Annotated in this window: 64 protein-coding genes and 1 pseudogene (2 of these 65 only partly in view); 26 read left to right on the top strand and 39 right to left on the bottom strand. The window is 55.9% G+C overall.

Annotated elements, in window-relative coordinates:
- Both feoB and AC6EI9_RS04340 read right to left on the bottom strand, forming a co-directional pair.
- Nucleotides 1-1,431, bottom strand: the 5' portion of a protein-coding gene (gene feoB, locus AC6EI9_RS04345) for a ferrous iron transport protein B (RefSeq protein WP_498469308.1). 414 nt of this gene lie to the left of the window's left edge; the window shows 1,431 of its 1,845 coding nt (coding positions 1-1,431); it begins with the start codon at nucleotides 1,429-1,431; its stop codon lies off the left edge, out of view.
- Nucleotides 1,432-1,473: 42 nt separating this feature from the next.
- On the bottom strand, nucleotides 1,474-1,734 hold the full coding sequence (locus AC6EI9_RS04340) for a FeoA family protein (protein ID WP_498469307.1): 261 nt from the start codon (nucleotides 1,732-1,734) through the stop codon (nucleotides 1,474-1,476).
- A gap of 250 nt (nucleotides 1,735-1,984) precedes the next feature.
- On the opposite strand from AC6EI9_RS04340, the gene AC6EI9_RS04335 reads away from it, so the two are divergent.
- The 4 genes from AC6EI9_RS04335 to AC6EI9_RS04320 all read left to right on the top strand — a co-directional run bounded on the left by AC6EI9_RS04335 (nucleotide 1,985) and on the right by AC6EI9_RS04320 (nucleotide 5,688).
- Entirely contained in the window at nucleotides 1,985-2,473 is a 489-nt protein-coding gene (locus AC6EI9_RS04335) for a hypothetical protein (RefSeq protein WP_498469306.1), read from the top strand.
- A 505-nt stretch (nucleotides 2,474-2,978) separates the two neighbouring features.
- Nucleotides 2,979-3,296, top strand: a complete 318-nt coding sequence (locus AC6EI9_RS04330; RefSeq protein WP_498469305.1) for a TM2 domain-containing protein — start codon at nucleotides 2,979-2,981, stop codon at nucleotides 3,294-3,296.
- A 167-nt stretch (nucleotides 3,297-3,463) separates the two neighbouring features.
- On the top strand, nucleotides 3,464-5,227 hold the full coding sequence (locus AC6EI9_RS04325) for an iron uptake porin (RefSeq protein ID WP_498469304.1): 1,764 nt from the start codon (nucleotides 3,464-3,466) through the stop codon (nucleotides 5,225-5,227).
- 146 nt (nucleotides 5,228-5,373) lie between these two features.
- The gene (locus tag AC6EI9_RS04320; protein WP_498469303.1) at nucleotides 5,374-5,688 is read left to right on the top strand and encodes a DUF3288 family protein; all 315 of its coding nucleotides are present in this window, start codon (nucleotides 5,374-5,376) and stop codon (nucleotides 5,686-5,688) included.
- A 65-nt stretch (nucleotides 5,689-5,753) separates the two neighbouring features.
- On the opposite strand, the gene rpe is transcribed toward AC6EI9_RS04320, so the two are convergent.
- Nucleotides 5,754-6,488 carry a ribulose-phosphate 3-epimerase gene (rpe, locus tag AC6EI9_RS04315; RefSeq protein WP_498469302.1) on the bottom strand — a complete coding sequence of 245 codons (735 nt, stop codon included), beginning with the start codon at nucleotides 6,486-6,488 and terminating at the stop codon, nucleotides 5,754-5,756.
- Between the two features lie 157 nt (nucleotides 6,489-6,645).
- Here rpe and glpX point away from each other — a divergent pair, with 157 nt between their 5' ends.
- The 7 genes from glpX to AC6EI9_RS04280 all read left to right on the top strand — a co-directional run bounded on the left by glpX (nucleotide 6,646) and on the right by AC6EI9_RS04280 (nucleotide 13,588).
- Nucleotides 6,646-7,650 carry a class II fructose-bisphosphatase gene (gene glpX, locus AC6EI9_RS04310; RefSeq protein WP_114992670.1) on the top strand — a complete coding sequence of 335 codons (1,005 nt, stop codon included), beginning with the start codon at nucleotides 6,646-6,648 and terminating at the stop codon, nucleotides 7,648-7,650.
- A 31-nt stretch (nucleotides 7,651-7,681) separates the two neighbouring features.
- Nucleotides 7,682-8,995, top strand: a complete 1,314-nt coding sequence (locus AC6EI9_RS04305) for a glutamyl-tRNA reductase (protein WP_498469301.1) — start codon at nucleotides 7,682-7,684, stop codon at nucleotides 8,993-8,995.
- A gap of 131 nt (nucleotides 8,996-9,126) precedes the next feature.
- Complete coding sequence (locus AC6EI9_RS04300) at nucleotides 9,127-10,422, top strand: glucose-1-phosphate adenylyltransferase (protein ID WP_498469300.1); 1,296 nt, start codon at nucleotides 9,127-9,129, stop codon at nucleotides 10,420-10,422.
- An 87-nt stretch (nucleotides 10,423-10,509) separates the two neighbouring features.
- Nucleotides 10,510-11,928: an NADP-dependent phosphogluconate dehydrogenase gene (gene gnd / locus AC6EI9_RS04295; protein ID WP_498469299.1), complete on the top strand. Its 1,419-nt coding sequence runs from the start codon at nucleotides 10,510-10,512 to the stop codon at nucleotides 11,926-11,928.
- A 10-nt stretch (nucleotides 11,929-11,938) separates the two neighbouring features.
- Nucleotides 11,939-12,655 (top strand): 6-phosphogluconolactonase, encoded by a 717-nt coding sequence (gene pgl / locus AC6EI9_RS04290; RefSeq protein WP_498469298.1) that lies wholly within the window; start codon nucleotides 11,939-11,941, stop codon nucleotides 12,653-12,655.
- On the top strand, nucleotides 12,652-13,224 hold the full coding sequence (locus AC6EI9_RS04285; protein ID WP_498469297.1) for a CIA30 family protein: 573 nt from the start codon (nucleotides 12,652-12,654) through the stop codon (nucleotides 13,222-13,224). Before pgl ends, AC6EI9_RS04285 begins: the two co-directional genes overlap by 4 nt.
- Before the next feature lies 1 nt (nucleotide 13,225).
- Nucleotides 13,226-13,588, top strand: a complete 363-nt coding sequence (locus AC6EI9_RS04280; RefSeq protein WP_498469296.1) for a DUF8659 family protein — start codon at nucleotides 13,226-13,228, stop codon at nucleotides 13,586-13,588.
- A 1-nt stretch (nucleotide 13,589) separates the two neighbouring features.
- Here the strand turns inward: AC6EI9_RS04280 and ilvD are convergent, their stop codons facing one another.
- From ilvD to AC6EI9_RS04265, 3 genes are read right to left on the bottom strand one after another with little or no spacing between them, the layout of a single operon-like run.
- Nucleotides 13,590-15,260 carry a dihydroxy-acid dehydratase gene (gene ilvD / locus AC6EI9_RS04275; protein ID WP_498469295.1) on the bottom strand — a complete coding sequence of 557 codons (1,671 nt, stop codon included), beginning with the start codon at nucleotides 15,258-15,260 and terminating at the stop codon, nucleotides 13,590-13,592.
- A gap of 52 nt (nucleotides 15,261-15,312) precedes the next feature.
- Complete coding sequence (locus AC6EI9_RS04270; protein ID WP_498469294.1) at nucleotides 15,313-15,609, bottom strand: hypothetical protein; 297 nt, start codon at nucleotides 15,607-15,609, stop codon at nucleotides 15,313-15,315.
- 24 nt (nucleotides 15,610-15,633) lie between these two features.
- The gene (locus tag AC6EI9_RS04265) at nucleotides 15,634-16,251 is read right to left on the bottom strand and encodes a uracil phosphoribosyltransferase (RefSeq protein ID WP_498469293.1); all 618 of its coding nucleotides are present in this window, start codon (nucleotides 16,249-16,251) and stop codon (nucleotides 15,634-15,636) included.
- An 87-nt stretch (nucleotides 16,252-16,338) separates the two neighbouring features.
- Between AC6EI9_RS04265 and AC6EI9_RS04260 the strand changes: the two genes are divergently transcribed.
- The 3 genes from AC6EI9_RS04260 to AC6EI9_RS04250 are packed head-to-tail and all read left to right on the top strand — an operon-like array spanning nucleotide 16,339 to nucleotide 18,373.
- A complete protein-coding gene (locus AC6EI9_RS04260) occupies nucleotides 16,339-16,869 on the top strand; it encodes a pentapeptide repeat-containing protein (RefSeq protein WP_498469292.1) in 531 nt (176 codons plus the stop codon).
- Nucleotides 16,869-17,954 carry a cobalamin biosynthesis protein CobW gene (cobW, locus tag AC6EI9_RS04255; RefSeq protein ID WP_498469291.1) on the top strand — a complete coding sequence of 362 codons (1,086 nt, stop codon included), beginning with the start codon at nucleotides 16,869-16,871 and terminating at the stop codon, nucleotides 17,952-17,954. The genes AC6EI9_RS04260 and cobW overlap by 1 nt, the downstream gene beginning before the upstream one ends.
- Entirely contained in the window at nucleotides 17,933-18,373 is a 441-nt protein-coding gene (locus AC6EI9_RS04250) for an MliC family protein (protein WP_498469290.1), read from the top strand. Before cobW ends, AC6EI9_RS04250 begins: the two co-directional genes overlap by 22 nt.
- Here AC6EI9_RS04250 and AC6EI9_RS04245 read toward each other — a convergent pair.
- Nucleotides 18,325-18,933: a hypothetical protein gene (locus tag AC6EI9_RS04245; protein ID WP_498469289.1), complete on the bottom strand. Its 609-nt coding sequence runs from the start codon at nucleotides 18,931-18,933 to the stop codon at nucleotides 18,325-18,327. The two genes, AC6EI9_RS04250 and AC6EI9_RS04245, sit on opposite strands and share 49 nt — an antisense overlap.
- Nucleotides 18,934-19,002: 69 nt before the next feature.
- Complete coding sequence (locus AC6EI9_RS04240) at nucleotides 19,003-19,593, bottom strand: methyltransferase family protein (protein WP_498469288.1); 591 nt, start codon at nucleotides 19,591-19,593, stop codon at nucleotides 19,003-19,005.
- 26 nt (nucleotides 19,594-19,619) lie between these two features.
- Here AC6EI9_RS04240 and AC6EI9_RS04235 point away from each other — a divergent pair, with 26 nt between their 5' ends.
- Nucleotides 19,620-20,324, top strand: a complete 705-nt coding sequence (locus AC6EI9_RS04235) for an SDR family NAD(P)-dependent oxidoreductase (protein ID WP_498469287.1) — start codon at nucleotides 19,620-19,622, stop codon at nucleotides 20,322-20,324.
- On the opposite strand, the gene AC6EI9_RS04230 is transcribed toward AC6EI9_RS04235, so the two are convergent.
- Nucleotides 20,325-20,708, bottom strand: a complete 384-nt coding sequence (locus AC6EI9_RS04230; protein ID WP_498469286.1) for a hypothetical protein — start codon at nucleotides 20,706-20,708, stop codon at nucleotides 20,325-20,327.
- Between the two features lie 67 nt (nucleotides 20,709-20,775).
- Between AC6EI9_RS04230 and purS the strand changes: the two genes are divergently transcribed.
- From purS to AC6EI9_RS04215, 3 genes are read left to right on the top strand one after another with little or no spacing between them, the layout of a single operon-like run.
- Nucleotides 20,776-21,030 carry a phosphoribosylformylglycinamidine synthase subunit PurS gene (gene purS, locus AC6EI9_RS04225; RefSeq protein ID WP_498469285.1) on the top strand — a complete coding sequence of 85 codons (255 nt, stop codon included), beginning with the start codon at nucleotides 20,776-20,778 and terminating at the stop codon, nucleotides 21,028-21,030.
- The gene (purQ, locus tag AC6EI9_RS04220) at nucleotides 21,027-21,680 is read left to right on the top strand and encodes a phosphoribosylformylglycinamidine synthase subunit PurQ (protein WP_498469284.1); all 654 of its coding nucleotides are present in this window, start codon (nucleotides 21,027-21,029) and stop codon (nucleotides 21,678-21,680) included. The genes purS and purQ overlap by 4 nt, the downstream gene beginning before the upstream one ends.
- Nucleotides 21,681-21,683: 3 nt before the next feature.
- Nucleotides 21,684-22,658: a S66 peptidase family protein gene (locus AC6EI9_RS04215; RefSeq protein WP_498469283.1), complete on the top strand. Its 975-nt coding sequence runs from the start codon at nucleotides 21,684-21,686 to the stop codon at nucleotides 22,656-22,658.
- Nucleotides 22,659-22,668: 10 nt separating this feature from the next.
- On the opposite strand, the gene AC6EI9_RS04210 is transcribed toward AC6EI9_RS04215, so the two are convergent.
- From AC6EI9_RS04210 to accD, 8 genes and pseudogenes are all read right to left on the bottom strand, one after another.
- The gene (locus AC6EI9_RS04210; RefSeq protein WP_498470159.1) at nucleotides 22,669-23,007 is read right to left on the bottom strand and encodes a hypothetical protein; all 339 of its coding nucleotides are present in this window, start codon (nucleotides 23,005-23,007) and stop codon (nucleotides 22,669-22,671) included.
- Between the two features lie 84 nt (nucleotides 23,008-23,091).
- Nucleotides 23,092-23,349 (bottom strand): annotated as a pseudogene (locus tag AC6EI9_RS04205) (TMEM175 family protein); the annotation flags it as partial.
- Between the two features lie 286 nt (nucleotides 23,350-23,635).
- A complete protein-coding gene (fba, locus tag AC6EI9_RS04200) occupies nucleotides 23,636-24,709 on the bottom strand; it encodes a class II fructose-bisphosphate aldolase (RefSeq protein ID WP_066905468.1) in 1,074 nt (357 codons plus the stop codon).
- A 127-nt stretch (nucleotides 24,710-24,836) separates the two neighbouring features.
- Nucleotides 24,837-25,904 (bottom strand): class I fructose-bisphosphate aldolase, encoded by a 1,068-nt coding sequence (locus AC6EI9_RS04195; RefSeq protein ID WP_498469282.1) that lies wholly within the window; start codon nucleotides 25,902-25,904, stop codon nucleotides 24,837-24,839.
- Nucleotides 25,905-26,217: 313 nt separating this feature from the next.
- Nucleotides 26,218-26,928 (bottom strand): histidine phosphatase family protein, encoded by a 711-nt coding sequence (locus tag AC6EI9_RS04190; RefSeq protein ID WP_498469281.1) that lies wholly within the window; start codon nucleotides 26,926-26,928, stop codon nucleotides 26,218-26,220.
- Between the two features lie 155 nt (nucleotides 26,929-27,083).
- Entirely contained in the window at nucleotides 27,084-28,163 is a 1,080-nt protein-coding gene (locus tag AC6EI9_RS04185; protein ID WP_498469280.1) for a Gfo/Idh/MocA family protein, read from the bottom strand.
- A gap of 37 nt (nucleotides 28,164-28,200) precedes the next feature.
- On the bottom strand, nucleotides 28,201-28,611 hold the full coding sequence (locus tag AC6EI9_RS04180; RefSeq protein WP_498469279.1) for a hypothetical protein: 411 nt from the start codon (nucleotides 28,609-28,611) through the stop codon (nucleotides 28,201-28,203).
- Nucleotides 28,608-29,489, bottom strand: coding sequence for an acetyl-CoA carboxylase, carboxyltransferase subunit beta (gene accD, locus AC6EI9_RS04175; RefSeq protein ID WP_498469278.1), 882 nt, complete (start codon nucleotides 29,487-29,489; stop codon nucleotides 28,608-28,610). The genes AC6EI9_RS04180 and accD overlap by 4 nt, the downstream gene beginning before the upstream one ends.
- Nucleotides 29,490-29,762: 273 nt before the next feature.
- Here accD and AC6EI9_RS04170 point away from each other — a divergent pair, with 273 nt between their 5' ends.
- On the top strand, nucleotides 29,763-30,311 hold the full coding sequence (locus tag AC6EI9_RS04170; RefSeq protein ID WP_498469276.1) for a ferritin: 549 nt from the start codon (nucleotides 29,763-29,765) through the stop codon (nucleotides 30,309-30,311).
- A gap of 6 nt (nucleotides 30,312-30,317) precedes the next feature.
- Here AC6EI9_RS04170 and AC6EI9_RS04165 read toward each other — a convergent pair whose 3' ends face one another.
- The 17 genes from AC6EI9_RS04165 to hisA all read right to left on the bottom strand — a co-directional run bounded on the left by AC6EI9_RS04165 (nucleotide 30,318) and on the right by hisA (nucleotide 44,359).
- The gene (locus tag AC6EI9_RS04165; protein ID WP_498469274.1) at nucleotides 30,318-31,154 is read right to left on the bottom strand and encodes a prepilin peptidase; all 837 of its coding nucleotides are present in this window, start codon (nucleotides 31,152-31,154) and stop codon (nucleotides 30,318-30,320) included.
- A complete protein-coding gene (locus AC6EI9_RS04160) occupies nucleotides 31,151-31,441 on the bottom strand; it encodes a hypothetical protein (RefSeq protein ID WP_498469272.1) in 291 nt (96 codons plus the stop codon). Before AC6EI9_RS04160 ends, AC6EI9_RS04165 begins: the two co-directional genes overlap by 4 nt.
- Nucleotides 31,442-31,529: 88 nt before the next feature.
- Complete coding sequence (locus AC6EI9_RS04155) at nucleotides 31,530-32,432, bottom strand: phosphoribulokinase (protein ID WP_498469270.1); 903 nt, start codon at nucleotides 32,430-32,432, stop codon at nucleotides 31,530-31,532.
- A gap of 75 nt (nucleotides 32,433-32,507) precedes the next feature.
- Nucleotides 32,508-33,581 (bottom strand): 3-isopropylmalate dehydrogenase, encoded by a 1,074-nt coding sequence (gene leuB, locus AC6EI9_RS04150; protein ID WP_498469268.1) that lies wholly within the window; start codon nucleotides 33,579-33,581, stop codon nucleotides 32,508-32,510.
- Between the two features lie 73 nt (nucleotides 33,582-33,654).
- Nucleotides 33,655-34,692 carry a UDP-3-O-(3-hydroxymyristoyl)glucosamine N-acyltransferase gene (gene lpxD, locus AC6EI9_RS04145; protein WP_498469266.1) on the bottom strand — a complete coding sequence of 346 codons (1,038 nt, stop codon included), beginning with the start codon at nucleotides 34,690-34,692 and terminating at the stop codon, nucleotides 33,655-33,657.
- A gap of 107 nt (nucleotides 34,693-34,799) precedes the next feature.
- Nucleotides 34,800-35,066 (bottom strand): hypothetical protein, encoded by a 267-nt coding sequence (locus AC6EI9_RS04140; protein WP_498469264.1) that lies wholly within the window; start codon nucleotides 35,064-35,066, stop codon nucleotides 34,800-34,802.
- Between the two features lie 265 nt (nucleotides 35,067-35,331).
- On the bottom strand, nucleotides 35,332-35,760 hold the full coding sequence (locus AC6EI9_RS04135) for a hypothetical protein (RefSeq protein ID WP_498469262.1): 429 nt from the start codon (nucleotides 35,758-35,760) through the stop codon (nucleotides 35,332-35,334).
- A 6-nt stretch (nucleotides 35,761-35,766) separates the two neighbouring features.
- Nucleotides 35,767-36,885 carry a glutamate 5-kinase gene (gene proB / locus AC6EI9_RS04130; RefSeq protein ID WP_498469260.1) on the bottom strand — a complete coding sequence of 373 codons (1,119 nt, stop codon included), beginning with the start codon at nucleotides 36,883-36,885 and terminating at the stop codon, nucleotides 35,767-35,769.
- Nucleotides 36,882-37,391 carry a YqeG family HAD IIIA-type phosphatase gene (locus AC6EI9_RS04125; protein ID WP_498469258.1) on the bottom strand — a complete coding sequence of 170 codons (510 nt, stop codon included), beginning with the start codon at nucleotides 37,389-37,391 and terminating at the stop codon, nucleotides 36,882-36,884. The genes proB and AC6EI9_RS04125 overlap by 4 nt, the downstream gene beginning before the upstream one ends.
- Nucleotides 37,391-37,933 (bottom strand): DUF3727 domain-containing protein, encoded by a 543-nt coding sequence (locus AC6EI9_RS04120; RefSeq protein WP_498469256.1) that lies wholly within the window; start codon nucleotides 37,931-37,933, stop codon nucleotides 37,391-37,393. The genes AC6EI9_RS04125 and AC6EI9_RS04120 overlap by 1 nt, the downstream gene beginning before the upstream one ends.
- A complete protein-coding gene (gene ruvX / locus AC6EI9_RS04115) occupies nucleotides 37,930-38,436 on the bottom strand; it encodes a Holliday junction resolvase RuvX (RefSeq protein WP_498469254.1) in 507 nt (168 codons plus the stop codon). The genes AC6EI9_RS04120 and ruvX overlap by 4 nt, the downstream gene beginning before the upstream one ends.
- A gap of 1 nt (nucleotide 38,437) precedes the next feature.
- Nucleotides 38,438-39,529, bottom strand: coding sequence for a hypothetical protein (locus AC6EI9_RS04110; RefSeq protein ID WP_498469252.1), 1,092 nt, complete (start codon nucleotides 39,527-39,529; stop codon nucleotides 38,438-38,440).
- Nucleotides 39,530-39,580: 51 nt separating this feature from the next.
- Nucleotides 39,581-40,747: a F420-0:Gamma-glutamyl ligase gene (locus AC6EI9_RS04105; protein WP_498469251.1), complete on the bottom strand. Its 1,167-nt coding sequence runs from the start codon at nucleotides 40,745-40,747 to the stop codon at nucleotides 39,581-39,583.
- Nucleotides 40,748-40,807: 60 nt separating this feature from the next.
- The gene (locus AC6EI9_RS04100) at nucleotides 40,808-41,344 is read right to left on the bottom strand and encodes a thylakoid membrane photosystem I accumulation factor (protein ID WP_498469249.1); all 537 of its coding nucleotides are present in this window, start codon (nucleotides 41,342-41,344) and stop codon (nucleotides 40,808-40,810) included.
- A 54-nt stretch (nucleotides 41,345-41,398) separates the two neighbouring features.
- Entirely contained in the window at nucleotides 41,399-43,015 is a 1,617-nt protein-coding gene (locus AC6EI9_RS04095) for a DUF3685 domain-containing protein (RefSeq protein ID WP_498469248.1), read from the bottom strand.
- A gap of 27 nt (nucleotides 43,016-43,042) precedes the next feature.
- Nucleotides 43,043-43,438 carry a Fur family transcriptional regulator gene (locus AC6EI9_RS04090; protein WP_498469911.1) on the bottom strand — a complete coding sequence of 132 codons (396 nt, stop codon included), beginning with the start codon at nucleotides 43,436-43,438 and terminating at the stop codon, nucleotides 43,043-43,045.
- A 150-nt stretch (nucleotides 43,439-43,588) separates the two neighbouring features.
- Nucleotides 43,589-44,359: a 1-(5-phosphoribosyl)-5-[(5-phosphoribosylamino)methylideneamino]imidazole-4-carboxamide isomerase gene (gene hisA, locus AC6EI9_RS04085; protein WP_498469910.1), complete on the bottom strand. Its 771-nt coding sequence runs from the start codon at nucleotides 44,357-44,359 to the stop codon at nucleotides 43,589-43,591.
- A gap of 80 nt (nucleotides 44,360-44,439) precedes the next feature.
- Here hisA and AC6EI9_RS04080 point away from each other — a divergent pair, with 80 nt between their 5' ends.
- Entirely contained in the window at nucleotides 44,440-45,360 is a 921-nt protein-coding gene (locus AC6EI9_RS04080) for an NAD-dependent epimerase/dehydratase family protein (RefSeq protein ID WP_498469909.1), read from the top strand.
- On the opposite strand, the gene pgsA is transcribed toward AC6EI9_RS04080, so the two are convergent.
- Nucleotides 45,329-45,874 (bottom strand): CDP-diacylglycerol--glycerol-3-phosphate 3-phosphatidyltransferase, encoded by a 546-nt coding sequence (gene pgsA / locus AC6EI9_RS04075; protein WP_498469246.1) that lies wholly within the window; start codon nucleotides 45,872-45,874, stop codon nucleotides 45,329-45,331. The two genes, AC6EI9_RS04080 and pgsA, sit on opposite strands and share 32 nt — an antisense overlap.
- A 31-nt stretch (nucleotides 45,875-45,905) precedes the next feature.
- On the opposite strand from pgsA, the gene AC6EI9_RS04070 reads away from it, so the two are divergent.
- Entirely contained in the window at nucleotides 45,906-46,376 is a 471-nt protein-coding gene (locus AC6EI9_RS04070; protein ID WP_498469245.1) for a CBS domain-containing protein, read from the top strand.
- On the opposite strand, the gene AC6EI9_RS04065 is transcribed toward AC6EI9_RS04070, so the two are convergent.
- The gene (locus tag AC6EI9_RS04065) at nucleotides 46,367-47,587 is read right to left on the bottom strand and encodes a hypothetical protein (RefSeq protein WP_498469244.1); all 1,221 of its coding nucleotides are present in this window, start codon (nucleotides 47,585-47,587) and stop codon (nucleotides 46,367-46,369) included. The genes AC6EI9_RS04070 and AC6EI9_RS04065 overlap by 10 nt on opposite strands.
- Nucleotides 47,588-47,652: 65 nt before the next feature.
- On the opposite strand from AC6EI9_RS04065, the gene AC6EI9_RS04060 reads away from it, so the two are divergent.
- From AC6EI9_RS04060 to AC6EI9_RS04050, 3 genes are all read left to right on the top strand, one after another.
- Nucleotides 47,653-48,126, top strand: coding sequence for a L,D-transpeptidase (locus AC6EI9_RS04060; RefSeq protein WP_498469242.1), 474 nt, complete (start codon nucleotides 47,653-47,655; stop codon nucleotides 48,124-48,126).
- A gap of 62 nt (nucleotides 48,127-48,188) precedes the next feature.
- The gene (locus AC6EI9_RS04055; RefSeq protein ID WP_498469240.1) at nucleotides 48,189-48,446 is read left to right on the top strand and encodes a hypothetical protein; all 258 of its coding nucleotides are present in this window, start codon (nucleotides 48,189-48,191) and stop codon (nucleotides 48,444-48,446) included.
- Nucleotides 48,447-48,760: 314 nt separating this feature from the next.
- Entirely contained in the window at nucleotides 48,761-49,357 is a 597-nt protein-coding gene (locus AC6EI9_RS04050) for a hypothetical protein (protein ID WP_498469239.1), read from the top strand.
- 84 nt (nucleotides 49,358-49,441) lie between these two features.
- Here the strand turns inward: AC6EI9_RS04050 and AC6EI9_RS04045 are convergent, their stop codons facing one another.
- Nucleotides 49,442-50,944 carry a hypothetical protein gene (locus AC6EI9_RS04045; protein WP_498469908.1) on the bottom strand — a complete coding sequence of 501 codons (1,503 nt, stop codon included), beginning with the start codon at nucleotides 50,942-50,944 and terminating at the stop codon, nucleotides 49,442-49,444.
- Entirely contained in the window at nucleotides 50,938-51,582 is a 645-nt protein-coding gene (pdeM, locus tag AC6EI9_RS04040) for a ligase-associated DNA damage response endonuclease PdeM (protein ID WP_498469907.1), read from the bottom strand. The genes AC6EI9_RS04045 and pdeM overlap by 7 nt, the downstream gene beginning before the upstream one ends.
- A gap of 374 nt (nucleotides 51,583-51,956) precedes the next feature.
- On the opposite strand from pdeM, the gene AC6EI9_RS04035 reads away from it, so the two are divergent.
- Nucleotides 51,957-53,006 (top strand): transporter substrate-binding domain-containing protein, encoded by a 1,050-nt coding sequence (locus AC6EI9_RS04035; RefSeq protein WP_498469237.1) that lies wholly within the window; start codon nucleotides 51,957-51,959, stop codon nucleotides 53,004-53,006.
- A 74-nt stretch (nucleotides 53,007-53,080) separates the two neighbouring features.
- Here AC6EI9_RS04035 and AC6EI9_RS04030 read toward each other — a convergent pair whose 3' ends face one another.
- Entirely contained in the window at nucleotides 53,081-53,317 is a 237-nt protein-coding gene (locus AC6EI9_RS04030; RefSeq protein WP_498469235.1) for a ribbon-helix-helix domain-containing protein, read from the bottom strand.
- An 87-nt stretch (nucleotides 53,318-53,404) separates the two neighbouring features.
- Here AC6EI9_RS04030 and AC6EI9_RS04025 point away from each other — a divergent pair, with 87 nt between their 5' ends.
- On the top strand, nucleotides 53,405-53,461 hold the beginning of the coding sequence (locus AC6EI9_RS04025; RefSeq protein WP_498469233.1) for a PCC domain-containing protein. Its footprint extends 579 nt past the window's final position; the window shows 57 of its 636 coding nt (coding positions 1-57); its start codon is at nucleotides 53,405-53,407; its stop codon lies off the right edge, out of view.

Here is a 53,461-nt window from a genome sequence, read left to right as displayed (position 1 = left end):
GAACCAGGTAATTGTTGTACCGATGATCATGAAGACAGAGAGTTTTTGTACGAATGTCTTCATTTCACTCCATACATTCAGTGCAACTTGCTTGAATGTAGGAGTTCTGTAAGGGGGTAATTCAATGACAAATGGGTCTTTTGATTTGAATTGTCCACTTGCATTGAATATCATTGCCATAACAAAAGCGACGATAAAGCTAATGATATATAGAAGCCATAGAGCCACTGCGCCCATGTTGCTTGGAAGAATAATTCCCAGGAAGAAAACAAAAACTTGCAGTCTTGCAGAACATAATGCAAATGGGATGACAAGAATTGAAAGTAAACGTTGACTGCGTGAACGAATCGTTCTTGTACCCATAATCGCGGGAACATTGCATCCGAATCCAAACAGCTGCATGACGAAGCCACGACCATCAAGACCTGCTTTGCGCATGATGTTATCCATCAGATACGCAGCTCTTGAGAGATAACCACTGTCTTCTAGAGCAGTCATCACCACAAAGAAGAAGGCAACAAGTGGTACAAAACCCAGCAGCGAAGCGAAACCTGTATAGGGACCACTGATAACGAAATCTTTGACGATGTCCGGGAGGAAGCTCAGTCCTGGCTCTAAAACTGTGGCTTGTAACCAATCAGTGAAATCCCCGACGGGATCCTGCGCTGGCATTCCGATATTCCATATAAATAGGAATAGGACCAACATGGTCAGGAAGAAGATCGGCAAACCGAAAATTGGATGCAAGAGCACTGCATCCATTCGATTTGTGAATGTCACCAGGTTTTCTGGTGGCATTTCTATTCCCTGATCTAGAGAGTCTTGAATCTCTTCGTCGCTAATTTTATTTTGCCTGCAAAACTCAACAAGTTCTTTTACCTTATAAGAATCTGTGATGTCGTTAACAGTGTTCCAAATTCCGTCAATTGCCAGACTGCAACCAGCACCGTATTTGGCACTAATCGTAAAAACAGGCATCTCAAGGAATTGAGATAACTTCTGCGTATTGATCTTCACACCAAAGCGTTTTACTTCATCGGCCATATTCAAAGCAACTAAGCTTGGTATACCCAATTTCTTTAATTGAAGAGGTAGAAGTATCTGACGATCAATCTGAGAAGCATTGATGACGCAAACGATCAGATCAAAGCTGTATTGTTCAAGGAAGTCCTGAACGACTTTTTCATCTTCTGTGAATCCATCTAAATCGTAGATTCCTGGTAGATCAACAAACTCGACTGTCTTGCCATCACGTTCAACCTTCGCTTGCATGAAATCAACTGTTAGGCCAGGCCAGTTGGCGACACCAGCAGTTGCATTCGTAACTCGATTGAAAAAGGTTGATTTACCTGTGTTGGGTTGACCAACAAAAACAATCCTGGGTAACTCGTTTTTTGATTGCGTTGTCTTGCCGGTTTCTGCAGTGATCATGATGGGGAGTAAAGCTGATTGAAATGGACTAAATGGTCGTCTTCATGACTTTTTAAGATCAATCACATCAGTGATTTCCACCAAAGCTGCTTCTGACTTGCGTATGGCAATTTCAGTGGTGCTGCCAACCCTCACCTCATAGGGATCTCCGCCAGGAGCCTTGCGCATCACCTGAACGGTGCGCCCTTTCCTGATTCCCATTGCTTCTAAACGGTCTTTGAAGGAATTACTCAGGTCGCTACCATCACTGCTTACACCAACGACAGTTGCTGAATGATGAACTGCTAGTTCACTTAAATCCATTGCGTAGCTGTGGGATTGCGTCTCTATGAAAAGACTAGAGCTCTGACAATCGGCTGGCAATTACAGAGGACTTAAAACTGCAATTTTTGTAGAATTTGTTACGAGTTGTATGACATTGTTGTTGGAACTATAAACAAAAACAGTAATTTGAGGCCTTGACGGTATTTTCTGTTGCATATGTTACCTGGTAAATGATGTTGCTTGTCGGGCTATGAAACGCTGCTAGTTTTAAAGCAGACTATTCGTAATCATGCTGATTATTGAAATTGAATTGCTCATTGCGCTTGTACTTGTTTTAATAGCAATTACGCGTCGTACTGCGATTACTCAGTGGCTGGCCAATAGAAGATACCAGATAGGTCTCAAGAGAGCGCGAACATTGTTTCAACTTTTGGATCAGAAAGACGGCCAAAATGCTGTTGTCAATCATCTCCTTGAAGAAGGACATTTTTTGCGCTCAAAGCGTAGGGTCGGAGATTTTTATTGTATTCCTGCTGAGAATATTGATGGTGAACTCCAGGACATTATGCTTCGAATGTCTCATAAAAACGAACCCCGGTGGATTGCACTTAGGAGGCTCTATCTAAGTGCAATTCAGGATGGTTATTTCAAAAAAGCTGTGATTGATATACCGCCTCTGTGGGATCGAGAATTTGATGTTGCTTACGAGCACTGGAAGGACAATTTGTCAGGATCGATTCAAAAGCATGGCGAGGAGGATGCTTGGATCGTCGCTTGAGCATGAACCACCTTGTATTCAATATCGATCTCATCTTTTTCATTCCTATCAATATTGATCATTAATGCTTGATCGATTTTGACTGATTTTTTGTGGTTCTCAACCAAGTGTTGATTGATTTTAAAAGACTCTGAAGCAGTCGGCCAACCGCCTTAAAGAGTTTTTTCAGACCCAGTGGCGGCATCTTTCCGCATTTGCTGCAGTGTGGCATCGGATTGGTTCGCTTGGATATCGTTTACCCTAAACAGTACCCCTTGATTTGATCTCGTTCTTTCTTTTTCCTTCCTATCCGGTTGAGTTCAGTTCTTGCAGGATCGAGATCAATTGATAAGCCAAATCACAATGCTGGTCTGCTTTTGTCCATCTTTACGACTTTCTTTTGCAGCAGTCTTGCCTTTTGAGAGCTCCTGACTCACCTGCTTCGATTTGTTTGCCATTTTCCAATCGCTTGATCCCGTCTTCCGTTGTTGTTAGGCTGCTATTAGATTTGTTCTAGCCGCTTCAGATGAGAAAAGAGTATCAACATCTTGCCAAGAAGATGTCTAGTGGCGAACAAATGGTTTTTGAGAATGAGTTTGAGCTGCGTTGCAGACAGCCTTCATTGGGAGTTGTTTACGCTCTTCTCCTGGGATGGTTTGGCTACCATCGATTTTGGCTGAATGATCGCAAAAGCGGTCTTGTTTTTCTCGTTTTCTTCTGGACCTTATTGCCGGCTTTGTTCTCTATTTTTGATGCTTTGTGCATGCGTGAGTTGTGTACTGGTTATAACAATAAGCTTGCCAAGCAATTATATGACGACATCAAGCAGATCAGTCCCTATTGAATGTTTGGTTTAACTCTTCCCGGGGCAAGATCTCAGGGATCTCGTTATCGCCTTACTGTTTTTGACGGATTGGCGAATCATTTGCATTCATAATCGTCCTGATCGCTTGCCTTTTGGTTCTTTTTTCTTAGTATTTGCATTCCTCTTTTTTTGGTGTGAGGAATCTCATGAAATTGTTCAAGCAACTGCTGGTTGCTCCTGCTGCTCTGGGCCTTCTGGCTCCAATGACTGCTGGTGCAACTGAAGTCAATGCTGTTGGTGTTTCCGACTACGCCTCTGTGTCTGCTGACACGGTTGCTGCTGAGCAGGTCACCAGCATCACCCAGTTCTCCGACGTCTATCCGACCGACTGGGCTTATCAGGCTCTCAGCAACCTGATCGAGCGCTACGGCTGCGTTGCCGGTTACCCCAACGGCACTTACCGGGGCAACCGTGCCATGACCCGCTTTGAAGCGGCTGCACTGCTGAATGCCTGCCTCGACCGCGTCACCGAAGTGACCGACGAGCTCAAGCGCCTGATGAAGGAGTTCGAAAAGGAGCTCGCCATCGTCAAGGGCCGCGTTGACGGTCTGGAAGCCCGCGTTGGCGAACTGGAAGCCACCCAGTTCTCCACCACCACCAAGCTTGAAGGTCAGACCAGTTTCGTCCTTGGAGCCAACACGTTTGGTGGGGACCTGAATGAATACGATCTCTTTGGCATTAATGACGCATACGATCTAGGCCTGACTGATACTCAGATCAACGATTATTTAGAAGACCCTGATGACGGTCTTTTTGAGAATACGCCGTTCAGTGATGTTGCTCTCGCTCAACTCTTTATCAGTGGTGATAATGCACAAGACTATGAGAACAGAGAGTATGGAGCCGTAACTTTTAACTATGACACACAGATTAACTTCAATACCAGTTTTACTGGTAAGGATCTGCTGACAACGACTCTCCGAGCTGGCAATTTCGGCAGAACTGCATTTTTCGGTGCTCCGACTACCCTTTCAACTCTCGAGGTTGCTTCTGATTCCCTGGATGGCGCCGGCAGCGGAGATGCAGTTTACATCGATAAAATCTTTTATACCGCACCGATTGGAAGCAGCTTCAACATTGTTGTCGGTGCCAATGTTGGTCAGGATGACATGATGCCAATGTGGCCCTCTGTTTATCCTTCCGGAGATGGCAACACTGTTCTTGATGTGTTGACACTCAACGGCGCGCCTGGTGCATACAACAAAACCCAAGGCCCTGGTGCAGCACTTAACTACGAAAATGACGGGTTCGTAGCTGGCGTTCAGTACGTTTCTCAAAACGGCATGATCGGCAATCCTCAGGAAGGTGGAATCGCCTCGGATGGTTCAGCTGGAGTAGGTACTGTCCAGATCGGTTATCAGGCTGAGCAGTGGGGTATTGCTGGTGTTTACTCCTACCTGCAAGATGCGCAGTTAGTTCCCTATACAACTGCCTTCACGCAGCTCAGTTATCTCGTCAGTGATGCGACGAGTGACAGCTCTCTTAACGCCTTCGCACTTTCAGGTTATTGGCAACCTGAAGATACAGGTTGGATTCCTGCAATCAGTGCTGGTTGGGGTATCAATACTCTCAACGATACCGATGGTTCTCCTGATCGCATTGTGACGACTTCGCAGTCCTGGCAAGTTGCCCTCCACTGGGACGACGCATTCCTTCAAGGCAATAGTCTTGGTTTCGCGATTGGACAACCCACATTCGCGACTGCATTGAAAGGTGGGGACACTCCTTATGATGGCAACTATGTCATGGAAGCTTATTACGGTTTCCAAGTTACAGATAACATTACTGTGACTCCAGCAGTGTTTTATCTGAGCCGTCCTTTGGGCGAACTCACTTATCTTGGTGAAAGTGGCTCAGACGGAACATTCAATCAGTTCGGTGGAGTTCTCCGTACAACTTTCACGTTCTGATCGAATCAATCCTGCGGGACTGGGTGATAACGTTTGTTTCATCCATTCCTGAAGTTACAACCGACCTGTTTTCAGGTCGGTTTTTTAATGCTGAGTTTTTTCTATTCCTTCAGGTGACATCCTGGTCATGAGGTATTCATCTCACCATGAGTGATCAGACCGGCCAGACGCACCCCTTGTATGCGACGGATCGTGATCAAGTTGATGCCTTGCTGGGCCATCAGGGTGATCCGGGGCCTGAGCAGCTCACCGTGGCGGCCAGGCTTGTGATGCGATACGGCGATTTCCCAGGAGCCGATGACATCAAACAGGACATTCAGAAGGTTGTGACTGGCTGGGGTCTTGACTCGCACAGCCTCAATGCTCGTTGTCGTGAGATCTGGGCCAGTGGTTGGAAGCCTGGTCAGCAACTTGACAACGATCTCGGTTCCGGTGCTGATGTTGCTGATCAAGAGGGTTAAGGCCAGATGAATGGGCGCTCACCAGTGAAAAACCGGGCTGCCCATTCATCAGAACCATCAAGCGTTCAGGCAGGAGTCGGAAGGACCTTGCCCGCTCTGGCTTCCTCGGCAACGCGGCGCAGGTCGTCGCATCCTTCCTTCAATGTGGGATAGGCGAACATCCCGCTTCCTGCAATGAAGCAGTTCGCGCCTGCAGCACAACATTGGGAGATGGTCCAGTTGGCTTTGATGCCGCCATCCACTTCAATGTCAACGCTGAGTCCACGCTCATCGATGGTTTTTCTCAATTTTGAAATCTTGTCCAACATTGTTGGGATATAGGCCTGTCCGCCAAATCCAGGATTCACAGTCATCACCAGAACGTGGTCGACCATGTCGAGCACGTTCTGGACCATCTCCATTGGAGTATGTGGATTCATCGCCACAGATGGACTGCCCCCGAGTTGGCGGATTCTGCCGAGCACCCGATGTAGGTGTGTGTTGGCCTCAACGTGGGCAATGACCACTCCAGGCTCTCCGTTTGGCCCCTTGGTTGCATCCACATATTGCTCAAGCATCGTTTCTGAGTTGTATTGACTCACCATCAGCTGGGTTTCAAACTTCACATCGCAGTATTTGCGGCATGCCTTGATCAGTTCAGGGCCGAATGTGAGGTTCGGCACGAAGTTTCCGTCCATCACGTCGAACTGAATCCTGTCGACACCAGCGGCTTCGAGATCCTTGACGCATTGGCCCATCGCGGCCCAATCAGCGGGCAGCACCGATGGAATGATCTGAATCGGGCGTTCTGATGCGGTCATGGAAGGCCTTAAAACTCGGGGGACTTTAGAGAAGCACCATTGATGTCAGGCCTGCTCGAAGTCACTGATACAGTAAGCCGCGCTTTTGAGCGAAAAGCCCAGTGGCGCCAAGTCCTGAGAGCTGCTCCTCACCGCACTAGTTCCCCGCCGCACTCAAGTGGATCGCACTCTCATCCAGGAAATTCTCGAGGTCGTTGAGCAGGCAGCCATTGCCTCTGCTCGCCTCACAGGCCTCGGCAAGAAGGATGAAGCCGATGCTGCAGCCGTTGAAGCCATGCGTCAGCGCATGGGGCAGATTCAGATGCAAGGCCGCATCGTGATCGGTGAAGGCGAGCGTGATGAAGCTCCCATGCTTTACATCGGCGAGGAAGTGGGCAGCGGCACAGGTCCAGGTGTTGATTTTGCCGTTGATCCCTGTGAAGGCACCAACCTCTGCGCGAACAACCAGCGCGGCTCCATGGCTGTGCTTGCAGCTTCCGATCGTGGCGGTTTATTCAATGCTCCCGACTTCTATATGAAGAAGCTGGCAGCACCTCCGGCCGCTAAAGGCAAGGTGGACATTCGCAAGTCAGCCACCGAAAACATCAAGATCCTCAGCGAGTGTCTCGGTCTGGCTGTTGATGAGCTCACGATCGTTGTGATGGACCGTACGCGTCATAAGGACTTGATTGCGGAAATCCGCTCAACCGGAGCCCGTGTTCAACCCATCTCTGATGGTGATGTGCAGGCCGCTATTGCTTGCGGTTTTGCAGGAACAGGTACCCATTGTCTGATGGGAATCGGTGCTGCCCCTGAGGGCGTGATTTCTGCCGCTGCCATGCGTGCTCTGGGTGGACATTTCCAGGGCCAACTGGTGTATGACCCTGCCGTGGCCCAAACCAAGGAATGGGCTGATCTCACCAAAGAGGGCAACCTGGCTCGTCTGGCCGAAATGGGGATCAGTGATCCCGACAAGATCTATGAGGCTGATGAACTGGCATCCGGTGAGCATGTGGTGTTCGCAGGCAGCGGCATCACCGATGGCCTGCTGTTCCACGGCGTTAAGTTCGAAAAGGACTGCACAAGGACCAGCAGCCTCGTGATTAGCAATCTCGACGACACCTGCCGTTTCACCAACACGGTTCACATCAAGGAAGGAGCGCAGAGCATTGCTCTGAGCTGATCTCCTTCTTTAAGCAGCGAGGGTTTTCTCCATGCACATCGCCGTTGTCGGCCTCAGTCATCGAACGGCACCGGTCGAAGTGCGTGAAAAGCTCAGTATTCCTGAGCAAACCATGGAGGAATCCCTGCAGAATCTGCGTGGGCATGATCAGGTGCTTGAGGCTTCGATTCTCAGCACCTGCAACCGTCTTGAGATTTACACGCTGGTTCGCAATCCTGAACTGGGAATTTCGGCTGTCAGGGAGTTTCTGAGTGGGCATTCCGGACTGGATACGGGCGATCTGAAGCCTCACCTGTTCACCTTTCACCACGAGGATGCCGTCAGTCATCTGATGAGGGTTGCCGCCGGTCTTGACAGCCTGGTGCTCGGGGAGGGGCAGATTCTCTCCCAGGTCAAGAAAATGATGCGCCTGGGGCAGGAGCACAAATCGCTCGGCCCGATCCTCAATCGATTGCTCACCCAAGCTGTGAGCACAGGAAAAAGGGTACGCAGCGAAACCAATCTCGGCACCGGTGCCGTTTCGATCAGCTCCGCGGCCGTTGAACTTGCTCAGTTGAAGCTGGGACAGAGCCGTGGTGTGGATGATCTGGTCACCCTCGAAGATGAACAGGTGGCCGTTGTTGGTGCGGGGCGGATGAGTCGTCTGCTGCTTCAACACCTGAAAGCGAAGGGTGCTTCAGATGTTGTGGTTTTAAATCGCACTGTGAGTCGTGCACAGGCTCTCGCTGCCGACTTCCCGGATCTGCCTGTTCAATGTCGTCCACTGGACGACCTCGATCATTGTCTGAGCACCTGTTCGCTGGTGTTCACCAGCACGGCCGCAGATGATCCGATTATTGATGCCAGGCGGCTTCAGCAATTGAATCGTCGCAGTTCACTGCGCCTGGTCGACATTGGTGTTCCCCGAAACATTGATGCTGATGTGGACGGAATCTCCGGTGTTGAGGCGTACGACGTTGATGATCTGAAGGAAGTTGTCGAACGCAATCAGGAAGCTCGACAGCAGGTGGCACGAGAGGCTCAGGGCCTGCTGGATGAAGAAGCGAGGCTTTTCCTGGAATGGTGGGACAGCCTGGAGGCGGTCCCGACCATCAACCGGCTTCGTTCTTCTCTGGAATCCATTCGCTCAGAGGAACTGCAAAAGGCGCTCAGCCGAATGGGACCTGATTTTTCGGCCCGTGAGCGCAAGGTGGTGGAAGCTCTCAGCAAGGGCATCATCAACAAGATCCTGCACACTCCGGTGACATCTCTGCGTGCACCACAGCAGCGCAGCGAACGACAAAATGCCCTGGTTGTGGTCGAGCGTTTGTTTGATTTGGTCCAGGATGACGAGCAGGAGCGCTGAGTGATTTCTGGCTCGCAAGTTCCCTGTCTAGAACTGATTCCCAGCATTCTTGTCGGATCTGGCCCATGCATCGGTTGGGAGCAGCAAAAGTCCGGTAGGTTTGCCCGGCAAAGCCGATCTGCGGGGGCGGCATGAAGCGTGTTCTGGCCATCATTCTCGGGGGAGGAGCGGGAACGCGTCTATATCCCCTTACCAAGATGCGGGCCAAGCCCGCGGTACCTCTCGCGGGTAAGTACCGACTGATCGATATTCCGATCAGCAACTGCATCAACTCCGACATCAACAAGATGTACGTGATGACGCAGTTCAACAGTGCGTCGCTGAACCGTCACCTGAGCCATTCGTTCAACCTCAGCAATTCCTTCGGTGGAGGATTCGTCGAGGTTCTCGCTGCTCAGCAGACTCCGGACAGCCCTTCCTGGTTCGAAGGCACGGCTGATGCTGTTCGCAAATATCAGTGGCTGTTTCAGGAATGGGATGTCGATGAATATCTGATCCTGTCCGGTGATCAGCTGTACCGCATGGACTACAGCCGTTTCATCGAGCATCACCGCCGCACTGGAGCTGACCTGACGGTGGCGGCTCTTCCTGTTGATGCCAAGCAGGCTGAATCCTTCGGTCTGATGAGAACGGATGATGACGGCAACATCCAGGAATTCCGCGAAAAGCCGAAGGGTGACTCCCTGCTTGAGATGGCCGTCGATACTGCACGTTTCGGGTTGAGTCCCGAATCTGCTAAGGAGCGTCCTTATCTGGCTTCGATGGGCATTTATGTCTTCAGTCGTCAGACATTGTTCGATCTCCTAGATGGCAACACCAACCACAAGGATTTCGGCAAGGAAGTCATCCCTGAGTCACTTGCTCAAGGGGACAAACTACAGAGCTATGTCTTTGATGACTACTGGGAAGATATCGGCACCATCGGTGCGTTCTATGAGGCGAACCTCGCACTGACACAACAACCACAACCACCATTCAGCTTCTACGACGAGAAATTCCCGATCTATACAAGGCCGCGCTACCTGCCTCCGAGCAAACTTGTTGATGCACAGATCACTAATTCAATTATCGGCGAAGGGTCGATTCTGAAGTCCTGCAGCGTTCATCACTGTGTTCTGGGCGTCCGCAGCAGGCTTGAGTCGGATGTGGTGATTCAGGACACCCTGGTGATGGGTGCTGATTTCTTCGAGTCGAGCGAAGAGCGAGCTGTGCTCAGAGAGCGCGGTGGCATCCCCCTCGGAGTGGGTCAGGGCACCACGGTCAAGAGAGCCATTCTCGACAAAAATGCTCGCATTGGTTCCAATGTCACCATCGTGAATAAGGACAACGTTGAAGAAGCTGATCGCCCGGAGCTCGGCTTTTACATCCGAAATGGAATCGTGGTCGTTGTCAAAAATGCTTCGATTCCTGATGGAAGTGTGATCTGATCATTCATTCCTGACAGAGCTTGACCATGTTGCAGCCGAGTTCGGTTGTCGTGGTCACACTGTTGTCAGTGAATGGTCCAGATGAGCATGTCCAAGGCCCACTTCGGTCTGATTGGTCTAGGCGTGATGGGGGAAAACCTTGTCCTCAACGCTGAGCGCAATGGTTTTTCGAGCGTCGTCTACAACCGTACTTACGCCAAGACCGAAGAGTTTCTAGCCGGTCTGGGTGCTGGTAAGAACATTCAGGGCGCCAAGGACCTCCAGGATTTCGTCAACAAACTGGAACAGCCTCGACGCATCCTGATGATGGTCAAGGCAGGTGGACCAGTGGATGCTGTGATTGAACAGATTTCCCCCTATTTGGATGAGGGGGATCTGCTAATTGATGGCGGTAACTCTGAATATCACGACACCGAACGCCGCGTTGCTGAACTGGAAAGTAAGAGTTTTGGATTCATCGGGATGGGCGTCTCGGGTGGAGCCAAAGGTGCCCTGGAGGGTCCGAGCATGATGCCTGGGGGGACCAAGGCCTCCTACGACGCCATTGAAAGTCTTGTTCGCAAGATGGCTGCTCAGGTTGAGGATGGTCCTTGCGTCACCTACATCGGACCAGGAGGCTCAGGCCACTTCGTGAAGACCGTTCATAACGGCATCGAGTACGGCATTGAGCAGATCTTGGCGGAGGGATATGACCTGATGAAACGGGTCGGTGGCATGAACAGCCTCCAGATGGCCGACGTGTTTGCGCACTGGAACAGCACCGAAGAGCTGTCCTCCTATCTCGTTGAAATCACCGAAGTGTGTTTGCGCACGATGGACCCTGATGATGGGACCTCACTCGTTGAAAAGATTCAGGACAAGGCCGGTCAGAAAGGAACGGGTCTCTGGACAGTGGTCAGTGCTCTTCAGATGGGAGCCTCGGTGCCCACAATCTACGCCGCCCTCAACGGACGGGTGATGAGCTCCATGAAAGACCAGCGCATCAAGGCTGAGTCGATTTTGAAGGGGCCGGCGATCCAGCCCTTCGATATGGGCTCATCCGCCGATGGCATGGCTCCTTTGATGGATGCCATGGTTCTGGCCTGCATGGCGAGCTACGCCCAGGGAATGGAGCTGCTGCGGATTGCATCCGCTGAGCACAACTACAACCTGAACATGCCTTCGATCGCACAGATCTGGAAAGGAGGTTGCATCATTCGCGCCCGCTTGCTCAAGCGCATTCAAGATGCTTTCAACGCCAACCCCCAGCTGGAGAACCTGTTGATCGATCCCTGGTTTGCCGATCAGGTGAACCGGCGTCTGCCGGGTCTGGCCAAAGTGGTTGCTGGTGCTGCTGCTGCCGGCGTTCCAGTGCCCTGTCTCAGCAGCACTCTCGACTACATCAACAGCTACCGCACGGCACGCCTTCCTCAGAACCTTGTGCAGGCCATGCGTGACTGCTTCGGTTCCCACACCTATGAACGCGTCGACAAAGACGGCATCTTCCACACCGAGTGGCTCAACTGAGGAACGCGCGATGAGCTCCTATCGCATCGAGCAGGTTGAAACAGCCCAGGCTCTTGCCCGGCGAGCCGCCGAGCACATCGGATCGGCCATTGACCTGGCGCTGGATCAGCGGGACCGGGCGCAGATCGCCTTGTCTGGCGGCACCACACCTGCTCTGGCCTATGCATTGCTGGGGCAGGAACATCTGCCCTGGGACAGGGTTGATGTGTTTCTGGGCGACGAACGCTGGGTTGCTGCAGACGATGAATCAAGCAATGCACGCATGTTGCGCAACACCCTGCTCAAGCGGGACCAGCCAGGAGCCCGCGCTTGTTTTCATCCCGTTCCGACGGTCGAACTGGCATCTCCTGAAGCCAGTGCCAACGCCTTTGCGGAGTTGGTGGCCCAGATCTGTCAGGGCCAGCCACCCGTGTTCGATCTCATGTTGCTCGGCCTCGGTGATGATGGTCATACGGCGTCTCTCTTTCCTGGCACTGAGGCTCCAGGCGTACGTGATCGCTGGACCACCATTGGACGAGGCAAAGGGCTTGAGCGGATCACTCTCACGGCGCCTGTGCTCAGTGCTTCACGCCAGGTGGTGTTTCTCGTGAGTGGAGATGCCAAACGCCAGGCTCTGTCTCGACTGGTCGATGCTGATGAATCCCCAGAGCGCACACCTGCCAAGCTGGTTCAGCCGGGTTCCGAGATTCTCGTGCTCGCCGATCAGGCTGCTGCTCAAGGTCTTTGACGACACCTCCCCACCACCAGCCACCGGAAATTCGAGTGATCGCTGCCGGTGACTCCTTTCGCGAATGGGCCAGCCTCAATGACACGATCATGGGCGGGTCCAGCAGTGCTGGCTGCAGATTCAGTGATCAGGGTCTTGTTCTTGAAGGTGAAGTGGTGAGTGAAGGGGGCGGGTTTGTGAGCTGCCGTTCGCCCGTGTATCGGCCGCCCTTGGACCTCGCTGCCTACACAGGGTTGCGTCTGAGATTGGATGGGGAGGGGCGCAGTTTCAAGTTTGCGGTGGCCTGTCGGGATGGAGTGTTTGGACTCACCGAGCTGATTCCAGGTGGATTGCGTTGGGTCACGACGGTTGCCACTGAATCAACGGACACCACAGTTGTTGAACTTCCCTTTGACCGTCTCAAGCCTGTCGTGCGTGCGAAACCTGTCAGCCTTCCGGTTCGCTTTGATCCGTCATGCATCACTCGTCTCCAATTGCTGCATTCACGATTCGGTGACGATGGCGAGCCCAACCCCGGCTATCGAGCCGGTGCAATCAAGCTTTTAATCCGCTCGATCGAAGCGTTTTGAGATGAGTGCATGCTCGGCGCTTGAGACGTTGATCGCCTCCGCTGCAGACCTGTGTCGCAAGCCTGTGCTTCATGCCGTTCTGTCTGCCGAGGATGCAACCCTCGACGACTACCGAGGACGGATCGAATGTCGTGATGGAGATGGGATGCGTCTCGAAGAGCACGATCTCGAGCTTGAGGTGTACCGCAGTGGCGAGGATCTCAATCTCACCCTTGCCTGGGTTGATCAACCTTCAAGGCCGATTCTTTGGCACGGTCAGCATCCGGTGTGGATGGATGGTGAGACGGGCAAACGTTGCTCGGCTCCAGCCGATGGTCCACCGCTTGAAGCGCTTGCTCGACGGCTCAGAGCCCTGTTGAGCTAGATCAGGGCTGATCCGTGACCGCTCCCCTGCTGCTGGAGCTGACAAGACGCGCGTATTTGCCGAGGATTCCGGTGCGATAGCGGGGAGGCGGACTGCTCCAGGCAGCGCGTCTGCGCTCCAGTTCGGCTTCATCCACGTTGAGTTGCAGCACAAGTTGATTGGCATCAACGGTGATGCTGTCGCCTTCCTGAACCAGTCCGATGTTGCCGCCGACAGCGGCTTCAGGTGCCACATGCCCCACCACCAGTCCGTAGGAACCACCACTGAAGCGCCCGTCGGTGATCAAGGCCACTTTTTCTCCCAGCCCCTGACCAACAATGGCTGCAGTGGGTGACAGCATCTCGCGCATACCGGGGCCACCCACGGGACCCTCGTAGCGGACGACGACGACATCGCCTGCCTTGATCTTGCGATCAAGGATGGCTTCCAGGCAGGTCTCTTCACTTTCAAAGACCCTTGCTGGGCCTGTGAGTACAGGTGACTTGACACCGCTGATCTTGGCGACGCTGCCCTCAAGTGCAAGGTTGCCCTTGAGAATGGCCAGGTGACCCTTCTGATAGATGGGATTGCTGATCGGTCGGATCACATCCTGATCAGCAGGGGGTTCCGAAGGCACATCTGCGAGCAGCTGCTTCAGCGTCTTGCCTTCGATCGTTCGGCAATCTCCATGCAGGAGACCTGCATTCAGCAGCAGTTTCATCACCTGGGGGATGCCGCCGGCTCTGTGGAGATCAACGGTGACGTAACGACCGCTCGGCTTCAGATCGCAGAAGACCGGAACCCGCTGGCGGATCTGTTCAAAGTCATCGATGGTCAACTCGACTCCGGCCGTTCTGGCGATGGCGAGCAGATGCAGAACCGAGTTGGTTGAACCACCAACGGCCATGATCACGCTGATGGCATTTTCAAAGGCCTCTCTGGTCAGCAGATCCAAAGGCCTGATATTGGCTTTCACCGCTTCAACAAGGACCTCCGCTGATCGGGCAGCACTGTCGGCCTTTTCGGCATCTTCCGCCGCCATCGTGGAGCTGCACGGGAGACTGAGTCCCATGGTCTCGATCGCTGCGCTCATCGTGTTGGCAGTGAACATGCCGCCGCAGCTTCCAGCCCCGGGACAGGCGTTTTTTTCGACGGCGATGAGCTCGTCCATGTCGATCTTGCCGTTCGTGAGCTGGCCCACGGCTTCGAAGGCACTCACCACAGTGAGATCGCATCCACCGAGTTTTCCCGGCTTGATTGTGCCGCCGTAGACAAAGATCGCCGGGATGTTCATCCGGGCCATCGCCAACATGGCGCCGGGCATGTTCTTGTCGCACCCGCCCACGGCAAGCACGCCATCCATGCTCTGCCCGTTGCAGGCCGTTTCGATCGCATCGGCAATCACTTCACGGCTCACGAGGGAGTACTTCATCCCCTCGGTGCCCATGGAGATCCCATCGCTGACGGTGATCGTCCCAAACATCTGAGGCATGCCTCCGGCCAGGCGTGCTGCCGCTTCTGCTCGCCTCGACAAATCATTGAGGCCCACATTGCAGGGCGTGATCGTGCTGTAGCCGTTGGCGATTCCGATGATGGGTTTGCCGAAATCCTGGTCACCAAAGCCCACTGCTCGCAACATCGCCCTGTTAGGGGAACGCTGGATCCCCTTGGTGACGGCATCGGAGCGGAGCATGGACGATCTCGCGTTATGGCGAATCACTTCGGTCAACCTACCGGCCGCGCTGTCACTGCCTGGAGCCGAGATCTTCAAGCTGACGGCGCACATCTGCAATCGCCGAATTCAGCTGTTCGACGCGAGCTTCAAGGTGGCTGTCGGTGTCTGGCTCTGGACGATCCCCGGCGCTGAAGGCCTCACTACCGTCCTGCATGCGCGGTGCATAGAGCATCGAGCGCTGGTTGCGAAGCCGACGACGGCGATCAGCCTCGGAGAGCAGCCACCATCCGAAGCCTGCCGCGCCCAGAACGGCGCCACTGACGAGGGTGGCCAGAGTTGCTGATGCAGAGTCCTGCTGCCGCGCCATGGGCGTCCTTTGAATATCTTCAGCCTAGTGCGGCTGAGCTGTTCTGATTCCCAGTCTTTGCAGGGGATCACCGATTCCTGGAAGGATTCGGCCTTGCTCGTCGAGGTCGGCATCGATGCAGGCTGTGTGAATTGTGATCTCCGGGTAGGCCTCACCGATTCGCTTCAGCCCTGGGCTGGCGGTGAGTGCTGTGATCACCCTCAGCCTCTGTGCTTCGACGCCAAGCTGTTCCAGGCGCTGCAGGAGTTCGATCAGTTCATCGCCCTGACGGATCTGATCCAGAAGCAGCACCACACCGGCCTGGGCCTCAATCGCTTCAGGCAGCCTTCCCAGGCAAAGTTCGGCGCTGGGCAGCACCTGGCGTGCACCTTCCCAGAGCTGGAGTCCTCCAGGGAATATCGGCACGGCCAGCAGTGGAACCGCAGTCTCAATCACGGTTCCTTCCGTGCTGGCCAGTGGAGTTTTGATCACATTCGTGCGATGAGGCAACCAGTCGCGGATCGCTTCATAGCTGAGCCAGCGTCCGAGCTCCTCCATGGCCGTTCGGAACAAAGCCGGAGGTGTTCCCTCATGCCTCAGCATGGTCAGCCAGTGGGCGATCAGGGGATGGGGCGGTACCACCACCCGGAGAGTCTTGGCCATGACGCGTGGCTGGGCAGTGGTCTGCCATATCGTGACCGCTCAAGTTACGGCAGTTGTTCCCAAAGACCTGTCGAGCGTTCATTCACCATGGTCTTGTCTGCTTTTTTTCGATCTGTTTCCCGCCGCCTCATCGCTTCGTTGTTGTGTGGCCTGCTCGTCGTCGCTGGACTGGTGGTGGGTGGTGATGCGGCTGATGCGATCACGGCTCCGGAGCTGCGCGGGCAAAGGGCTGTTCAGGACATCACTGCCGATATGCATGGGCGCGATCTCAAAGAGAAGGAATTCCTCAAAGCCGACCTGCGAGAGGTGAATCTGAGCGAGACCGATTTGCGTGGTGCTGTGATCAATACCTCACAGCTGCAGGGTGCCGATCTTCGGGGAGCGGATCTTGAGGATGTTGTGGCCTTCTCTAGCCGCTTCGATGGAGCTGATCTGCGCGATGCCAATTTCACCAATGCGATGTTGATGCAAAGTCGTTTCAACGATGCTGAAATCGAAGGCACGGATTTCACCAATGCTGTGATCGACCTTCCTCAGCTCAAGGCATTGTGCGGCCGGGCTACTGGTGTGAACAGCCGCAGTGGTCTCAGTACCCGTGAAACCCTGGGGTGTCGCTGATGCCTTCACGGCTTCCAGTCACCGTGATCACCGGCTTTCTCGGGGCCGGCAAAACAACTCTTCTCCGACATCTTCTGGTGAACAGCGGCCAGCGCCTGGCTGTGATGGTAAATGAATTCGGCTCTGTCGGTTTGGATGGCGACCTCATCCGCAGCTGTGGCTTCTGCCCTGAAGACGAGGTTGATGGTCGCTTGGTGGAGCTCAACAACGGTTGTTTGTGCTGCACGGTTCAGGACGACTTTCTGCCGACGATGGAGACCTTGCTCCAGCGATCGGATCAGCTCGACGGAATCGTCGTGGAGACCAGTGGCCTTGCGCTTCCCAGACCGCTTTTACAGGCTCTTGAGTGGCCAGCCATCCGTAAGCGGGTTCACGTGAATGGAGTGGTCACCGTTGTGGATGGTGAAGCTCTCAGTGCCGGAAGCCCCGTTGGCGATCCCGCCGCACTTGAACGTCAACGTCAGGACGATCCCAATCTGGATCACCTCACTGCCATCGATGACCTGTTCAGGGATCAGCTTGAGGCGGCAGACCTCGTGCTGATCAGTCGATCGGATCGACTCGATGCACCCCAACTCGAGTCCGTTCAACAGCAGCTTGCAGAACGGGTGAGGTCAGGGGCTGGCACCCTGGCGATCAGTCGCGGCGTTGTCGATCCAGCGCTTGTGCTGGGGATGGATCTCGCCCATGACAGCCACCGTCATGACAGCCACGTTCATGACAGCCATGACCATGACCATGGGCATCACCATCACGATCACACCCATGTGGAGGCGGTCAGCGGTCAGATTCGACTGGAGGGATGCTTCGAGCGCGGACAGCTCGAACAGCTGCTCAGCAGCTTTGTGGTCGATCACGATGTGATCAGAGTGAAGGGACGGCTGTGGATTCCAGGAAAAACTCTTCCTCTTCAGATTCAGATGGTGGGTCCTCGTTTGGAGAGCTGGTTTGAGTCGGCCCCGATTGAGGCCTGGAAACCTGCCGGCTGCCAAGGTCTGGAACTGGTGGTGATCGGGTTGCAAAACGATTCCACCCAGCAACTCGAACACCTTCTGCAGAACACTTGTCCGCAGAGAGTCGGATGATCTTGCGTTGGTTTGCAGCAGCAGCTCTTGTCGGTGGGCTCTGGAGCTCGCTCATCGCCGTCAAGGCAGAAGAACCAAGCCTTCAACGGGGGGCGAGTGTGAGCTACCGCTGCAGCGGTGGTGAGCGGCTAAAGGCGACCTACTACGAGCTTCGTGATCGTTCTCTGGCGTTTGTGCGTCTGCGACTGCCGGATGGGCGTCGGCTGTCATTGCCGCAGATCATGTCGGCATCGGGTGCTCGATTCAGTGCTGACAGCGATTTCACCTGGTGGATCAAAGGCGACAGCGGTTTCCTTGAACAGCGGGATTCTCAGGGTGAGTGGCGTGTCACGTTGAAGGACTGTGATTCGTTGATCGATGCAGAGGCCCTTCAATCAAGGACTTCCAGTCGATCCGTGCCGCTGCGTTCGATCAGTTGAGCCAGTTCGAGCATGTCGGATCTGTTAACCAGGCCGATGCAACCGAGAGTTCCGCTGTTGGCGTTCTGAAGCCCCGCGCTGGGATCCAGGTGGATCCCCAGCACTCTGCGACCGGTGGTGAAGGTGGGCTCGATGCTGATCCAAACAGGACCAAGTTCGGGGTAGTCGCCATCGGTCAAGGGTTCAACGACGCCCACGCTGTAATTCCCGATCGGCAGGGGTGCACGGCTTCCGAGCTGGTCACGATTGGCGTTCTGACGATTGGCTCGGCCACTGACTGCGTCAAAACGACGCAGGGGTTCACCTGGAATCTCAATTTTGAGATTCCAGATTGGATCTCCGGTTGTCGGCAGCCGACGTTCGGTGCGCTCGAGAACAAGGGTGGGAACAGGAACAGGCTTCGGAGCTACAGGCTCAAGCAACGCCATCAAGGATTGCCGTTTGAACGGTTGGGCTTCAGCCCTCGCTGCAGGCGTCAAATCCGCCCCTGCCAGAACCAAGGCCAGGGTCAGACCTGAGAGCAGGCTGCTGAACAGAGGACGAGTTCTGACGATTTGCATCCCGTTGGCAGAAAAACGTGCCTGTTTTAAGGGGGATGATTATCGCTTGATGAATGAATAAACGGTTGTTCAGCTGGCCTCGCCTTGTCGCCAGTCCAGTCCAGGGCAATGGGCAACGATGGCCGCTGTTGTTCTCATGTAATCCCCATAGGAGGGAAGCTCTTGAAGCAGTGCGCGTTCCTCGCGCCGAGCTTTGCCGGCGAGAACTGTGCTCAGAAGCAGAAACAGCAGGAGATGCAGCATGCTTCCCAACGCGATCACCACACCCAGAGAACAGACCAGAACCGCTCGGTAGAGAGGATGCCGGCAGCGTGCGTAAACGCCTGTGGTGACCAGATCAGCCCCGGGTTTCGGATCTGGCAGCGGAGAAAGGCTGGGCCCCAGTGTCAGAAATCCCTGGACGGCCAGGCCCAGGCCGATGGCCAGGGTGATCAGGCCCGTGAGTTGAGCAGCCTGAGGCCAGCTGATCCCGAAGAACTCAGGCTTGGGCCATGCGGGTAATCGATGGCAGGCGATCAGGGCCAGCTGCGCCAGCAACCACCACTCACCGCGACGGTTGTTGATCCAGCCGTCCCAGCTCAGCCCCCAGCCTCTGAATGCTTGTTTCCAGTCGCTCATGGCAGGGCTGTCTCCATCACGACTGATCTTGGGTGGGACCATGCTCCAATCCCGACCTCCAATCAATCATGAGAACCGTCGTGATCACTGGCTCCAACAGGGGAATCGGGGCCGCGGTGGCGCGCACTTTGATCAAGCAAGGACAGCGACTCTGCCTGGCAGTGCGTGATCCCAAGGCCTTGTCGGGAACCGATTTGGACCCAGATCTGGCGCCCGATTTCCTCATGTCATGCCCCTATGACGCTCGCGTTCCAGAGGATGCTCAACGGCTTGTCGAGACGACTCTGAGCCGGTTCGGTTCCCTGGATACGCTCATTCACTGCGCTGGAATTCTGCGTCGGACTCCCCTGTTGTTCAGTGAAGAGCAACGCGCTGAACCGGATGAACTCTGGAGCGTGAATGTGATGGGTCCCTGGTGGTTGACTCGGGCTGCCTGGCCAGCCCTGGTTGACTCTGGACGCGGTCGGATTCAGGTGATGGTTTCGATGAGCGGCAAGCGCTGCAAAGGTTCGCTTGCCGGATACACGGCGTCCAAATTCGCATTGATGGGCCTCTGCCAAACCATGCGCAACGAGGGCTGGGATCAGGGCATTCGTGTGACCGCTGTCTGCCCTGGTTGGGTCAATACCCAAATGGCCGCCGGGGTGAAAACAATGCCGCCCGAGCAAATGACTCAGCCTGAGGACCTGGCCAGTCTCTGCGCGCATCTGCTCACGCTGCCAATGTCGGCGGTTCCTTTTGAATGTGCCGTGAATGCATCGCTTGAGCGTTGATCAATCCAGAGGGATCTCCCCTCGGGCACAAATGTCGCTCCAGCAGAGCGTCCGTTCCGCGACCCAACGGGCCTGCACACCCGTCCAGTTGCTGTTGCCATTCCGCTGCATCCTCATGCGGCCGCTGCCGTCATGCTGAAAGCGCACGGTCGTGTTCTCAAATGCCAGTTGCCAGCTGGTGCCTGGTTGATCGCTCTCATAGCGACAGTCTTCCCAAGCTTGATGCTGTTGCCGGCATTCCACGGGCACGCTGAAGGTGGGTTGGGCTGGCGCAGCCAGACCGAATCCAGCCGCAAGCAGCACGCTGGCCTGGCTGATGGAGCGGATGAGAGGTGCCAGTGGATGGTGCACGGACTGGCCTTTGCAGCAAGGGGCTTTTTTCAACGTGCATTTCGTCGAACGAAAGCGGTCCCCTGGCCTGTCAATATTTAACAATTGCCGCTCGGAGCCCGTGCCGCGTTATCAAGCCCGCGTTCTGGTGCACCTGCGCCCATCGGTGCTCGATCCAGCCGGTGAGGCTGCCAGGGCTGCCGCGTCCCGTCTCGGTGTTGATGGTGTGGAGCGACTGCGCATCGGCAAAGCCGTGGAACTGGAACTCGAGGCCTCGAATGAGGCGGAAGCACGCCGAAGCCTGGAGCTGCTCAGTGATCGGCTGCTTGCCAATCCTGTGATTGAGAACTGGACTCTTGAGCTGACCCAGTCATGACCATCGGGGTTGTCGTTTTCCCGGGATCGAACTGCGACCGTGATGTTCGTTGGGCGACCGAGGGCTGTTTAGGGATGCCAACGCGTTACCTCTGGCACGAGGAACGTGATCTGAGCGGTCTTGATGCGGTGGTGCTCCCCGGGGGATTCAGTTACGGGGACTATCTGCGCTGCGGTGCGATCGCCAGATTTGCTCCGGTTCTTGAATCACTGCTCAGTTTCGCGTCATCCGGTGGACGGGTCTTGGGCATCTGCAATGGTTTCCAGGTGTTGACAGAGCTGGGACTTCTGCCTGGAGCACTCACCCGCAACCGTGATCTTCACTTCATCTGTGAAGACACCGCTCTTTCTGTGGTGAGTGATCGCTCGCCATGGCTGTCGTCCCGTGGCCGTGGAAGCCAGTTTTCCCTGCCGATTGCCCACGGAGAGGGGCGCTACCAATGCAGTGATGACACGCTGAAGCAGCTTCAGGACGATGACGCCATCGCCTTGCAGTACTGCGTGAACCCCAATGGTTCCGTGTCGGATATCGCCGGCATCACCAATGCCTCAGGTTCGGTGCTCGGACTGATGCCTCATCCTGAGCGCGCTTGTGATCAGCAGACGGGAGGAACGGCAGGTCGGGCCATTCTGGAAGCGCTGCTCTCCTGACCCATGCGTCGTCGTTCTCTTCTGAGGCTGGCTCTTTCCGCCGGCGCAGGAGTTGCTGTGTCCTTGTCTGGAGGCCAGGGCAAAGCCACGTCCAGGCCGCGTCAACCTCGGCCAGTGCCTCCACTTCGCCGAGGCTCTCGGCTGAGAGCCATCAACCCAGGCACGTGGATGGATCCTGAAACGGATTTCACGCCATTGCTGCAGCGATGCGCCGCCCAGGGGTGGCATCTTGAAATTCCAGAGAGCGTCAGAGGTCAGTGGCAATGGTTCTCGGCCACCGATGATCAGCGCTGCGCCTCAATCGAAGAGGCCTGGAACGACCCCACTCTCGATGGCGTGGTGTACGTGGGAGGTGGCTGGGGTGCTGCGCGGGTGCTGGAGTCCGGCCTGCGGTTTCCTGATCGCCCTTTTTGGTCTCTGGGGTTCTCTGACAGCAGTGCCCTGCTGCTCGCACAGTGGCAGGCCGGTCTGCTGGGAGCCATTCATGGCTCTGCCTGGGGAGTCGAGGACCAGTGGCAACGCACGGTTGACCTGCTGAGCGGACGACCCACGCAACCCCTGCAGGGACGGGGACGACGCGGTCGTCAGGCGCGGGGACGACTGGTGGTGACGAACCTCACGGTTGCCACCCATCTGATTGGGACCCGTTGGTTCCCTGCGTTGGAGGGAGCGATTCTGGTACTGGAGGATGTTGGCGAGGCGCCCTATCGAGTGGATCGCATGCTCACCCAGTGGCGCAGCGCTGGTTTGTTCAAGGGTTTGGCTGGCGTGGCCTGTGGTCGTTTCAGCTGGAAAGAAGACGATGTTCTCCCCGGCGATTTCTCCATGCCTGAAATTCTTGACGAACGTCTCAGTGATCTCGGCGTGCCCCTGGTGATGGATCTTCCTCTTGGTCATGGTTTGCCGAACTGGGCACTGCCTCTTGGCCGCGAAGCATTGCTCGACGCATCATCGGGGCAACTCACACTGCAGGTTTGATGGGCCTCGTTCAGCGTCTGTTGCGTGCCTCATTCCTTCGGGTTTTGTCACCTCTCTTTGATCTCAACAGCAAGTCCATTGGAATAATCCCAATGCTCAGATAGGGCACGAACTGAGGCGAAAATTCTGCGGCAAGACCAATCAACAGAAAAGCGGTCACGAAGCTTGCTCCTCGATATTTTTTGAGTCCTGAGCCTTCACGACCTTCGATGAGCACCGACTGCTCAAGCAGCTCGGGCTTCTGCCAGGCATGGATTGCAACGAGCCAACCAATGCCGCTGATCAATGCAAGGGTCCACCAATAAAGAAGGCCTACTCCCTGGCTTGCAATCGTCTGCCCATCATTCAACGAACCATAGAGAGCTGTAGGCCATGGAAGAAAAACAATCAAGGCCATCCACAATGAATTCAACCAGAAAATTGTTCCATCAAAAGCTCTCATCGAATTGAAGACTTGATTGTGCTTAAGCCACAGCACTGAAAGGATTAAAAAACTGAACCAAAACGCAAAGATCTGAGACGAGTTATCGCTAATGAGCTGCCATATCGACTCTCCTTCGGTTGCCTTGATGTCAACCAGTGGAAGCAGTTGAAGGGTGATGGCAATCGCAACGACTGCATCGGTGAAGTTGATCAATCGGTCGAATGATCGCCGCTGAACGGGCGAGATTGAATTCTGTTCGTCGCCCATTCGAGTTTGATCAAACGATTCCCATGTTAGGTCTTTCCTGACGCTGAGTTCAACTCTTCTTTGGCGATTCGATCAGTGTGATGATTGAATCAAATGTTGCAAGTATCTTTGTTCGGAATCTGCTCTCTGCGATGAGTTTGTTTAATCAGTTTTCTTGGTGATGATGATGGATGGAGGTTTGATTCGCCATTGAAAGAGCCGCCGTTGAATGTTTTAAGTCCTCAAATAACCGTAAAAAAAGGGGCCTGATGGCCCCCGTGTCATGCAATTCGTGCGGTCGAGTTGATCAGACAGCAACAGCAGCTTTGGGATCCAGTGCGCCTTTGGCATAGAGGCCGGCGTAGTAGGTGATGCTCTGCTGTTGAATCTTGCTGGCGTTGCCTGCCGCCCAGAACTGCTGATAGCGGTCGAGGCAGACCTGCTTCATGTATTTGCGAGCAGGCTTGTTGAAATGACGGGGATCAAAATTGGCTGGATCAGCGATCGCCGCTTCACGCACTGCCGCTGTAAAGGCAAGGCGATTGTCGGTGTCGATGTTCACTTTGCGAACACCGTTGCGAATCCCTTCCTGGATTTCCTCCACAGGAACCCCATAGGTTTCAGGAATGGAACCACCATGCTTGTTGATCATCTCCAGCCACTCCTGGGGCACTGAAGAAGAACCGTGCATCACCAGGTGAGTGTTGGGGATCGCTTTGTGAATTTCAGCGATTCGGCTGATTGCCAGCACTTCACCGGTGGGTTTGCGGGTGAATTTGTAAGCGCCGTGGCTGGTGCCGATCGCGATGGCCAGCGCGTCGCACTTTGTTTTGGCCACAAAATCCGCAGCTTCTGCTGGATCTGTCAGCAGCATGTCCTTGGAGAGCTCACCCTCGAAGCCATGGCCATCTTCAGCTTCGCCTTTTCCGGTTTCCAGTGAGCCCAGGCATCCCAGCTCACCTTCGACACTCACGCCAACGGAGTGAGCGAAATCAACAACCTGCTTGGTGACAGCAACGTTGTAGTCGTAGCTGGCGGGTGTTTTGGCGTCAGCTTCCAGGGATCCATCCATCATCACGGAGGTGAATCCATTGATTGCTGCCGAATAGCAGGTGTCAGGAGCATTGCCATGGTCCTGATGCATCACCACGGGAATGTGGGGATAGGTTTCAGTGGCAGCCAGGATCAGGTGGCGCAGAAAAATCTCACCTGCGTAGCTGCGTGCGCCACGGGAAGCCTGCAGGATGACCGGACTATCGGTCTCGTCGGCCGCTTCCATGATTGCCTGCACCTGTTCAAGGTTGTTGACGTTGAATGCAGGAATGCCGTAGCCGTTTTCGGCAGCGTGGTCGAGCAGAAGCCGAAGCGGAACGAGCGCCATAGAGAAAGTCCAAAAAAAAGCCCTAGCGGACAAAAAGGTCCGTAGGGCCGAGACTTTACCTGAAGGGTGTTCAATTTGTCACGCGCGCCTGTCTCAGAAGCGAGACCAGGCTGTGCGTGATGCTGAATCAGTAGGTGTAGCCCGCTACGAAAAGTTGCTCGTCGGAGGAAGGCTGTGATCCGGGCACATAGCGACCGAGTGAGGCCTCAGAGTTGGCCTGGGCGCGTGCCAGAAGTGCTTTCTGGCCGGCCTCCAGGTTCGTGCCAGCCCATCCCTTCAGACAGGAGTGCTGCAGTGCTCTTCCGTAGGAGAAGCCAAGATTCCATTTCGCTTTGCGCTCGATGGTGTTCATGTTGTTCAGGTAGACCGAAGCGGCTTCTTCGCTCAGGCCACCTGACAGGAACACGATGCCGGGAACGCTGGCGGGGACGCTGCGCTCGAGTGTGCGCACGGTCATGGCTGCCACTTTGGCTGGATCTGCCTTTTCGGAACAATCGGCTCCTTGAACGGTCATCGATGGCTTCAGCAGGGTTCCTTCAAGCAGAACACCGTTGGCCTGGCATGCGTGATACACCTCTTGGATCACGTGCTCCTGAATTCGGGCAGTGGTTTCGATCGTGTGATCACCATCCATCAGGATCTCTGGTTCCACAATCGGCACAAGACCGGATTCCTGGACTGAGCGTGCATAACGAGCCAGTCCCCAGGCGTTCTCCCGCACAGACAGAGGTGATGGGCAGCCATCAGAGGTGATCTGGAGAACAGCGCGCCATTTGGCGAAGCGTGCTCCCTGCGCGTAGTAGTCGGCGGCACGCTCGACCAGTCCGTCCAGTCCGGTGCAAAGGGTTTCAACCGATCCTGCGCCTGCAAGCGGGCGCAGGCCCTTGTCAACCTTGATGCCGGGAATGATGCCCAGCTTGCCGAGTTTGCTCACCATGGACTCACCGTCGGCATGGTTTTGGAAGAGGGTCTCTTCGTAAAGAATGGCTCCGCTGATGAAGTCTCCGAGACCGGCTGCGGTGAAGAGCATTCCGCGATAAGCCTGGCGATTGGCTTCGGTGTTCTCAACCCCGATGGAGCCCAGTCGCTTGCCGATGGTCTTCGTGGATTCATCCACAGCCAGAATCCCTTTGCCAGGGGAGGCCAGGGATTGTGCGGTTGCAATCAGTTCGGAGGAATAATCAGACAGTGCCATTTGATTCTTCGGAATTGAGAGAGTCTCGGGGTCCAGAAGGACACCCAGGCCTCTCTGTTTACAGCCTTGGGTAAGATTTGCTACTTGCTGATTGGATCATTTGATCACAACTGCCCTGATTGGTTGCAGTGCGCTTGTAACTGGGCTAAGCGTTTTCGGGTGAAGGACGGCTGGTGCACTCAGCTGAGCCTCTAGTGCCAGTTCGCTCCTCTCAATCCAGCTCGCTTTGCACGGGACTGTGGGGCATAAAAAAGCCGGCTCCTTGAGGAGCCGGCTTTTTGGTCTTTGAAGGCTCAATCAAGCGTCGACCAAATCAAAGCTTAGAGAGACCCTCCCACTGATTGGGAAGGATCTTGGCAACCAGCTCGAACTTGCCATCACCCATGGGTTTTGCAACGTAGGCAACACCCATGGGTGCGGGATAAATTCCATTGGTTGGAACGACAGGCATCGTCACACCCTGGAAGGGGTCATCGTGTCCAATGAGGAATGTGTTCTTGCCAGCCTCAGGCTTCGCAGACATCAAGGGAGCAACGCGCTTTGCGTAGTTCTCGTAATCCTCCGGAGTGCACTCAACACAGGGCAGGAAATTCAGATCTGAGTTCTTGGTATAGGTGCCAAAAGCCAGATCAGCTGTGTTGTACGCACGGCAGTAATCGCTTGAGATGACATCTCCTACAGGGATGCCTGCAGCCTTGATGCCTTCACCGATCGTTTTGGCATCAGCCTTGCCTTCGGTGCTTAAGCGTCGCTGCGTGTTGCAGTCGGCGAGATCCAGGGCTGGGCTGACCTGGTCGCCCCAGTCCTTCGTGGTTTTGGCATGACGGATATAGATGACATGACCGCCATCTCTCAGTGCGCTCACGAGAGCCTCGTCGTCGACTTTGTTGACGAAATCTTTGTTGTTCTGCTCTCCAGAAAGGGTGGTGTCGTTCTGCTCATAGGCTTCGACCTCACTTCTGTCTGCGGACAGTTTTTCCTTGGACGAATCGTCGCTGACCGAACCAGAGGAGCACGCCGCCATCAGGAGGAGGGCTGCAAAACAAGTCGCTTTTTTGATCATTGATCAAAGAAAATTCATATTGATTCAAGCGATTTCACATCTGCGTGGCATTTTCAAAGTCACTCAAAGCCGTCACGGTTGATACGAAGTTGCAGGCGTGTGGCTCGTTCTCTGGATCAGCGTGACGACAAGGTCCTTTCACAGGCCTGCTGGCTTGCAAGACCTTCAGCAAGGCCAGGCACCATCGGATGGCCCTGTTGAATGCTCCGCGCCCACCAGCTCTGAAGACGAGCGACCGGAGCGACGCGTCCATCGCTCCACGTCGTCGCGAAGCGCAGATCCTCATCCGGTTGGACGTTTCGAGGAGCTTCTCCTCCTTGTTGAAGGGTGAGGGAAAAACCGTGCACATAATCCTTCTGGTTCTCACTCCCCAGAACCAGGCTGCCCTCGGATCCGTAGATCTCAATCCAGCAACCCCGACCGTTGCGGGCAACCGAAGACAGTGCGAGTTGTGCTGCGACGGTCCCACCCTGATGGGTCTCTAATTCCACATTGATCAGGGCGATGTCGTCAGCATCAACGGGGCGCATGCTCCCGTCGGAATCGGGTCGCTCTTGAATGGCGGTGCTTGTGAAGGCCTGTGGCTCTCCAACAGAGCCAATCAACCACGCCAAGGTGTCAAAGGCATGGGTGCCAAGCGCTCCGATGACGCCTCCACCTTGGCTGGCCTGTGAGTACCAGTTCCAAGCTCGTTGCGGGTTGGCTCTGCTGCTCATCAACCAATCCAGTTTCACGAGCCAGGGATTCCCAACCGCTCCCTGCTCGAGAAGGCGTGCTGCCTGTTGAAACAGGGGAACTGCCCTGTATTCGAAATCCACAGCAACGCTGAGACCTCTGCCGATGGCTTCGCGCTGCAGATCCGCCACATCCTGCGCGTTCAGGGCCACGGGCTTCTCAAGCAGTAAATGTTTGCCCGCCTGCAGAGCTCGCATCGCCAGCTCAAAACGGGGTGCCGGTGGTGTGGCAATGATCACTGCATCGACTCGGGAATCCTCGAGGAGTGAGTCCCAGCAGTGGTAACCCTTCAGGCCGGAGTTGCTGCAGGCCTGCTCCAGTCGATCCTGCCGTCGGTGCCAGAGAGCGACAGGTTCCAGCTCGGGAACGTTCTGGAGCGCGGGCAGATGAACCGCTTCGCCGAAGCCTAGGCCGGCGATGGCAACACCAATCGGGCGTTGAGCTGTCGGACTGGGAGCCATGAAGAAGCGGGCAGCGGATCAAGGTGGCGCAGTCAGATCAGATCAGCTCTGAACTGCAGACGTCGTTGATGACTTCGGTGATCAGATCATCCTTGGCCGGCGCTTCCCAGTCAGCCCTGAAACGGGGCAGTCCGTTCTTCTGTGTGTCTCGATAGAGCGACTGATCACAATCGATTTCCATCACCACAAGCGTCCCCAAGGCAGGCGATTCATCCTCGGTTTTCAGGCTGTATCGACTGAGCACCGACACATTGCCTTCTTTTGTCTTGCGGAGACTCCCTGCATCCCACCACTGCTGACCTTCGCTGGTTGACGGCACCTCACGCCAATCAACAGGACCGGCGAAAACAGGCTGAGCGATTGACGGCTGCGTTGAGACCAGGATCAGTAAAGCCAACAGTGCTGATGTCAGCCACTGTTGGACACGTGTCATCAGAGTGTTGTTCATGCCTGGACAGCGACCTCGGGACGGCAGCCATGAAGGCTCAAGAGAGTTGCCAAGGTGTTCTTCAGCTGTGTTCGCGGCACGATTGTGTCAACGAACCCATGCTCTTGGAGGTATTCGGCCGTCTGGAAGTTATCGGGAAGCTTCTCCCGCAGGGTTTGTTCGATGACTCTTCTGCCGGCAAAACCGATCAGAGCCTTGGGCTCGGCGAGGATCAAATCGCCGAGCATGGCGAAGCTTGCCGTGACTCCTCCTGTGGTTGGGTGCGTCAGCAGCGGCATGTAAAGCACACCCGCTTCGCGATGGCGTTCCAGCGCTCCGGAAATCTTGGCCATCTGCATGAGGCTCAGCATGCCTTCCTGCATGCGTGCGCCTCCGGAGGCACAGACGATGAGTAATGGAAGGCGTTTGGCTGTTGCCGCCTCAATCAGACGAGTGATCTTTTCTCCCACCACCGAGCCCATGGATCCCCCCATGAAACGGAAATCCATCACCGCAAGGGCCATGGGGATCGCATCCACCCGGCAGAGTCCCGTAATCACCCCATCGCGTAGCCCTGTGCTGGCTTGGGTTTCCCGCAGGCGGTCGGCATAGGCGCGTCGGTCTTTGAACCCGAGTGGGTCGGTGGGAGTCAGGTCATCGTCCAGCGGTTCAAAGCTTCCTTCGTCGGCAATGATCGCGATCCGCTCAGCACTGAAGATGCGGTGGTGATAACTGCAGTTGCCGCAGACACTTGCGTTGGCCAGAAGGTCTTTGCGATAGACCACCTGGGAGCACTCAGGACATTTGCTCCAGAGACCATCCCCCTCCTCGGGTTCTTGCGCGACCTTGACCACGGACTGACCCTTGCGGCGATCAGCGAACCAGTCGAAAAGAGACACGGGGACAATCCAGACCAGCCCATTAAAAGACGGACCGGGCCACGAACCATGCCATTAGGACTTCTCGTCTTTTCCAGGAGCCTTTTCAAGACGATGTTGACTGAAGTTTTGGCCTCAATTCCACTCACAGTCAGTCCATCAATCGAGCACTGAAGCGGAGAAGTCGGCGTGTAACATTTGCAACTCAAAAGGTGCGGCGTTGGCCGTTTTTAATCTTTGCTCAAGGGCTCGCTGGCGGTTGTTTGTCTATAAAAAATTATTAGCTTTCTTTTAATGGCATCGCATACTTCGGCAATCAATGAACATCTTGCGCTTGAATTTCAGGCTAGTCATACCTATCTGGCGATGTCGATATGGTTGCGTGAGAGAGATTTGATTGGTTTCTCTAGTTACATGCTCAATAAAAGTACTGAAGAGCGAGGTCATGCCTCTAAATTCATTGCCTATTTAGTTGATAGCGAATGCAACGTTCAGCTGCCCACAATTGAGTCGCCAGAGAGAGAGTGGCAGTCTGTAAAAGCACTGTTTGACAAAGTCTACGAGATGGAAAAAACTGTCACCAAGTCAATTAACAATATCTATACGCTCTCAGAAAACGAAGGGGATAGGACTGCCACAGCCATGCTCGATTGGTTTGTGGGTGAGCAGTTGCAGGAAGAGTCTGAAGCTCGATTTGTTCTGAAACGACTGCGCTTGGCTGATTCCAGTCCAGCTGCATTGATTTTGCTTGATCAGCAATTTCTGGATGGAACTCTGCTGGCCAACGTCAAAGCAGGTGGAGCTTTTGATATCGCAGGGACTGGTGGCGGTGCGGCCGTCTGACTGGGTTCACGACCCGATCAGCGTCACCCACTGACTCCACCACCACTGAGAGCCCATCAACCAGACCAGCCACATCCCCAGGGCAATGAAAGGGCCGAACGGGAACGGTTGTCTGGGTTTCAGGCGTCCGGTGATCCTGCCAAACACCCCGAACAACGCACCTGACAGCACTGAGATCCCCATCGCCACTCCCAGTCCAGCCAGTCCCAGCCAGGCTCCTGCCATGGCTGCCAGTTTGGCGTCACCCAACCCCAGTGCAGGCTGCCCCACCAGGCGTTCCGCCAGAGCACTGAGCCCTTCCAGAACCAGTAACCCCGCGGCTGATGCCAACAGATGATTGAACAAAAGGCTCCTGCCGATCTCAGGATGTCCAAAGGCCGCAACCAGTGCGCTTGCCAGCAGTCCCGTGATCACTCCTGCGCGACAGATCGGTTCCGGTAACCAGAGGTGATCGATGTCGATCAGCACCAGCGGCATCAACAGGCTGATCAGCACGAGTCCGCCCACCAGCGTGACGAGAGTCGTCACGGGGTCTGATGACAACGAGTCAACGTTGAAGCCGGTGGCCCACACCGCACTGAGCCATAACGCTGCAGTGAGAGCCTCAACCAGGGGGTAGCGAGCTGAAATGGGTTGGTCGCAGTTGCGGCAGCGTCCACTCAGTAACAGCCAGCCGATCACGGGAATGTTGTCGTGCCATTGCACGGAATGACCGCAGCGAGGACAGTGACTGCCTGGCCAAACAACGGACTCATCTCTCGGTAGACGCCAGGAGACGACGTTGATGAAGCTGCCGACACAGGCTCCTGTCAGCAGCACGATCAAAATCAGGAGTGGGTTCAAGATCCTTGCCCCTTGAGCCGTTCTTTCGGATTGCGTGATCGCTTCAGTCTTCGACTGATCAGTTCTGCACTGATGAAGTGTTCATCCGGCAACAGCGTTGGAGCCTCGAGAACCACACGCCCTTCGGTGAGATTGATATTCACGACAACTCCGCAGGGTTCGAGCGTATGGGTTGATTCGCTCAGATGTTGGAAATAAATTTTCCGGGCCAAAGCGATCAGACGTCTGCTGTCCACTCGGTCCCAGCGTGGAGTCAGGCTGGCGTTTCCGCCGGCTCCCGCGATCACGAAGGAAGGAGGTGAAACAGAAATAGGCTCACCTGAACAATCAGATGAGCCCACGATAGGACTGATTGGGTCTATTGATAAATAGAAATCAGTTCATCTTTTTCTTCTCTTCAATCATTCGGTGGATGATTGGAGTGAGAATCAGTTCCATGGCAAATCCCATTTTGCCGCCGTTCACCACGATGCTTGTGGGGCTGGACATGAACGAGTCGTGGATCATGCTCAGAAGATCGTTGAAGTCAATGCCCCATTTTTCTCGAGCACCCTTGCGGAAGTGAATGATCACGAAGCTCTCATCCGGGCTGGGAATGTTCCTGCAGATGAAGGGGTTGGAGGTATCGACCGTTGGGACTCTCTGGAAATTGATATCGGTGCGGCTGAACTGGGGACAGATGTGATTGATGTAGTCAGGCATCCTGCGCAGGATGGTGTCCACAATCGCCTCGGCCGAATAGCCGCGCTCAGCATTGTCGCGGTGGATCTTCTGGATCCATTCAAGATTGGTGATCGGCACCACACCAACCAGAAGATCGGCCAGTGATGCCACGTCGTAGGCATCACCTTTCACGCCACCGTGAAGCCCTTCGTAAAACAGCAGGTCTGTGCCAGTGGGGATGTCTTCCCATGGGGTGAACTGGCCAGGGTTGAGATCAACTCCCAAACGGGAATTGTGTTCAGCGGCTTCCTCTGGACTGTGCAGGTAGTAGCGCTTCTGTCCACCGCCTGTTTCGCCATAGACGCGGAACAGTTCCTCAAGCTTGTCAAAGAGGTTGGCTTCAGGGCCGAAGTGGGAGAAGTTCTCTCCCTTGGCCAGAGCATCAGCCATGGCATCTTTCATGGCCATCCGCTCAAAGCGGTGATAGCTGTCCCCTTCCACGACAGCCGGTGTGATGCTTTCACGCGCGAAGATGTGCTCGAAGGCACGCTTCACGGTGCTGGTGCCGGCACCTGAGGAACCGGTGACAGCCACGACGGGGTGACGCTTCGACATCGACGGAGGCAGATCTGGCCCGAAGAGTTTGGCAGGTCAACGGACCGATTTCGAAATTTGCTTGATCAAATCTGATCAGAGTGCTTTGAGCAGCTCCTCACCCATGGCCCTGCAACCCAGTGGTGTGCAACCTTCCGCCATCAGATCGCCGGTACGAAAGCCCTTCGCCAGCACCTGATCAACAGCCTGTTCCAGAGCGTCTGCTGCGTTCGGCTGCTTCAGGCCTGTTCTCAGCATCATCGCTGCTGAGAGAACCATGGCCATGGGGTTGGCCTTGTCTTGTCCGGCAATGTCCGGAGCTGATCCATGCACTGGCTCAAAAAGCCCCGGCCCTTCACTTCCGAGAGACGCTGAGGGCAGCATGCCGATGGATCCGGTGAGCATCGCTGCTTCATCGCTGAGAATGTCGCCGAAAAGATTGCCTGTGAGCAGGACATCAAACTGACGTGGAGCTCGCACGAGCTGCATCGCTGCGTTGTCGACATACATGTGACTCACCTCCACATCGCCGTAGTCGCTCGACAAGGCATCCACCCGGTCTCTCCACAGCTGGCTGACATCCAGCACGTTGGCCTTGTCCACCGAGCACAGTCGGCCCGAACGTTCACCCGCCAGTTCGAAAGCCACTCTGGCGATTCGATCCACCTCTGAATCCGAGTAGGTCATGGTGTTGAAGCCCCGTTCTTCTCCGTCCGCTTGGATTCGACCTTTCGGTTGGCCGAAGTAAATGCCACCCGTGAGTTCCCGGACGACCATCAGATCGACTCCTTGAATCACTTCTGGCCGGAGACTGCTGGCATCGATCAAGGCCGGCACGATCTTGACCGGGCGGAGATTGGCAAACAGCTTCATCCCTGAACGCAAAGCCAGCAGTCCGCTTTCCGGTCGCTTCTCTCTCGGCAATACATCGAAACGTGGACTGCCGATAGCTGCAAGCAACACGGCATCCGCTGAACGGCAGGTCTCCAAAGTGCTTGCCGGCAACGGTTCTCCCGTGGCGTCGATGGCGGCCCCACCAATCAGCTGTTCATCGAACGTCAGGCTGAAGTCAAAACGTTCGGCGACGGCTTCGAGCAGCTGACGGGCTACGACGGTGATTTCCGGGCCGATGCCATCACCAGGCAGGAGAACGACACGATGCTGATCCATGTTGCCGAGCCCGGACAGTGCTGGGGGGAGATTACTGAGCGGTCTCTGATGCTTCAGGACCAGAGACCGCCGGCTAAACCTGGCGCTGAAGTTGGCGCAGCTGTTTGGTCATCTCTGGCAATTTGCTGAAGGCCGCAGAACAGCGCAGCCAAAGCCTGTTCGGAATCGCTGGATATCCGCTCACCACTTCTCCTGAAGCGATCTCCCCATGGATGCCGCTCTTGGAGCTTGCAATCGCTCTGTCGCCGATCACAGCACGGTTGGCGACGCCCACCTGTCCGGCAAGAATCACCCCATCGCCCAGACGTGCTCCACCGGCGATCCCCACCTGTGAGGCCAAGGCGCAACCCCGTCCTGTCACGACGCCGTGGCCGATCTGGACGAGGTTGTCGACTTTGCTGCCGGCGCCGATTCGCGTTTCACCGACGGAAGGACGATCAATCGTGCTGCCGCACCCGATCTCGACACCGTCTTCCAGAACAACCAAACCCGTCTGTGGCATCTTGCGCCAACCCTTGGCTGTTGGCACAAAGCCAAACCCTTCAGATCCGACGACTGCATTGGAGTGAACGACGCAACCCCTGCCGATGCGGCATCCAGGGTGCAGAACGGCATTGGCGTGTAATTCACAGCCTTCCCCGATTTCCACGTTGCCGTAGATCACCACTCCTGGATGGATCACGGTTTGCGCTCCAATCCGGGTGTCATCTCCAATCGTCACGTTGGCGGACACGCTGACGCCAGAGCCAAGCTGTACGCGATCGGAGATCACGGCACTGGGGTGAATGCCGGCGTTCGGCGCAGGACGGGGATGCAGTTGTTCCAGCGCTTCGGCGAAAGCCAGTCGTGGATCGCGACAGGCGGCCCAGGCCAGTTTTCGATGCTCGGCAAGCGCCTGCAGCTCCTCTTGATCAGGGATCAAGACTGCACCCACCGAGCTTGTTTCAAGGCTTGTGACCAGCGCGTTGCCCTGCTCAAGGAAGCTGAGTTGATCGGCTTGAGCGCATTCGAGAGAAGCGGCTCCTCGGAGTTGGGGATCCTGGCCTGAAGAAACCTTGAGAACACCGGACTCGCCCTGCTCAAGAATGGCGATTAACTCGCTGAAGCGCATGGGGGCGTACCGATTCGATGAACATCGTGTTCACAGCTGACATTCTCCAACTGGTTTGCAACGCGTTCGTTACTGACAGCTTTTGAGAATCCAGTGAGAAGTAGCGATCAAGTTAGCCGGCCCAGACGTTGATGATGCATGCCGGACTGTTCCGAAATCACGACGGATCGAAAGTGTGAATCGTCATTGCTGGCAGATTGTGTTTGCTCGACGGCGCGAACTCTTGATGTTTTGGGAGAGATTTCAGCTTCTTTAGAGTCTGATTGCTTCGACGTGTTGTGGAAGTCTTGGTTATGCACCAGAGCCTGATTTTCAACACTCTCAATGATTGTTCTTTTGATCCTGTGGGTATGAATAATTGTTGTTGCTGACATTCAACGTTTGAATGCTTGTCAGTGCCATGTCTGTCCCTCTCCTGAGCTATTTTGAGCTTGATGACGTTTTGGTCGATAAGAGGTTGAGCTGCCTCTTGGGTATGCTGTGGTGACTCATCAATGAATTATGTCGAAGTGGGTTTTAATTCTTGGTGGTTTGTATTCAGTTCTCCTCCTTTATATCTATGTGATCTTGCCCGCACTGAAGTAGACTTTGCTGCTGAATTAATTTTATAATTTTATCTGCTTTCAAAGGCCACATTTGTCAATTTTGTGAATTGATTATTGTTGGATGAGTTGGACGGTTTGCCCTTGTCAGGGAGTTGACTGGCTGATGCCTGACGAGTGATGTTCGCTCTTGTAGATGCTGATACATCTGCATGGCGAGTTCTTCACTAAAATGATCGCCGAAATTGTTGATGTTATGTCGGAGAAACAGGATCCGATTATCAGTTTGTTTGCCGCTGCCTCGGTTGGCGCTTTCCTGCTGACGTCTTGGCTGGCTCATGATTATTCCAATATCATCATTCCATTTCTCTTCCTTAGCATGATTTGTGCCAACGGATTTGGGTATTATCTGGGGCTTTCCGCAAATAAATAGTGTTTCGACATGGCTTTGAATTTCGTATGAATTGAATTTAAAGAGGGCTCCGATTCTAGAAATTGACTGCGGTTGAATGTCCAAATCACGCATCGATCGTTAATTCGGTGCTTCCTGTGTTGTTGGCATCATCAGCACCATGGCGTCGCGATGCACGACGACTGGAGAGCCTCCATCGGCCGTTGTGTTGGTTGACTGCTGGGTAAGCAGTTGATTCAACTTTTCGCTGCTCATTGTTGTGAGGCCGCGCGCCACCTCCTGGCCATCCTCATTGAGCAGAAGCACAGCCTGGTTGGCGTCGAACTGTCCGCTCAGCTCGGTGATTCCAACAAGCAGTAGCGAAGCTCCTTTGCTCAGCAGCGCTCGACAGGCTCCGGGATCCAGGTGCAACGAGCCTGTTGGCTGCAGTGCATGCGCTAGCCAACTCTTGCGATTGCCAAGCGGTTGTGGGTGGGGATGGAACACAGTGCCGCCTCGACCGCCTCGCAGAATGTGCTGCAATGCCTCAGATTTCCGGCCATCGCCCAGATGCACTGTGATGCCGCTGGCAGTGGCGATACGAGCTGCTGCAAGTTTGGTGGCCATGCCCCCGGTCCCCCACCGGCCGCCGCTGCCGGCTCCTTCCTCGAGCTCTCCGATCTGCTCGGGATCATGCACATCCTTGATTGGTGTGGCATTGAGATCATTGCGAGGGTCCGCTGAGTAGAGACTGTCCACATCAGTCAGCAGGATCAATTCATCGGCTTTGACAGCAGCAGCAACGAGTGCCGAGAGTGTGTCGTTGTCACCGAATTTCAGCTCGTCCGATGACACCGTGTCGTTCCCATTCACCACGGGTAGCACTCCCCAATCGAGAAGTTGATTCAATGTGGCGGACGCATTGTGGTAGCTCAGGCGGTCTGCCAGGTCGGCGCGAGTGAGCAGCACCTGTGCGACCGGAATGGAATGGCGGGAGAATTCTTTTTCATAAAGACTCATCAGATATCCCTGGCCCACCGATGCGGCAGCTTGAAGGCCTGGAAGGCTGAGGGGTCTCTGCGTCATGCCGAGTCGTTGACAGCCCAGACCAACGGCTCCAGAGGACACGAGCACTGTGCGATCGCCGCGGCCCATGCTTTCCGCCAGGTTGCTGGACAGCTGTGCAATTGCTTCGGCCGTGGACGTCTCTTGGCGTTGTCTCAGCAGGCTTGTCCCCACCTTCACAACCCTGAGCGTCATTGACCCACTGCTCCGAAGAATCTGGCGAGATAGCGTTCCAGCCTTTGCACTCGATCGTGACTGCAGGCTGTGCCGTCGGGGCGAGGCGGTCTCACCAGAACGGTGTACAGCCCCAGTCTGTTGCCGGCAAGAACATCGGTGAACACACGATCTCCAACCATGGCGATCTCGGTCGGTGCATTGGGAAGCGTGCTGATCACGCGACGAATCGCTCCGCTGCGAGGCTTTGATGCTGCACAGGTGTAAGCCACATCCATCTGATCAGCCACTGCCTGGATTCTCTGGCGCGAAGGGTTGTTGCTGATCAGATGGATGTGCAGCAACCGCGATGCGTCCTTCGCCCAGCGACGCATTGGAGCGGGCAGTTCCACATCACGCCCTGGGAGCAGGGTGCGGTCCACATCGAGCAGCAGCACCTTGATCCCCCTTCCAATCAGGGGTTCAAGGGGCAAGTGGGCCAGGGTCAGGCCCGGATCCCAATCCGGTATCAGCCAGTGACGCTGCATCACTCAGGAAGTCCCTGCTCATCCAGCTCGGCTTCAATCCGTGGTTGAACGCGGTCGAACTCCTCACCCTCAACCAGCAGGGCTGCGCCGTCGTCCATTCTCGCCACCACGAAAAAAGGGTCCAGAGGGATGTACAGGCCATATTCCTGTTCCTCCACCAGAAAGCTCACCAACAGCTCATAGGTTTCGGATTCATCGTCAACGTCTTCCTCGTCGAGATCCTCAGGATCGGGTTCGTCAAGTTCGCCGTTCACCGTCAAAGTCACCGCTGAGCGGACCAGGGTGAGATCGTGTTCCTGAAGCACCACATCTGCGACTGAAAGAATCGGCTCGCTGCTGGCAATGCTTTCGATCAGTTCGGGATCGTCCCCGTCTCGCAGCCGGAACAGACACACAGGTGTATCAACCGGGGTGAGAAGCGCGTAATCCTTGTCATCGAGAGGAATGAGCTGCTCAAGAAAACAGAGCAGGTCGTGTCCGTCACGGTCCTTGACGAGAACGGTGGGCACCTCACCGCTGGAAGCAGGTCCGCTGGAACTCATGGCGCTGGAGGAATTGAAGTACAGGATCTTGCATCAGCATCCGTTTCGCCACGATTCACAGGCGCCATCTGGACTGGTTGCGGTTCAGGTCCATCGGCAAGCCATTGTTGAAGCAGCAGCGCTGCCGCGGCACTGTCCAGTCGCCCAGTGCGATCTCCATGCAGCTGATGGTCCTCTGCTGCCGCCCAGCTGCTGCTGTGCTCGTTCACAAAGGCCATGGGAAGGGACAGAGCACGAGCCAGTCGGACGCCATAGCGATGGCAGTGTTTGGCCTGCGTGGTGGGGTTGCCTGCATCATCCAGAGGGAGCCCAACGACCAGAGCCTCAACCCGACGTTCGTCGCAGAGTTGCCTGATTTGTCTGACATCGTTGTCGAAGTCACCACGATGCAATGCGTTGAGTGGTGAGACAGTCAATCCAAGGCCGTCACAGCCTGCGAGCCCGATCCTTCGACGGCCGACATCAAGGCTGAGTGCTGATCGCGCCTGGGGAGGTGAGCTCAACTCAGCGCCTCGGGGCCAGGCTCGGGGTTGGCAGCTGGGGTTGTTGAGGCTGCAGACGACCCAGCATTGATTCAAGCGGCCTCAGACCCCCAAGGTTGCGCTGCTGCACACGCCTCCAGATACTTCGCCCCAGCATCATTTCCAGAGATCCTTCCTGCCATCCCTGACTTGCAAGTACGGCCTTCAGCTGGTGGTCGTCGTCCGATACCAGAAGTGATGGTGGGATCTGCTGGTTGAGCAGTTGCGACAACGCTGCGGGTAATCCAGCACCAATGCGTTCATCCCACGCCGGTCCTCGCAGCACTTCAAGGCGGGGTGAATCAATCCCCCACGGCCGCCTGATCAGCCCTGCAATGACCTGAGGGTCTCCCTCTCTGTCAACCGTTAAAACGGTTGACCCACCTCCGCTCAGATCGAGCAGGTCGCACCATTGGCGATCGAGGATTTGTCGGTGCTGAGGGCTGATGCTCGACTGCTCCAGAGCCAACAGCTGTCGTGCGTTGTCGCGGTTGAGAGGACTCCAGCACAGTCCCTGCGAAAGCTCTCCACTGGTCGTTAGCTCTTCACCGTTCGGCGCGTTCGCCGACGATGGCGAAGCTGTGACCGGCGGATTCCAGATGCGCCCCTGGCGCAGAGGCTGGAAACCAAGCTCACGCAACAGATCCAGTTGCGGCCGATCTGTGGGGTCGCAGCGAACAAGCCAGCTGCGACAACGAGTGATGTCATCACTCAGCGCTTGCTGGATCAGGAGGCGAAGACCCTGCTGGCGACTGAAGTGACGCGGGGACGCAATCGAGAGAACGTCGAGATGCCAGCAACTGCTACGACGGTTGCTGGACCGCATCAGCAGCAGGGATTCGATCTGGTCTGCTAAGTCCGAGGACGATTCGATCAGAGCCAGAACCCTGGTCAGTCGAGCGTTCAGCGGATCTGGCAAGAACTGCTCAAGACGGCTGAACCATGACTGCACCAGCAAGCTCTGCAGAGCGCTGTTGTCGATGCTGGAACAGGAATCCGCAGCGGAAGCGATCTGGCTCAAATGACCAGCTTTCAAGGGCTCGACCCGGAGCCGGAATCCAGCTGTCGCTGCCACGGCAGGCCTCCACCACCGTTCAAATCTATCGCCGCCTTTCGTTGTGTGAGGTCAAGCTGGCCTGACCAGCACCAGTGGAGTGCGCTCGTTGGCATTTCCAGCGGGGTTGGGGCGCAGGGCGCGATGCAACAACGCCTCATCACAGCCGTTGCTGGAAGCCAGCACCTTCACACGACCAAGATCATTCACATCAACGATCGCAATCGCGACGCCGAGAGCATCTGCGGCGTCCTGGCAGAGACGGACCGGGTCGGATGGGCCAAGAACGATGGTTTGGTCATAGGGGGGTGTCGTCCCAGTGATGTCATCAATCAGGCGCGCTTGTTCGCCGGCGAGTCGATAGAACCAACCCTTCAATCCAACAATTTTCAGTGCCAAGCCAACTGACCAGGCAAGGATGACGCGGGTCGGACCGACCTGATCGATCAGTGTTTGCAATCCGCAGGCGGTGGCGAGACTGCTGGTGGGGTGAAACACGCGGCAGAGCAAGCGTGCAATCCAGGTCGGTTCGACCATGGAGGGGTGGGTGTAGCGCCCCTGGATCACGGCGACAGGGGTTTCCCCGATCGTCAGAATGTCACCCGGCTGCACCAGCTCGCCCGCGTAGTCACGCAGCACATCAATCGTGCTGTCGAGAGGGCCAAGCAGGTGTGTCTTCAGAGGAAGCACTTTGCAGTTCTCCCCGGCGCGGAATTCAGCTTTGCTGGGCTGAGGCACAGCGGGTTTGCGCAGAGGCACCACCACGCCCTGGCGACGATCAAGTCGTCCGAAGGGTCCGTAGTTCACCCAGTTGACATCCATCCAGACCGTATCGACCCGATCCGCAACGGCAGCACCTGTCTGATCACTGAGGGTGACGCTGACCTGGATGCGGGTGCTTTTGTGTCCTTTGACGATGTATGCAGGCCAGTAGCCGTCGGCCCGAGTGTCTTCATCAGGGTGATGGGGGGTGATCCGGGTTTTGACCATGACATCGTTGAGATCCGAGCTGCCGATCAGCACCGGGTTGACCTGCAGCTCCGGCACCATGACTTCCATGCGTGCATGAGGGTTGCTGATCTCGATCCATCCCTGCAGCTCAAGATCATGTCCGGATGGCGTGACGCTCCAGTCCAGTTGACGGAGTTTCAGCGGTGATGCGGGTCGTAGGCGGTGACGCGCTTCGATCCAGAACACTCCCAGTCCGAGCAGGAGCAGGATCACAAGCAGAACACACATGTCAACGTCGGCTGTCGGCCGGTCTCAATGGCGCGCAGCGTAAGGCGTCCACGTGATCGTTCAACGTGAAATCACTTCGGTGTTGAGCTCGTTGAAACTGAGGCTCATGCTTTCTCCCTGCGGTGCAGGAAGTCCGGTTGCCTCACTGATGGCGGCATTGATCTGCTCCAGCGGGACCTGCCCTTCCTCATCAAGTAACAGCTGACCATCTCCGTCGATCACCACCACCTGCGGAACAATTCCGTGCCAGTAATGCGCAGGATCAGTCCGGTCATTCGTGGCTCTACCTTGCAGTGCATCTGTGGTCAAAGGCAGAAGGTCCACGCTGTTTCCCCAGAGCCTTTGAAGTTCTGAAACGGCCGGTGAAAAGGCTTTGCTGGTTCTGCTGTCATCGAGGTAGTAAACGATCACGCTGGTGCGACCCGCCTGCTGAGAATCAGCCAGGGAGACGGCAGGAGGAACAAGTGAACCGTTACCGGCATACAGCGCAAAAATGTTGCCGTCGTAGCTGTCGGTTTCCCGGATCGCCTGAGCCGGTGATGCAATCAGCACCAAGGCCAGCACTGCGACGATGGAACGGATCAGGAACGCGGTCATGGCACAGGGACAGTGCGTGCATTCTGAGCCCTTGTCAGACCTTGCAGCTGAGAATTAGCCGCGCCCGAGACTGCGACCCATCCCCTGAGCAATGCCCCGTCCGATCAGACCGATCGCTCGACCCACCACCTGGGTGAGCACCACCACCATCAGGTCTCCGAGCCGTTTGACCAGGGCCTGAACCTGTGGGGCGATGGCATCGCGGGCCTCAACAATCAGAGCAACCTGTTGTTGCCACCAGCGCAGGCGCTTGAGCTCCTCATCTCTGGGCTCGGTTAACAGCAACGGTTCAATGCGTCCGGTTTTGAGGCTGAACAGCAATCGGCGACTCTCGTACAAACGGATTGGACGTTCGATCCAGTCCTGCCAACGCGACTGACTGTTGAGTTGATTGCGCAGACGTTCCAGTTCGCGCGTTGAGATCAGGTTCTGCTGAAGGAGATACCGGCGCAGTTCGGGCCATTCGCCGCAGATTCCGAGCAGTTCGGAACCAATCAGCTCAGCTGTGCGCACCAGCCAGTTGCTGATCAGGGTCTCAAGCTGCAGTAATGCCCTGGGATCGTCGGAGGGGAGCAGCTGACCATCCACAAGGACGGGTTGATCCAGCACCAGTGATGCCAGCATGGTCTGCGGGTCTGGCAGCTCGTCGTCCGATTGGTGGAGATCGGTGCGATCCACCAGTTGGTCGGCCACGGCAACAAGACTTTCCCCTTGCGGAAGCCGAACGTAATTGCCGGCGACGCTGCGCAACGCCTGTTGCTTCACTTCCGTCTGCAGAGACTGCCAACGAGCGCTCAGTGCTTTCTGGTCGCGTGTGCCGACAAGCTCATCACCGCGCAGGCGAAGCAGAACCTCATGCAACTGCTGAAGAAGCGCCAGCAACAGGTCGCGCCGTCGTTCCGGATGAAGCCCCTCAATGGCGAGCAACTGGCCAGTGCCGTTCCCCAGTCCACTGCTCACGGCACCTTCAAGTCGTTGTTGAATGGCATTCCAGACGGCCGTTGGCTCTCGGTCGTTCAGAGTCAGTTCAAGGGTCTTGCTCTGTTCATTCAGAGGCATGACATCAGCAAGGCCGGTGTGAAGAGGTCCCCAAAGCCACAGCAGCAGGTTTTTGGCACTGCGCAGTTCGCGACAGCGACCTTCCAGCATCAGACGCATCACGAAATGCTCAGGCGGGGGATCGAGCAGGGCTTCGATGACCTGAAGATCCCGACCGATCTGCTGCAGGCCACTGACAAGCAGCCACTGCGCCATGCTCAAGCTTGGCTTGCTGGTTGAGCCATGCTCAGCGTGGGGCTTGATTTTCAGCACTCTGCCTCCATTGAGGAGGGTCTGGACCGCTTCTCTGAGTGCTGCAAGGTCTGGATCCTGAAGGATGCCGTCGCAGTTCAACGACAGCAGTGTCTGAGGATCACGTCCATAGTCAGCGGGTAACAGCAACAACGTGGGTGCTGGAGTCCAGCGCTGTTGCAGCTGAAGAATCTCCCGCTCGAGAATCAGAGGCTGTGTCTCCGTCGGCAGTGACCAGATCACCAGAGATGGGTGCCCCTGCAGCTGATCAGGCGACCGTCTGACGCGAACTGGCAGCGCTTCAGTGGGGATCTCCGCAGCAAGGCTTTCACCGAGAAGATCGGGAGCGAAAAGGAGAATCTCCCGGTCCTGGTCGATCACGGTGCCCTGAAACTGTGCTGATGAGCGTCAAGGTAACGGCACTGGCGAGGATGCTCCAGTGGCAATTTTCGGACGTCCGTTTAATTGCAGGGTGTACGACTCGATGTTGAATCCGGTCCGACGTTCGATTTCCCTGAGTACATCGTCGGGAAGTTTCACATCAAGATCTTCAATTGCACCTGTCTCCAGACAGGTGAGATGGCTGTGTGGATCGTTCCGATACCCAAAAAGACGCCCATTGGCTCGATCGAGACACTCGATCACTCCTGCACTTTGCAGCGCTTCCAGATTCTGATAAACGGAGGTATGGCCGATTTGTCGGCCTTGCTGGTTGAGTTTTTCAAAAATGTCTCGAGCACTGAGGTGACTGGCTTCGCTCCAGAGCAGATCGAGCACCATTCGCCGCTGTCGGCTCAGTCGCATCCCCAGATTTCGGCAACGATCGAAGGCATCCTGAAGGGTCCGCTCGTCATGGGCTCCCTTGGGCAGAAATGACTCGACCAGCGACTCCACGGCAGTCGTCGTAACGGTTTCAGGTTAGACCCGTTCATCGGCCCCATCTTGATGAGGCCTTCAGGCCATGTCGTTCAACAAACCTGTGGATGGGTCCTGGAGTCGTCCATTGCCAAGGACCTTGAGCGCCTCTCCAAGCATGATCCGGCCGTCGTAGAGGGCTCGTCCAACGATGACGCCTTCAACACCGAGCGGCTCCAGTGCCAACAGCGCCAGCAGGTCAGCCATACAGCCCACTCCGCCAGAGGCGATCACGGGAACGTTGCTGGCAGCGGCCATCTGTTTGAGGGCGTCGAGGTTGGGTCCCGCGAGGGTTCCGTCCGTGCTGATGTCAGTGCTGATGATTGCTGCAATTGCCGATTCGCTGAACCGTGCGGCCAGAGCAGTGGCTTCCGTAGTGCTGTTTTCCAGCCATCCCCTCGTTGCGACCTTGCCGTGGCGGGCATCAATGCCAACGATGATTCTTCCGGGATGTCGCTCTGCCAGCTGCACGACAAGTTCCGGCTGCTCCAGTGCAACCGTTCCCAGGATCACGCGTTCGAGCCCGCATTCCAGAAGTTCTTCAGCGCGCTCAGCCGAACGAACCCCACCACCGAGCTGGACCGGGATCGAGAGTGTCTCTGTGATCGCACGAACCGCAGCGTCGTTGATGGGTTGACCGCTGCGGGCACCGTCGAGATCCACCAGGTGTAGACGGCTAGCTCCCTGCTCCTGCCAGCTCATCGCTTGGGATACAGGGTCATCGCTGAATCGGGTGACCTGGTCGTAATCCCCTTGGTGCAGACGGACGCAGGCCCCTCCCAGCAGGTCGATGGCTGGAATGATCTGCATGGACGCTGCGATGGACTGACTCCCATCCTGCACGGGTGGGTTGAGCGCGCTTCAATATTTGTTGGTCTGCCTGGGTGCTCGTGCAAATCCTGTTGATGGGGGGAACCCGCTTTGTTGGCAAGCCTCTGGTGAGCCGTCTGCTCCAGCAGGGTCACAGCCTCACCCTGTTCACTCGTGGCCGTCAGCCCGTTCCTGACGGGGTTGAAGCCGTGAATGGTGATCGTGGTGATGATCAGGCTCTCGATCAGCTCAAGGGGCGCGCTTTTGATGTGATTGTCGATAGTTCCGGGCGCACGCTGAATGACAGTCAGCGCGTGGTGGAGCGCACGGGTGCACCCAGCCATCGTTTTCTCTATGTGAGTTCAGCGGGTGTCTATGCCGGCAGCCACAACTGGCCTCTGGATGAGGACAGTCCCCTTGATCCGGCCAGTCGTCATGCCGGCAAGGGCGAGACCGAGCGATGGCTCCTGCGTGAAGGGATTGCTTTCACGAGCTTCAGACCCACTTACATCGTTGGCCCTGGGAACTACAACCCAGTGGAGCGTTGGTTCTTCGATCGGATCACGCATGATCGACCCATTCCTCTTCCGGGGGATGGCACAACCATCACCCAGGTCGGCCATGTCGAGGATCTGGCCGAAGCGATGGCGCGCAGTCTTGAGGTGGATGCCTCCTGCAACCGGATCTACAACTGCTCTGCCAAGAAAGGAATCACATTCCACGGTCTGATCGAAGCTGCGGCGCTGGCCTGCGGCCGTGCTCCGGAAAGCCTCGATCTACGCCCTTTTGATCCCACCGCTCTCGATCCGAAGGCTCGTAAGGGCTTCCCTTTGCGACTCAGTCATTTCCTCACGGATATCAGCCGTGTCGAGCGTGAACTGGCCTGGACGCCTCGGTTTGATGCACTGGCCTGCATGGCTGATAGCTATCAGCGTGAGTACGCGCTGTCTCCAACATCCGCACCGGACTTCAGTGCCGATGAGGTGTTGATCGGGGCCTGAGATAAGCCAAAGCCGACCACAGGGCCAGCACCAGGGCTGGCCAGTAGAGCCACCATCCCAGTGCATGCAGGCTCAGCGTGAGCTGGTCTGCAGACCAGTCCGTCGGCCAGAGCATCAGAAACAGGCTGAGAAACTGAAGGGTGGTCTTCCACTTCCCCAGCCAGGAGGCTGGAGCCCCGCTGGAGCTGCCCGACCGCCATCCGGAGATCAGCACCTCTCGAGCCAGTAGCAGCCATACAGCCCACAGGGGCAGTTGTCGCTCGGCTGCCAACCAGATCAATGGAGCGCTGATCAACAGCTTGTCAGCAAGGGGATCGAGTTTTGCTCCCCAGCTGCTGCCCCCATCAGCTTTGCGGGCCATCCATCCGTCAGCCCAGTCACTCAAGGCTCCGAACAGCAGTAGCAACCATGCCCAGCTCTGCTGCCCTGAAGCCAGCAACAGCAGCAATGGTGCTCCAAGCACGGCACGCAGCAGCGTGAGTCGATCGGCCCACAATCGCCAGGGAGAGATCAAGGCTCAGAATGCGTTCAGTTGATCAGGTTCCATGGTGCTCCAGCAGACGGTCGGGGAGGTGATGTCCGCTCCGGTGCTGACGGTGTCGGCGGAGACCCCTCTTCAGGATGCTGTCAGCCTGCTGAACGATCACCACGTGAGTGGACTGCCAGTGGTTGACGGGGACGGCGTTCTGATCGGCGAACTGACCGAACAGGATCTGATGGTCCGGGAGAGCGGTGTGGATGTGGGGCCTTACGTGATGCTTCTCGACAGCGTGATTTACCTGCGCAATCCGTTGAACTGGGATCGCCAGGTGCATCAGGTGCTTGGCAACAGTGTTGGCGACCTGATGCATCGCGACAGCCACAGCTGTGAAGTCAGCCTTCCGCTGCCGAAGGCTGCTTCGATGCTGCATGAAAAGGGCACCCAGCGTCTGATTGTCGTGGATGCGGAGCGCCATCCAGTCGGGGTGCTCACCCGCGGTGATGTTGTGAGGGCCCTGGCCTCAGCTCAGAGCTGACGCTGGGCGACTGGCTGAATTCGGATGGCGATCGGCTTGATCAGACGGAAGTCGACCATGTCGCCAACACGCAGACCAGCGAATACTTCAGCCTCCAGCTCAGGGCGGATGTCGAGCTTGTGAATCTTGCCGAGTGGGCCTCTCAAGGTCACTTTGTGGTCGGTGCGGGAGAGGCGCACAACTTCGGCCGTCCCAGTGGCCATGGCCACCCGAGCACCTGCCGGCACCGGTCCGAAATCACGTCCCAGCCGGCGATCTTCTCGCTGCAACGTGAGTTGGTTCTGCTGGGAGCTGCGCAGATCCACCACCAGTCCCTGCAGCATTTCAATGTTCACCTGATCTCCAACCTTGAACCCTGCTGCGCTTGGGTCTATCGCTGAGGTGATGAGCATGCTGTGCCCTCGCGCGCCTTTCACCCTGAGCAGTTTCTGGCCAGGCACCAGCCGTTCGATGGTGGCGTTGAGTTGCGCGAGCTCGAAAGCCTCCAGCAACTCGCTTTTCAAACTGACCTCCTGGGTTGCCAGAGGGCTGATCAGCAGCGGTTCTCCCTTCTCCCGGTAGTTCGCCAGCGCTTCACCTGTGGAGGAGCGAGGCAATTTGCGCACATTCACAGCCAGAGGCTGGATCAGTCGGAAATCAACGGTGTCGCCAACCTTGATGCGATCAAAGGGGTTGGCTCCATCGGTGATCACCACATCCAGATTGTTGATGCCACCGAGGGGCCCCAGAAGGTCGATGCTGTTGTCTTGTCGATCGATGCTGATGACCTGAGCTGTTCCTGAAGCCAGCGCCACCCGCATGCCCTTCTTGAGCTTGCCCATATCGGCGGGAAGAATGATGTCTTCGCGGTTGAAACTCAAATCCTTGTTCGCACTGGCCTCCAGCTCAACAACGAGGCCGTCGAGGATGGATAGTTGAACCTCGTCGCCTTTCTCCAGACCAAGGGGCTTGAGATCGATGCCCACTGTGAGAATCTCCCTGTGACCATGAGGATCGATCACTTCGATGACCTTCTCATCGGGAAGTGATGTGCTCACGGTTGCCTTCATTTCCGTGATCTCAAAAGCTGCCAGTTGATCCGGAGAGAACCCGGCTTCCGCTCTCTGGGCAATCCCGCAAGAGACACCAAGAACGGCAGCTGCAATCCATCCGGCTGGACGCTTTCTGAATGCGGAATGGAACGCCTGGAAATGAGTCACAGGTCTGAGCAACAGTTGAAAGACGGTAGCCGGATCCTTTCTTGGTTCACAATGTCGCGGAATGTGAGTCCTGAGGCATGGTTGTGCAATTGAGGCGGAGTGCCGTATCTGCAGGGTTGGCTTTGCTGACCCTCGGCCTGATCCAGGGGCCAGCACGGGCTGAGAAGGCCATTGAAATCAGCCTCAAGGACCGTTATCTGACGTTGTTCGATAACGGAAAGGTGGTGGAGCGCTTCCCCGTTGCGATCGGTGCTCCTGAATCTCCGACCCCTGCTGGCAGCTACGCCATCACTCGCAAAGAGGAGGCCCCTGTGTATCACAAGGGCGGCAAAGTGATTGCCCCGGGCCCCAAGAATCCGGTGGGTGTTCGCTACATGGCCTATTTCCAGATCGGATCAGGCGAATATGCGATTCATGGAACAGCCTGGCCCAATTGGGTGAAGCTGCGATCGGCCGTCAGCCTTGGATGCATTCGCATGCTGAACAAGGATGTGGTCACACTGTTCCAACAGGTGGACGTCGGGACTCCTGTCGTTGTGACTCCCAACTGATTCCTGTCTTGTTTGCTTTCATTCGCTGCCGCTCGATGATGTCTGTACGCACCGCTTCTCCAATGTTGTTCGGTTCTGTGCTCGCGCTGATCGCCAGTCCGGTGTTCGCTTCCCCTCAAAAGGAGATGCCTGAACAGACCTTCCTTGATCAAGTGGAAGCACCGGGCCATGTGCTGGTCACCGCACGCGGCGTTGAAGCGGTGAATGCAGAAGCTCGTCGTCAGGGGCTTCGCTTTCCTGCCGTTGGCTACTGGTCGCCGGAAAACATCTGCTTCAAGACACCTGCGTCAGGAGATTGCAATGGCCTCTTCCGCCGTTAGCAATCACCAATCACCCTGAACGCTTAAATCTGAGAGTTGAGGGTCTCTGCCATCCACACAACAAGTCGTTCTGGTTGTGGTGTCGTTTAATCAGCGCCCAAGGGCACATCATTTGATCAGATGAATCGTGCACATTGAAAGCATGACATGAGACTTTGTTCGGATTGGGTTTGGTTTGCCGTCGTCGGGATTGTCTGAATCCATCACCGCGAGATGTTGGAACTTGCATGTCAGGCCGAGGTTGCATGTATCGCCATGCTGCACAGTCCTGAGTCTGTTGCTAGGAATCTGGACATCACCGATTGACCAGATCCATGTCAGTGAGGAAGAGTTGGCTCGTCTCCCTATCAGCCCTGGCAGCGGTGCCTTTGTCTTTGTTCTGGGGTACAGGCTCTGAGAGTTTGGCGGCCGAAATCAAAATCAAGATCAACACGGGTGAACGAGAAATCAAGCAGCTCGCTTCCAGTGGAGGAGCAGATGCCTGTTTTATTCATTCAGGGTGCAAGAAGGGGGCTGGATTCAGTCAGAAGGGCTCGATGGGTGAAGGGTGGTATTGCACCGATGGTCAATTGGTCGGACCTCAAACTCAATATGACCAGTGCAATATTGTTTCTGGATGTACGTCTGATAAACATAGCGTTCAATACGGACCAGTCTGGAAGTCTGAGGAACGTTCTTTTCCTAGAGTGGTTGGTCAAAGTTGGCAGTGCTTTGACAATGCCTTCATTCATCAGGGATGCGAAAAGGGAGCTGTGTATATGAAGAACGGCACGATGGGAACAGCTTGGTATTGTAATGATGGCAAAAAAGTGGACTCTTCAACTCCAATTGACACCGCATTTATTCAGCCTGGATGTCAGGAAGGTGTTGTTTTTGATGAGAAAATAAGTGCGTGGAGGTGTAAGTCTTGACCCTGAAATCAGTTGGATTCTTAAACAAGTTTGGAGCCATTGTCTGATTTGACAACTTTGCCATGGTCCAGCGCGAGGCTGATTTCAGGGCGCTGGCGGCGGCAGCAAGGGTGGTGGCGGTGCCCCGACCATTGCATCGGTCTGAGACAGACTTGGCCTTGGATCCCCATCAGGCTCTGAGTCTTCAATGGATTCAGTGATTGGCGGTGCTTGACCCGAATCTGCAGAGGGAAGCGCCGTGGAGCTTTCACCGTCCAACGGTTCCGGTGTCAGCAGAACGGGTGGAGGGAGATCTGGAGGAAGATCGCGTTCGAAGGGAGGAAACAACGATGCAGGCGCCTCTGCGTCGAATTCTTCGCGGGGCTGCGGCTGTTCAAGCAGCACAAGGGGATCAGCGGTGATGGGAGGTTCTGGTAAGGGCGATCGTTCGGGCTTGCCAACTGGTTCGTCCTGAGAGAGGCCTGGCTTCAGGGGTTGCTGTTTCGGCTTCCAGATCAATCGGGCAACGGGCTCCACCCCTTGCTCCATCACGCGATTCAGCCCAGCAAGGGCCCTGTCCATCAGACGATGACCAGCAACTTCGGCGCAGTCGAGTGGACCCTGGCATTCCACCTTTGAGCGCAGCCTTTCGCTGAGGTTCCCAGCCAGGCCGCCTTGCAAGTGGAAGCGGCGTTCACTCAGCCGCAGCAAGTAGGGCACGTGCACAAAGCTGGTTGCACCACCGCTGATCCAGTTGGCGTCTTCCTCCGTAAATCCCTTCACTCCCGGAATGATCAGGCGACTCTTGGAGGCGTGATCAGGCATGTAGGCGGCCACCAGACCCCGGCGACGGGCCAGCTCCCTGGTCTGCTCCAGAGTGAGGCCGTCCCTGCTCATCAACATTTCCAGCCGGCCATCGCTGCGCAGTCCGTAGACCATCCGGATCCTGGGCAGGTAATAACGAATGCGCTGGCCCATGCTGATGCTGTAAGCACCCTTGTAGCTGTCGGGGGGGGCGTTCAGATCGTTGTAGACACTGTGTAAACCACCCACAAACATGTCGTAGGTCCTGGCATGTTCCGGAGTGAGTTCTCCATAGCCAAAGTCCACGGCTCCATTTTTTTTGATCCCCACGAACGCTCGTTGGCGGGATGCTGTTCGGTTCCTGCCCAGCCAGACCTTCTGCCCGAATTTCAGATCCCCGAGTGGAACGGTGATCTCCTGTCCACCGTTGTCGATGTGGCGTTCGTACATCGGGCCTGATATGTAGGCCAGAGCCGCAGAATCCTCAAAGGCATCCTGCTCGCGGTCCCAGCCCTCGAGCAGTCCAAGACGCACCTTTCTCGGGTCGAAATCGAGTGCGTAGACCTCGTCATCCGACTGATAGCGGAAAGCTCCACGAGCAGCACCACTGGTTTTCCTTTCCAGTGTTGAGCTGACATCGGGCTGAGGAGTTCCGGGGGCCAGTGCGATAAGGGTTGCAAGCACTCCAAGGGGAACACCCAGAACCAACCAGCGTTTACGCAGTCGTTTCGGACGGGGACGACGGCGCCGAACCCGTCTCTTGGTCGGAGGCGCAGCAGTGGTGGAACGAGCCCGCGTCACCATGTCTGTTTGGACCCTCTGAACGCCGGCGCGGGATCGAGCCAAGGAACGATGCTGCCCTCGGCAACCAGCCATTTGCGGTAACCGTGACGGCAGTCGTGCCCCCCCGTCAACTCTCCGAACGCCGGAATGAGCATTCGCTGTTCCACGTGGTCATAGGCGAAGCAAGGAAGCCTGAGTCGATCTGATCCCTGGCGAAGAGTGGCTGTTGGGTGAATATGTCCGCAAAGATTCAAGCCAGCACGCCCGTCCGTGGGCTGTTCCGGTTCGTGGCTGAGCCAGAGTTCTCCCAGTCTGAAGGCAGGATGCTGAGGGAAAGCACTCGCCTGCAGGTGGCGGTCATGGTTGCCGCCGATCAGCAGCACTTCAGCGTTTAAGCGGTTGTGCATGTTGCTGAGATCGTCCTTCAGGCGCTGGGTGAGCCCGAGTGGGCCATGGATCAAATCTCCAAGGATGATCACACGTTTTGGATTCCACTGCTGACAGAGTTTCTCCAGACGCTGCAGTGTGCCCCTGTCGTCATCGCTGGGGAGTGGAATTCCGCAGGCCTGGAACACCTCTGCCTTGCCAAGATGCAGATCGGCAACAAAGAGTTCCTCACTGGATGGCCGCCAGATGGCTTTCTGAGCCAGCAGAACCAGCTGCTCGTTGCGCCATTGCCAGCGACAATGCGTACTGGCTGTGTCTGCATGGGCTGTTGGCTTGCCATCAACCTGTTTGCTGTTGTTTTCAATGTTGATGGCAGTCAACAGTGGAACGCTCAGCTGAGATTTGCACCATTTTGCTTGCAAAACACGGAAGTGTTTCAAAAGCATGTTTCGCCCTTCATTGGGCTACAGGGAATGGTTTCTCAGCATCTGAGGTGGCAACCTCAGAATGCACGAGTCGATTGACTTCTGATGACCCTCGCTTTGTTGCTTGCCCTTCTGGGATCACTCATCGCCATGGGCGTGATCGTCAAGCGTCTTGAGAACAACGGGTGAAAGGTTTGATCAGAGTTCCCAGGATTTCTTTGTTGCTCGCCGGTTTCATCAGTGTTGCTGTTCCAGGTGCGGCACTGGCAGAGCCTTTACGCGTTGGAGTCAGTGGTGCCCCGCCGTTCGTCATGCCGAAGGGTGAACCTGTTCAGGGGATCAGCATTCAGATCTGGGAAGAAGTGGCGAACCGCCTCAATGAACCCTATGAATTGATCTATCAGCCGAATACGGAGGCCAATCTGCAGGCCGTGGAAAACGGCGATGTTGACCTTGCTGTTGGTCCGATCAGCATCACCCCCGACCGACTGGCGAACCCCAGAATTGATTTCACCCAGCCCTACTTCAACGGCAAGGAGGGGTTGATGATTCCCGTGAAGGCTCCTGGGTTATGGGCAAGGTTCAAACCCTTCTTCGGTTGGGCGGCGCTGTCATCACTGGGTGGTTTGATGATCCTTCTGTTCTTGGTTGGCAATCTGATCTGGCTGGCTGAGCGTCGCCGCAATGTTGAGCACTTCCCACCTCAATACCTGCATGGAGTCGGTAACGGCATGTGGTTTGCCCTGGTGACGCTCACGACAGTTGGCTATGGAGATCGATCTCCCATAACCAGAGCCGGTCGCACCATTGCAGGCATCTGGATGTTGATGTCGTTGTTGGCGCTGTCCTCGATCACGGCAGGTCTGGCTTCGGCATTCACCGTGTCGTTGTCGAAGCTGGAACCCTCTGCCATTCAGGCTCGCTCCGATCTTCGAGGCAAGACTGTTTCGGTGGTGGCCGGAACCACCAGCGGCACCTGGGCCAAAATTTATGGGGCCCGGGCCCGTGAATCCGTAAGCCTTGACCAGGCCATTGATCTGTTGTCGCAGGGTGAGGTTGCGGCCGTTTTGTTTGATGAGGCTCCTCTTCGTTATTACCTGCAGCAGAAACCTCAGGCGCCATTCAAGATGGCTCCTTTCGCGCTTGCGAGTCAGACCTACGGGTTTGTGATTCCGACCAACAGCGCTTTGCGCACGCCAATTGATGTCGAGCTTCTGGAGATGCAGCGAAGCGGCGAAGTGAAGTCGATCACCGATCGGCTGCTTGAGTGATCGGTTGCTTGAGTGATCGGCTGCTTCAGTGATCGGCTGCTTCGATGATGGGCAATGCATGCGCATCCCTGGCTTCAGCTGAGCGTTCCGTGCCGGCGCAGTCCGTCTTCGATCAGGAAGTTGGCCAGGCTGCTGCAGCTACGACCCTCGGCAAGGGCTTGCTGTTTGAGGCGACTCATCACCCCGCCTGCCAACGTCACATTGAGTCGTTCCGACTCCGCAGCATCAGCAACCTGAGCCGCTGTGACATCGGTTGATTCGCTTTGCAGTTGTTCCTGCAGCTCTTCCAGCAAACTTTTCAGGAATGACACGTTTTCGTGTTAGCAACGTAACCAAATCGTACCGACTGGGTGCTCGACGGCTTGGCGTAACCTGACGCGGTTTCATGATCTGTCTGGATGGAGACCCTGCCTCTAGAGCTTGAGCCCGGTCAGGACCTCCATCTGACTCTGTCT

The organism is Synechococcus sp. MIT2312 (assembly GCF_059772315.1).
This window is presented reverse-complemented; position numbering and strand designations above follow the sequence as displayed.

What these genes read in the sequence shown, in the direction of transcription:
- AC6EI9_RS04340 (WP_498469307.1), bottom strand. Translation starts at nt 1,734, where the DNA reads ATGGATTTAAGTGAACTAGCAGTTCATCATTCAGCAACTGTCGTTGGT.
- AC6EI9_RS04335 (WP_498469306.1), top strand. Translation starts at nt 1,985, where the DNA reads ATGCTGATTATTGAAATTGAATTGCTCATTGCGCTTGTACTTGTTTTA.
- AC6EI9_RS04330 (WP_498469305.1), top strand. Translation starts at nt 2,979, where the DNA reads ATGAGAAAAGAGTATCAACATCTTGCCAAGAAGATGTCTAGTGGCGAA.
- AC6EI9_RS04325 (WP_498469304.1), top strand. Translation starts at nt 3,464, where the DNA reads ATGAAATTGTTCAAGCAACTGCTGGTTGCTCCTGCTGCTCTGGGCCTT.
- AC6EI9_RS04320 (WP_498469303.1), top strand. Translation starts at nt 5,374, where the DNA reads ATGAGTGATCAGACCGGCCAGACGCACCCCTTGTATGCGACGGATCGT.
- rpe (WP_498469302.1), bottom strand. Translation starts at nt 6,488, where the DNA reads ATGACCGCATCAGAACGCCCGATTCAGATCATTCCATCGGTGCTGCCC.
- AC6EI9_RS04305 (WP_498469301.1), top strand. Translation starts at nt 7,682, where the DNA reads ATGCACATCGCCGTTGTCGGCCTCAGTCATCGAACGGCACCGGTCGAA.
- AC6EI9_RS04300 (WP_498469300.1), top strand. Translation starts at nt 9,127, where the DNA reads ATGAAGCGTGTTCTGGCCATCATTCTCGGGGGAGGAGCGGGAACGCGT.
- gnd (WP_498469299.1), top strand. Translation starts at nt 10,510, where the DNA reads ATGTCCAAGGCCCACTTCGGTCTGATTGGTCTAGGCGTGATGGGGGAA.
- pgl (WP_498469298.1), top strand. Translation starts at nt 11,939, where the DNA reads ATGAGCTCCTATCGCATCGAGCAGGTTGAAACAGCCCAGGCTCTTGCC.
- AC6EI9_RS04280 (WP_498469296.1), top strand. Translation starts at nt 13,226, where the DNA reads ATGAGTGCATGCTCGGCGCTTGAGACGTTGATCGCCTCCGCTGCAGAC.
- ilvD (WP_498469295.1), bottom strand. Translation starts at nt 15,260, where the DNA reads ATGCTCCGCTCCGATGCCGTCACCAAGGGGATCCAGCGTTCCCCTAAC.
- AC6EI9_RS04270 (WP_498469294.1), bottom strand. Translation starts at nt 15,609, where the DNA reads ATGGCGCGGCAGCAGGACTCTGCATCAGCAACTCTGGCCACCCTCGTC.
- AC6EI9_RS04265 (WP_498469293.1), bottom strand. Translation starts at nt 16,251, where the DNA reads ATGGCCAAGACTCTCCGGGTGGTGGTACCGCCCCATCCCCTGATCGCC.
- AC6EI9_RS04260 (WP_498469292.1), top strand. Translation starts at nt 16,339, where the DNA reads ATGGTCTTGTCTGCTTTTTTTCGATCTGTTTCCCGCCGCCTCATCGCT.
- cobW (WP_498469291.1), top strand. Translation starts at nt 16,869, where the DNA reads ATGCCTTCACGGCTTCCAGTCACCGTGATCACCGGCTTTCTCGGGGCC.
- AC6EI9_RS04245 (WP_498469289.1), bottom strand. Translation starts at nt 18,933, where the DNA reads ATGCAAATCGTCAGAACTCGTCCTCTGTTCAGCAGCCTGCTCTCAGGT.
- AC6EI9_RS04240 (WP_498469288.1), bottom strand. Translation starts at nt 19,593, where the DNA reads ATGGTCCCACCCAAGATCAGTCGTGATGGAGACAGCCCTGCCATGAGC.
- AC6EI9_RS04235 (WP_498469287.1), top strand. Translation starts at nt 19,620, where the DNA reads ATGAGAACCGTCGTGATCACTGGCTCCAACAGGGGAATCGGGGCCGCG.
- purQ (WP_498469284.1), top strand. Translation starts at nt 21,027, where the DNA reads ATGACCATCGGGGTTGTCGTTTTCCCGGGATCGAACTGCGACCGTGAT.
- AC6EI9_RS04215 (WP_498469283.1), top strand. Translation starts at nt 21,684, where the DNA reads ATGCGTCGTCGTTCTCTTCTGAGGCTGGCTCTTTCCGCCGGCGCAGGA.
- fba (WP_066905468.1), bottom strand. Translation starts at nt 24,709, where the DNA reads ATGGCGCTCGTTCCGCTTCGGCTTCTGCTCGACCACGCTGCCGAAAAC.
- AC6EI9_RS04195 (WP_498469282.1), bottom strand. Translation starts at nt 25,904, where the DNA reads ATGGCACTGTCTGATTATTCCTCCGAACTGATTGCAACCGCACAATCC.
- AC6EI9_RS04190 (WP_498469281.1), bottom strand. Translation starts at nt 26,928, where the DNA reads ATGGCGGCGTGCTCCTCTGGTTCGGTCAGCGACGATTCGTCCAAGGAA.
- AC6EI9_RS04185 (WP_498469280.1), bottom strand. Translation starts at nt 28,163, where the DNA reads ATGGCTCCCAGTCCGACAGCTCAACGCCCGATTGGTGTTGCCATCGCC.
- AC6EI9_RS04180 (WP_498469279.1), bottom strand. Translation starts at nt 28,611, where the DNA reads ATGAACAACACTCTGATGACACGTGTCCAACAGTGGCTGACATCAGCA.
- AC6EI9_RS04170 (WP_498469276.1), top strand. Translation starts at nt 29,763, where the DNA reads ATGGCATCGCATACTTCGGCAATCAATGAACATCTTGCGCTTGAATTT.
- AC6EI9_RS04155 (WP_498469270.1), bottom strand. Translation starts at nt 32,432, where the DNA reads ATGTCGAAGCGTCACCCCGTCGTGGCTGTCACCGGTTCCTCAGGTGCC.
- leuB (WP_498469268.1), bottom strand. Translation starts at nt 33,581, where the DNA reads ATGGATCAGCATCGTGTCGTTCTCCTGCCTGGTGATGGCATCGGCCCG.
- lpxD (WP_498469266.1), bottom strand. Translation starts at nt 34,692, where the DNA reads ATGCGCTTCAGCGAGTTAATCGCCATTCTTGAGCAGGGCGAGTCCGGT.
- AC6EI9_RS04140 (WP_498469264.1), bottom strand. Translation starts at nt 35,066, where the DNA reads ATGTCAGCAACAACAATTATTCATACCCACAGGATCAAAAGAACAATC.
- AC6EI9_RS04135 (WP_498469262.1), bottom strand. Translation starts at nt 35,760, where the DNA reads ATGCGTGATTTGGACATTCAACCGCAGTCAATTTCTAGAATCGGAGCC.
- proB (WP_498469260.1), bottom strand. Translation starts at nt 36,885, where the DNA reads ATGACGCTCAGGGTTGTGAAGGTGGGGACAAGCCTGCTGAGACAACGC.
- AC6EI9_RS04125 (WP_498469258.1), bottom strand. Translation starts at nt 37,391, where the DNA reads ATGCAGCGTCACTGGCTGATACCGGATTGGGATCCGGGCCTGACCCTG.
- AC6EI9_RS04120 (WP_498469256.1), bottom strand. Translation starts at nt 37,933, where the DNA reads ATGAGTTCCAGCGGACCTGCTTCCAGCGGTGAGGTGCCCACCGTTCTC.
- AC6EI9_RS04105 (WP_498469251.1), bottom strand. Translation starts at nt 40,747, where the DNA reads ATGTGTGTTCTGCTTGTGATCCTGCTCCTGCTCGGACTGGGAGTGTTC.
- AC6EI9_RS04100 (WP_498469249.1), bottom strand. Translation starts at nt 41,344, where the DNA reads ATGACCGCGTTCCTGATCCGTTCCATCGTCGCAGTGCTGGCCTTGGTG.
- AC6EI9_RS04090 (WP_498469911.1), bottom strand. Translation starts at nt 43,438, where the DNA reads ATGCGACTGAGCCGACAGCGGCGAATGGTGCTCGATCTGCTCTGGAGC.
- hisA (WP_498469910.1), bottom strand. Translation starts at nt 44,359, where the DNA reads ATGCAGATCATTCCAGCCATCGACCTGCTGGGAGGGGCCTGCGTCCGT.
- AC6EI9_RS04070 (WP_498469245.1), top strand. Translation starts at nt 45,906, where the DNA reads ATGGTGCTCCAGCAGACGGTCGGGGAGGTGATGTCCGCTCCGGTGCTG.
- AC6EI9_RS04060 (WP_498469242.1), top strand. Translation starts at nt 47,653, where the DNA reads ATGGTTGTGCAATTGAGGCGGAGTGCCGTATCTGCAGGGTTGGCTTTG.
- AC6EI9_RS04055 (WP_498469240.1), top strand. Translation starts at nt 48,189, where the DNA reads ATGTTGTTCGGTTCTGTGCTCGCGCTGATCGCCAGTCCGGTGTTCGCT.
- AC6EI9_RS04050 (WP_498469239.1), top strand. Translation starts at nt 48,761, where the DNA reads ATGTCAGTGAGGAAGAGTTGGCTCGTCTCCCTATCAGCCCTGGCAGCG.
- AC6EI9_RS04045 (WP_498469908.1), bottom strand. Translation starts at nt 50,944, where the DNA reads ATGGTGACGCGGGCTCGTTCCACCACTGCTGCGCCTCCGACCAAGAGA.